The organism is Filimonas zeae (assembly GCF_014641615.1).
Classification (GTDB): domain Bacteria; phylum Bacteroidota; class Bacteroidia; order Chitinophagales; family Chitinophagaceae; genus Filimonas; species Filimonas zeae.
Genome location: NZ_BMIB01000004.1, coordinates 115,344 through 173,014, shown reverse-complemented (window position 1 = coordinate 173,014; position 57,671 = coordinate 115,344). Strand labels below are relative to the sequence as shown.

The window sequence follows — 57,671 nt, the reverse complement described above, 5'->3', positions numbered from 1 at the left end:
CTGCTGCCTGCTACAACAGGTACTGTTAACCTGTCTGCAGTAGTGCCCACCAAAGGTACAGGTACCTGGTCTTATGCGGTACAACCTAATGGTTCCAGTCCTGCCCTGTCCAATGATCATGCAGCTAATGCTACCCTCAGCAACCTGGCTAACGGTGTTTATCTGCTTAACTGGACGGTAGCTAACGGCGCCTGCGCTGATAATATTGATGTGGTACGTGTATCTGTTTATCTGGAGCCTTCCAATGCAGATGCCGGTACTACCCAAACAGACGTGTGTGCGGCCAATGTGGTGCTGAAAGGAAATACTCCGGCGGTAGGTATCGGTACCTGGACGCTGGTAAGTGGTCCTAACACGCCGGTGATTGATGCACCTAATTCGCCTGAAACCCGTGTACTGGGTACTATTCAGGGTACATATGAGTTTAAATGGACCATCTCTAACGGAAGCTGCACCGAAAAATCGGATAACGTAAGCGTAACTGTAAGTTCTATGCCTGCTTCCGATGCAGATGCCAATGTAGGTAACGCTACCATACAGGCACTGTGTAACACTTCTTCCGGTGCTTCTGCTCCGTTACATGGTAACGCACCTGTTGCGCTGGAAACAGGTTTGTGGACGGTGGTATCTTCTTCAACAGGTGCCGGTGTAGCCAACTTTACCAATGCAACAGTAGCTACTACTAATATTAATAACTTATCTAACGGAACTTATCTGCTCCGGTGGACGTTGACAAACGGAAGCTGTCATACCTCCGATACCGTAAGCCTGAACGTGTTTAACGATCCCAGCAATGCCAACGCCGGTGCGCCTAAAACAGTTTGTTTGTACAGCCCGGTAATATTACAGGCTGCCTCACCGGTAACCAATGGTACAGGTGCATGGAGTTTTGTATCAGGCACCAGCACTCCGGTAATTACACCTGTTGATAATATCAGCGCTACTGTAACCGGTTTGGGTGCAGGGGTTTACAACTTCCTGTTCACTACCTCTAATGGCGTATGTACGCCTAAAACAAGCCCGGTTGTTTTAACCGTGGAAGATTGTAGCGTACAGGTGGTTAAAACCGCTTCTACACCTGAGTTGCAGGCAGATGGCAGCTATAACGTAACCTTTAAGTTTGTGGTTACCAACCCCAACACTACGGCCAACGTTAAAAATGCACAGGTAAGCGATAACCTGCGCACCACATTCCCGCTGCCTAAAACATTCACTAAAGTATCTCTGTCCGCTACCGGCACACTGGCATCCTCAGTAAACGCTGCGTTTGACGGAGAAACAGATATTAACCTGCTGAATGCAGCTACTGCAGTGATAAACCACGGTAGTACTGAAACTATCACCCTTGTTGTAAACGTTAAACTGTAACCTATCACCCGAATACCTTTTCAAATGAAAATGCTGAAAATAACATACTCATTACTGGTTGCCTTTCTGTTCGCGGCACTGTTGCCGGCAGCAGCACAGGCGCAGTACGGCCCTTATAAAAACGGGGCATCGGTAAGTGGTAAGGCCAGTATTGACGATAAAGACCTGGATAACAATACAGATGTTACGTTTAACTTTCCCATGATAGGTTTGGCTAAATCGGTTGCAGCGCCTGTGGCACTGACGGATAGCACTTACCGGGTAACGTATACATTGAAAGTGAAAAACTATGGTCAGTTGAACCTGGTAAAAGTGCAGGTAAGAGATACGCTTACAAATACTTTTCCTTTGCCTGCCGTGTACAGCAATGTTGTGGTAACAGCATCCGGTACACTAACGGCTTCTGCCAGCTACACAGGTGCAGCAACTGCTGCTGCCTTGCTGGATGAAAGTGCCAGTACACTGGCTGTAGGCGACTCTGCCACTATTACCATAGCGGTAACGTTGAAGAATAAAGACGCCTATGTATTCAGCAACAGCGCTACAGCTTATGCAGAAACTGCTGATGCCACAAAGGTGTTTGACGTTTCTGTGAATGGTTTGGTTGGCGATGCCAATGGCAATGGCAACCCTTTCGATGACAATTCAAAAACCCCCCTTGAATTAAGCAAGCCGGATATTGCCGTTGTTAAATCTGTAAACACCACCAGCCCGTATTTTGGCGATACCGTAACATTTAAAATCATAGTTAGCAATAATGGCCCGGGTAATGCAGCCAACTTCATTGTAAGAGATGTGCTGCAGAGCGGATTCAGACTGGTTTCTGCAACGCCGTTTACGGGTACTTATACCGCTTCCAGCGGCGAATGGCTTATTCCTGCACTGAGTGCAGGTGGTACACCTGATACTTTAACCGTAATAGCAGTAGTAAACGCAACCGGTATCTATACCAATACTGCTAAAAGCCTGCTGCCTAACGATGAAGATCCTGCTAATGATGAAAGCACGGTAACCGTAACACCTATACCGGCTGCCAACGTATCAATAGTTAAAGCAGTTAGCAATGCTGCTCCTTATACCGGCCAGCAGGTACAGTTTACCCTTACTGCTGCCAACGCAGGGCCAGGCACTGCTACCAACGTAACGGTAACAGATACGCTTAAGCAGGGGTATACTATTGTTACGCCGTTACCTTCCGGTGTTAACTATAATGCCACTAACCATATTATTACCTGGGCAGTGGGTACATTAACCAATGGTCAGTCAGTTAATGTAAACATTGATGCAACTGTAAACAGCGGATTTGCAACTGAAGATTATATTAACAGAGCGGTTGTTACCAGAACAGAGCACGACCCTGTTACCAGCAACGATACCAGTGTAGTAGTAGTAACTCCACAGGAGTCTGTTGATCTGGTAATGGAAAAAAGCATTGCTACCGGTACGCCTTTGTATGCAGGTGGCGAGGTTACTTTTACGCTGAAGGTTACCAACAACGGCCCTTCTTCTGCCACACTGGTAGAAGTAAGAGATACCCTGCGTAATGGCTACGACTTTGTAAGTGCCACACCGGCAAACTATGATGCCACAACCGGCATATGGTCGGTGGGTACCCTGGCTAAAGATGCCTCAGCTACTTTAACCATTAAAGCAACTGTAAAAGCTACCGGAACTGCGTACGATTATGGTAACGTAGCAACCGCTTACTCTAAAGAGTTCGATAGCGATTATACCAATAACAAAGATTCTATTACTGCACCAACGGTAACGCCGCAGGCAGATCTGGCTGTTACTAAAACAGTAGATAATGATAAGCCTGATGTGGGTAGCAAAGTAACCTTTACAGTAACAGTTACCAACAAAGGTGCAAGCACTGCTACCGGTGTGGTGGTAACCGATGTACTGCCTGGTGGTTACGAAGATGGTGTGTTTACAGCGCCGCTTGGTCAGTCTTACGATAAAAATACCGGTAAATGGACTATCGGCACCCTTGCCGCTAACGCCACTGCCACACTTACAGTAGAAGCTACTGTAAAAGCATCCGGAGATTATAACAATAAGGCCTCTGTTACAGGAAATGAAAACGATCCTGATCTCAGCAATAACGAAGCAGAAAAAACTACTGTTCCTGAAGCAGTAGCAGATCTGGCTGTTGAGAAGAGAGCAGATAATAATACGCCGGATAAAGGCAGCGCAATAACCTTTACCATTGTAGTAACCAATAAAGGCCTCAGTACTGCTAACAATATAGCAGTAACGGATGTGCTGAAAAGTGGTTATACATTCTCTGCAGCAACTGTAGAGAGAGGAACGGGTACTTACGATGAAAATTCGGGCATATGGAATGCAGGTTCACTGGTGTCTGGCGATTCTGCCAAACTGAAAATAACTGCAACGGTAAATGCAACCGGCGATTACAGCAATACGGTTACCGTAAAAGGGGATGAAAAAGACCCTGACGGAAACAATAATACCAGCACCATTACCCCAACACCGGTAAATATTACCGATCTGAAGGTGAAGAAAGAGGTGAGTAATAAAACACCTGATGCGGGTACAGATGTGGTATTTACCATTACCGTTACCAACAAAGGCATTAACGATGCTACGGGTGTGGAAGTGCAGGAAAAACTGGCTACCGGTTATACTTATAAATCTAACACGGCTACAACAGGCACTTATGATGATGTTGCCGGTTTATGGACAGTGGGCAACCTGGCCAATGGCGCTACAGCCATTTTACAGATAACTGCTACCGTAAACGCTTCCGGTAACTATGTAAACACCGCTACTGTAACAGGCAATGAAAAAGACCCTGTTACCAATAATAACGACAGCACTATTACTGTTACACCAGTGCCGGTAACGGACCTGGCGGTAACCAAATCTGTAAGCAACAAAACACCCGATGTTGGCAGCAAAGTAACCTTTACGGTAACTGTTACCAACAAAGGAGTAAGCAATGCTAGCGGCGTTACGGTAACAGACAAACTGCCTGATGGTTATGATAACGCGACCAGTACTATAACAGTAGTACCGGCGGGCAGCAGCTACGATAAAAATACCGGTGTGTGGACCATAGGTGCACTGGCTGCCAATGCCACTGCTACCCTTACGGTAGAAGCAACGGTAAAAGCAAGTGGTACTTACCTTAATACTGCTACGGTAACCGGTAACGAAAAAGATCCTGACGATAAAAACAACACAGGTGAAGAAACTACCAACCCGGTACCGGTAGCTGATCTGGCTGTGGTGAAAAGAGTAAGCAATGAAACGCCTGATAAAGGCAGCCTGGTAACCTTTACCATAGTGGTAACCAATAAAGGCCTCAGCACTGCTAACAATATAGTAGTAACTGATATGCTGAAAAATGGTTATGCATTCTCCAACGCAACCGTGGAGAGAGGTACTGGTACCTATGATGCTAATTCAGGTGTATGGAATGCAGGTTCTCTGGTAGCAAACGACTCTGCTATACTCAAGGTAACTGCAACAGTAAATTCCACCGGCGATTACAGTAATAACGTTACTGTAAAGGGCGATGAAAAAGACCCTGAAGGAGGCAACAATACCAGCACCGTTATCCCAACACCGGTAGATATTGCAGATCTGGAACTGAAAAAAGAGGTGAATAATGCAAGCCCTGATGCAGGTACCAATGTAATATTTACTATCACTGTTACCAACAAAGGCATTAATGATGCTACCCTGGTAAAAGTGAACGAGAAGCTGAAAGATGGTTATAGCTATCTATCCAGCGATGCTTCGGTGGGTACTTATGATGCTGGCGCCGGCGTATGGGATATTGGCAATCTGGCCAATGGCGCTACTGCAACCCTGAAGATTACTGCAAGGGTAAATGCGTCAGGTGAGTATAGCAACACCGCTACCGTAACCGGTAACGAAAAAGACCCTGACGGAAACAACAATACCCAAACCATACAAACCACACCGGTAGCGGTTACCGATCTGGCTGTAACCAAAGAGGTTTCTACTATTAAACCTGATGCGGGCAGCGAGGTAACCTTTACTGTTAAGGTGGTAAACAATGGCCCTTCTACTGCCAATAATGTAGTAGTGAGCGAACCATTGCCCACCGGATACACCTATGTACGCCACACTGCTAACAGAGGTGTGTACCAGAACGGTATCTGGAGTGTAGGGGTACTGGATAGCAGCAGAACAGGCGAACTGTCTATTACTGCACGCGTAAACGCAGGTGGCGATTATAAGAACTTTGTGAAGGTGAGCGGCTCTCAGAAAGACAGCAATCCGTTAAACGATACTGCATCTGCAACAGTAGACCCTGTGCCGGTAGCTGATATGCAGATTACCAAAAGGGCTTCTTCCCTGGGCTTTAATAAAGATCAGCAGATAACCTTTACACTGGTAGCACGCAACAACGGTCCTTCTAAAGCAACCAATATTGAAGTAACCGATAAGCTGCAAAGCGGTTTCACCTTTGTAAGTGTACAAGCAGACAATGGTACGTTTGATGCTGTAGCAGGTTTGTGGAAAATAGCTTCGCTGGATAGTGGTAAAGAAGCAACAGCTACCATGGTAGTAATTGCCAAAGCCACCGGTAACCACGTCAATACAGCAAACGTTACCGCTACAGAAAAAGACAACAACACGGGTAATAACGAGTCTTCTGTAACGCTTACCCTTAATCCTGATCCGGTAGCTACAGATGATGCAGCTACAACCGAAGAGCCTACGCCGGTAACTATTAACATACTGGATAACGATAAGGCCCTGGCAGGTACACTGGCCCCGGCAACTGTGGTTATTAAAACACAACCCACTACCGGAACGGTAAAAGTAAATGCAGATGGTACGGTTACTTATACACCAACAGATGGCTTTGAAGGCACAGTAACATTTACGTATACGGTTAAAGACAGCAATGGCAACGAAACCAATGTGGCTACTGTTACCGTAACGGTAACCAAACGTAAAGTAGACCTGGCTATTACCAAGCGCATTGTTACTGCTCACGATCAGATTGAAGTAGGTAAAAATGTAAGCTTTGAAATAGTGGTAACCAATAAGAGCACCAAAAAGGCTTCCAACGTTGAAGTAGCAGATATACTGGCTGCCAACCTGGGTGGTAACGATGTGGTGCTGGAAACCAAAACTGGTACAGCGGTGTACGATGCAGCTACCAAACGTGTTACCTGGACAATAGGTGGTATGGAAGGCAATGCCAGCGCAACGCTGATGGTTACTGCCAAAGTAATAGCTGGTGGTGCGGTAGAAAATACAGCAGTGGTTAGTGGTTCGGATGAAGAATCGGATATGACCAACAACACCGCTACTGTTACTGCCAATTCCGGCGCAGATGATCTGTTCATCCCTAACGTAATTACGCCAAATGGTGATGGTAAGAACGATAAGTTCATGATCCTCGGTCTGGCAGCGTATCCTAATACCGCTATCATGATTTACAACCGCTGGGGTAACATGGTATATCAGTCTTCTGATTATAAGAACGACTGGGATGGTACAGGCCTCAACGATGGTACTTACTACTTTGTACTTACCGTTCCTAAACCTGCCGGTAAGAAGGTGTATAAGGGATGGATTCAAAAATTAAACTAATTATCAAAGGGTAATTGATAAAACTATAGTTATGGGAACTTGCAAAAAAATGGGGCTGCTGGTGATATTGGTAGTGGCTATGCTGAGCAGCCGCGCACAGCAGGACATACAATTTAGCCAGTATGTTTTCAACCCCTTGTTTATAAACCCGGCTTATTCCGGCTACCGGGGCGATACCTATATCAGCGGTATCTACCGCCAGCAATGGGTAGGCGTACCGGGCGCCCCGCGCACAGCTGCTGCTTCGGTAGACTGGCTGGTGCCCGGCCGCGAAGAGCGTATGGCTTTCAGCGCCAAAGTAATGAGCGATAAACTGGGCCCGCAGAATACGCTGTTTGCCAGCGGGGGGTATGCGTACCGCATTCCTATGGATGAACTGGGTGCTAAACGCCTGTGTCTGGGTTTTGGCGTGGGTATTACCCAATACACCATAGATGGGCAGGCCTTTAAATATGTAGACAATAACGATGCGGCAGTACCGGTAGGTAAAACCAATAAACTGGTACCCGATGCCAACATAGGTGTATATTATTATACACCTAAATGGTACATTGGTCTGGCAGCTAACGATCTGTTATCTACCAGCACAGCCGATGTTAAATATACCTGGAGTGCGCAAACCTTCCGTTCTATGGAGCGCTCCGCGCACCTGTATCTGAACGCGGGTTTTGTAGTGCCGCTTTCTGCCACTGTTAAGTTAAAGCCCTCTTTTCTGTGGAAGGAAGATTTTAAAGGCCCCAGTAACGTAGATCTGAATGCATTTTTCCTGTTACATGATATTGTTTGGCTGGGCGGATCGTACAGAACCGGTTTAAGAGTATGGAACCAGGCTAAACTGCAGAAAGGACTGGAAAGCACAGATGCTATTGCTGCTATTGTAGAAGTATATGCTACGCCTACATTGCGCATTGGTTACTCTTACGACTTTACTACCAGTAAATTAAACCCTTATCAGAATGGAACCCATGAAATATCCGTAGGTATGCGTGTGCTGAGCAAGAAAGCAGAAAGAACGTTAAGCCCCAGATATTTCTAAAAGCATATAACAGATGAAAAAACAGATACTATTTCTTTCCCTGCTTTTACCGGCCATGTTTAGTAAGGCACAGGAACAGCCTACGCTGGAAAACCTGGCAGATAAAAGGTACGAGCGTTTTGAATTTGTGTCGGCTGCGCCTATTTACGAGCGTATTATTAAAGAAGGTAAAGAAAAGGCACAGGTACATTATAAACTGGGGTATTGCTACGAAATGATGCAGCAATACGAAAACGCTATTAATACTTACCGGCAGTATATGTATATGAGCGACAGTGCTGATGTTCAGCTATGGACGCGCATAGGCGATCTGCAAAAAATAATGAAGCGCTACGAAGAGGCTAAATGGTCGTACAACCGCTATGCGGAAAAAACGAACAACTACGCCGCTGTAGCAAAACGGATAGCAGGCTGTGATTCTGCTACGATATGGCTGGCAGATACGGCTGAAAAGCTCTCTCTGGTAAATGAGCGGTTGCTGAATACCGATGTTTCTGACTGGGGGGTTAGTTTCAATGGCAATAAGCTGGTGTTCACCTCCGATCATCCCATTGAGCAGAATAAGCCTATGAGTGAGAAAGAGCGTGCCCGTAAAACTTTTGGAAGAAACGGTCACGCATTCTTAAAGATGTACGAAGCGGATACTATTCCGGCTGCACAGGCAGGTGATAGCGTTCGCATGAATATAAAAGAGTTTAAGCCAGGTGGCGATACCTATGTGTATCATGCAGGCCCTGCCACTTTTACTGCCAATGGTGATACAGTATACTTTACCATTACCAATGAAGACAATAACCTGCTGTATGCCAAAGCCATTACCCGCAGTGTAGGTACCCGCAAGCTGGAGCTGTATTACGCCGTAAAAAACAGCAGCGGTGGCTGGAATACTCCCGTAGCTTTTGCTTACAACAAAGTGAAGTATTACTCCATAGGGCATGCGGCGCTGGCTAAAAACGGCAGCCTGCTGTACTTTGCTTCAGATATGCCGGGTGGCTATGGTGGTACCGATATATGGTTTTGCCGCAAAACGGCAGAAGGTAAATGGGATAAGCCTGTAAACTGCGGTGCGGTTATTAACACACCCGGTCAGGAAGCATTTCCTACCATTGTAGGCGATACTGCCCTGTATTTCTCCAGTAACGAACATGCTGGTTTAGGTGGTCTGGATATTTTCTCTGCCGTTGGTTCAGATACTGCCTGGCAACTGCCGGTAAACCTGAAGCCGCCTTTCAACTCCAGCTACGACGATTTTTATTGTGCTATTGCAAACCGCACCGGTTACCTGGCTTCTGACAGGGAAGGTGGTTTGGGTAGTGATGATATTTACTCTTTTATATTACCTCCCGTTGAACACCTGCTGCTGGTTAACACAGTCTACAGCCGTAAAGATTCTTCTGTGCTTACAGGTGCACATGTAGCGTTTACCTGCGCGGCTGTAGCTGTGGATACCGTTTGTACTGCAGATACTAAGGGCAGCAACAGGTTTGAGGTTCATAAAAACAACACCTATGTTATCCGCGCCAGCTATCCGGGTTATGTGTCTAACGCTATAGAAGTATCTACTTCCGGTTACAAACCCGTAGATACGGTGTATGCACAACTGTACCTGGCACCTGTACCGCCGCCGGTAATCATCCCTACCAAACCTAAGGTAGTACCTATGCCCGACAGGCATTTTGAAGTGGGTGAAACTTTTGTACTGGATAAGCTGTACTACGATACGGATAAGTACAACATTCGCCCCGATGCTGCCAGGGAGCTGGATAAACTGGTAGCTATTCTGAACAAATACCCCACTATTGAAATTGAGCTGAGTTCGCATACCGATAGCCGTGGCAGTGATGAGCATAACATGATATTATCTCAGAACAGAGCCAAATCTGCTGTACAATATCTGATTAAGAAAGGGATTGCGGTTACCAGAGTGGTGGCAGCCGGTTATGGCGAAACCAGATTAACCAACGGATGTATGAACGGCATAAAATGTTCAGCAAAAGAACATCAGATGAACCGCCGTACAGAAGTGAAGATTTTGAAAAATTAGGTTTTATTACATATTGAAAACAGGCTGCCTTATTCTTAGGGCAGCCACGATTCACTACGGAGTAAGAGAACGGTATTTCTGAATCAGCTCCACAATGTTTTTGATACTCAGTTTCTCAAATATTCTTTTCCGGTAGGTACTTACCGTACTTATCTGCAGGTTAAGAATAGCAGAAATTTCAGAAACACTTTTTGCTTCAATCAGCAATTGCATTACTTCTGTTTCGCGGTTGCTGAGTGTTTGCAGGGGATTGGCTACTGCGTTTTTATCGGCCAGGCGTTGCAGTAAAGATTGTTTTACATATTCGCTGGCATAAATATCGTAGTTGAGTACCGTTTTAATGGCTTTATCAATTTCCGGCCCTCTGGCACCTTTCGACAAAAAGCCGTTAGCACCCGCTTCAATGTAACGCTGGGCATACAGGTCTTCGTCGTAGGCAGAAAAGATCAGGATTTTGGTATCCGGTTGTCTTACCCGTATAGTATCAATCATTTGAATGCTGTTACCATTGGGAATATTAATGTCCAGGATAATTAAATCAATGGAGTGTTGATTAATGACTTTAATAGCTTCATTAAAATCATCTACCTCCAGAACGTTGGTTCCCGGATATAGATTTTTCAAAAGAATGCTGATGCCCAGTCTCACGATGGCATGGTCTTCCGCAATTAAAATATTAGTCATTCAAGGGCGTTTATACTAAAATCTACACAAATAAACACTATTTCTCCTGCAATTCTACAATTTCGGGTGTATAATCCCATGCCCGGAACGGAAAAACAAAGTTGGCCCGTCCATTTGAAAATTTCCCCGGCTTGCCTTAAATTGTACTTACAACGCCTGCCATGCAGGCCCTGAATCCGATATTCTCTCCCGAAAATCCGGTAATGCCGGCTATTGAAGCCTGTTTCTGAACCGGAAAATCCGAAAAACCGATAATAAATACGCGGCTATTGCGCCGCGAATGCAACTGCTGAACGGTTGGGATGCCCTCACCGGGACATGGTGAGTCCTCATCGGGAGGTGGTGAGCCCTCACCGGGACATGGTGAGCCCTCATCGAGACGTGGTGAGTCCTCACCGAGACATGGTGAGCCCTCATCGAGACGTGGTGAGCCCTCATCGGGAAGTGGTGAGCCCTCATCGGGAAGTGGTGAGCCCTCATCGAGACTTGGTGAGCCCTCACCAAGACTTGGTGAGCCCTCATCAAGACGTGATGAGCCCTCACCAAGACGTGATGAGCCCTCACCGGGTCGTGATGAGTCCTCACCGGGACGTGGTGAGTCCTCACCGGGACGTGGTGAGCACGGCCGGAAGAGTGGATTGTTAGAGCGATTTGTTTGTAATTGATTGAAAAACAATATAGCGTATGAAAAAGTTTCCTGGATTTTTTCCCAGAAAAGAGGCTGATAAGGTTCTTTGGTTCAGAAATTATGCCCTTAAACTGGAGCAGTTGGGCACAGTTGGTAGTAAGGGGGCCGAAGAAATACAATATCAGATTAATCTTGCCCGAAAAGTGGCCAACGTAATAGAAGAAACCAATACGGTAAAAAATGAATACCGGTCTAAAGTGGAAGAGAAAGATGCGCTGATTGTAGCGGCGGAAAAAGAAATCGGCATCATGGCGTTGTATATAAAAAAGGTATGGGGGGAAAATGAAGGCCTGGCGCATTCACTGGGCATTGTAGGTGGAAGCCAGCAGATGGATAAAAATGAATTGCGCCCGGAAATTACGGTAGAACTGGCCAACAAGGCGGTAAGAATTATGTTTAAAAAACAGTACACACATGGCATAGCCGTTTACGGAAGGTTGCGTGGGGAGTATGACTGGACTTTTCTGGGCAATGAGGTTACTTCGCCTTTCTGGGATAAGCGGCCATTGCAAAAAGAGTTTGTGGCTGAAATGAGAGAGTACCAGGCCAGGTGTACTATTAACATGCAGGAAGTAGGACATTTTTCATCCATTGCTTCTGTGGTGGTAGGCTAAAGTTGCAACAGAAATTTTGCCTTCAGGTTGGTGAACAGTTTTCAACTGTAATGCGTTATTAAAAAACAGGCGGCCACTTTCCACCCGCCTGTATGCGCTGAGTTACTCACCTATCTGAATACTAATATACTATGACCAAAGCCGTATTTATCGACCGGGATGGAACCCTTATCAGGAACAAGCCCTGGAACATTAATCCAGACACCGTTGAGCTGGATGATTGCGCTACCGATGCCCTGCGGTTGCTGCAACAGAACGATTTTTTATTGCTGGTACTTGCTAACCAGGGAGGAATAGCCAAGGGACATTTTACCGCCAAAGAAGTAGATGTGGTAAACAAACGCATTGCCGATATGCTGGCTGCCGAAGGCGTATATATTGATGCCTTTTACTACAGCCCCTATCACCCCGATGGAATTGTAACCGAGTTTGCCCGCAATTCAGACGATCGCAAACCCGCATCGGGAATGTTGCTGAAAGCCGCTGATGCTTTTGGTATAGACCTCTCGCACAGCTGGGTAATAGGCGATATGCTGGATGATGTGGAAGCCGGACACCGGGCAGGGTGTACTACCATATTATATAATAATGGTAACGAAACAGACTGGCGTACCGACCGGTTTCGCGAGCCGGATTATATTGTAAACGACCTTTATAAAGCTGCCTGTGCAGTTTGTGAAATACATGAGCCGAGAATTGTGAGTTATGAGTTTTCGTTAGATCCGTTGTAGGGGGCTGTTGCGCTTCCGGCTTTCAAATTTACTCATCAAATAACGGTATAGATATAAGGATATAGGGATGAATGAATATTTTTAGTATGTTACATATTCATCCTTATATCCTTATTTTAATATGCCCGTTGCTCCCCGTCAACCCTGTGTAGGCAAATACTTTTTTATTAAAATCATAAGTGAAGAACCGGAGGGGGCGGTGGTGTTTTTAAAAGAGTATCCGGTTCCTGATTGTATACTGCGGAGAAAAATACCCCCGGAGGGATGGAATGAAATACCCGGTTGTGACAAATAATAAAAATTACTTACGCTGCTTAAATTGTATCTTTAAAGGGTAACATACTCATCCCTATATCCTTATTGTAATAATACTATGCTTATTCTCCATGACTTTTTTCTTAGAATATTAACCGTAGATAATAATAAATGGCTAACTGTAAAAAAAACCATACTGCTTTTCTGTTTTTGCGTGTTGAGTGTCGGAGCATTTTCCCAGAAGTGCAATTTGGTTTCTGCTGTTAGTAAGTATGATGCGCTAAGTGCTGAGGATACAGCTTCTGGTGTTGGCGATGATGGTATATATACAATTCGTGAGCCGGAGGTTTTTTTAAACGTAAAAGATAAGCAGCGGTACTCTTGTCGCAATCTTTCTGACTTTAATCTTCGGACAGCGTGGGTTATGGATACGTCTGAACAGAGTAAAGTGGTGGTGAGTTATAAGTTCGACTTGTCTGCAGCCTCCGGTAAAGAAAAAGCTTTTAGAATAACGAAGCTATTCATCGTTAACGGCTATAGAAAATCTGCATTGGTATGGGCATCTAATTCCAGAGTCAGGTATGTAAATATGTCAATTGGCAACCGCCTGGTTGGCCGCGTTGAATTAGCGGATACTTACAAAATGCAGTCAGTGGATGTGACGAAATTAAATATGGTAGCTTTTTGGGGGAAGGTGCTGGAGGTTTCGTTAACGTTTGATGGGTTTTATGCTGGAACAAAGTTCCCGAATGATATTGCCATTAGTGAAATTAAGTTTGAAGGAGAGAGGTTTCAGTAGTTGTAATCTTTGTGTTTATTTGGCTCACATAATTGTAATAGTGAGATTACAATTATGCTGGCAAAGGAATAAGTATAGCTTATGGGTTTGTGATAATGTTAAAATATTGTCTGTGTAGATATAGGCTTGTAAGGAATTGCAAAAAGCCATCACATAATGAAAGTTATTGGATGGCTTTTTTACTAATTTAGAAATTTTGTGGTTACAGAAGCGCTAATTGGTTTTCTTCTTCGGCCGTATAATCATCCTCAGCGACTGATCTTTTGTCAGATAAGCCCCCGCCCAGTTATAAAAAGTCCTTAACCGGTTACGGTAATTAATCAGCGACATCAGATGCACGAATATCCATATCCACCAGGCAATAAAACCATTGAGGTGTAATTTGGGGCGCGGAAAATCTGCCACCGCTTTGTTTCTACCTATAATGGCCAGCGTGCCTTTATCATGATACCGGAAAGGTTGTAAGGGCTTACCTGCTGCCAGTGCTTTAAAGTTTTTGCCTACGTTAATCCCTTGCTGTATGGCTACCTGTGCTACCTGCGGGTGGCCGTCAGGAAAGGCAGGATCGCCTGATGCTATAGAAGTATCGCCAATGGCGTATACGTTGGTAAGATCTTTTACCTGGTGAAACTCATTCGCTATCAAACGGCGGCCTGCGCCGTAACACGCTGTAGGTATGCCGGGTAATACAGATGCAGAAACGCCTGCGGCCCATACCAGTGTTTTGGTGGCAATGGATTTACCATTGGTAAAAGTAACCACATCATCAGCATAGTCTTTCACACGGTGGTTCAGCAGTACTTCCACACCCATGCGGGTAAGTTCGTTATAAGTATCCTTCTGCGATTTTTCACTCATGGGTTTCAGCAGGCTGGTACCACCATCTACCAGATAAATATGCGCTTCGTAGTTTTTGCCGCTTACTTCGGGGTAGTCTAAGGGCAGTATGGTGCGCCGCATTTCGGCCAGCATGCCCGATACTTCTACACCGGTAGGGCCGCCACCGGCTACCATAAAGGTGAGTAGTTTGGTGCGTTCCGCTACATCAGTAGTTACAGTGGCTGCTTCCATTACCTGTAAAAAATGGTTACGAAGCAGCAGTGCATCGTTTACCGTTTTCATGGGTAATGCGTTGTTTTTAAGATTTTCCATGCCGAAATAATTGGTTTCGGCACCGGTTGCAAAAATGATATAGTCGTATTGGAGTGTGCCGGTACTCAGCACCACTTTGTTTTCTGCGGTTATCAGTTCCTGAAACTCGCCCATGCGGTAGCTTACGTTTTTAAACGGGCGTATCAGCTTGCGGAAGGGGTAACTGATGTTGGAAGGTTCCAGAAAGCTGGTGGCTACCTGGTACAAAAGCGGTGGAAAGAAGTTGTAATTGTTCCTGTCTACTATTATGATACTGTAAGCCGGATTTCTGGCCAGTTGCTGCGCCACATTAATACCGGCAAACCCGCCCCCGATAATAACAATCTGTTTCATGATTCATTCAATTTTGCTAAAGGAGAAAGCCTGGACCTGAATACGGTGGCTAAGTTACTTCAGGAAAGCACAAAACTTTCTTAAACCAGTTTTATTACTTGTGTGGGCTTTTTCACTATATTTAGGTATATTGAGTCTGAAAAGGATAGAAAAAAGGCTGGTAAGTGGCTGGAAAAGCGGGTCTTTACGGTTTAGGATTTACTTATGATGGATTACCGTACCTTTACACTGCCTTAATTCCTATCTTTAGGCGACTAGATATTCCTTCTCCCGTTGCAAGAAGCTCATCCGGTCATAACGATCAGGGGCATAAAAACACGCTGACTCCTTCAAAGTGTCGAAATCTTAAAGTAGTCAGTATTTAATTGTATTAAAACGAACTATTTTGACATTTCAGGATTTGAAGTTGTCAGAGCCCATATTAAAGGCGCTGGCAGAAGAGGGGTACACCAAACCTACTCCCATACAAGAACAGGCGATTCCGATCGTACTTGATAAGAAAGACTTACTGGGCTGCGCCCAAACCGGAACCGGTAAAACTGCAGCTTTCGCCATTCCTATACTGGAACACTTACATACGCAGGAGGCTTCCAAAGGATACAGACATATTAAAGCATTAATTCTAACGCCTACCCGCGAACTGGCGGCGCAGATTGATGATAGTTTTACTGCCTATGGCAAGTATACCGGTTTAAAGCACGACGTTATATTTGGTGGCGTGTCGCAGCATACACAAACGCTGTCGTTACGCAACGGTACCGATATATTGATTGCCACGCCCGGACGCCTGCTGGATCTGATGAACCAGGGCTATGTGCATATTGCACACCTGGAGTTTTTTGTGCTGGATGAGGCAGACCGTATGCTGGATATGGGTTTTATCAACGACATTAAAAAGATTATCCGCGAATTACCTGAAGAACGGCAAACACTGTTTTTTTCGGCTACCATGCCGCCCACCATTGCCAAACTGGCCGATTCGTTGTTAACAGATCCGCTGAAAGTGGAAATTACTCCGGTATCTACCACTGCGGAAAAAATTAAGCAGGGGGTACTGATGGTATCCAGAAATGATAAACCGGCCTTGCTGGAATATCTGCTGAACCTGGGTAATATTACCCGTACACTGGTGTTTGCACGTACCAAGCATGGTGCAGATAAAATAGCTAAGCAACTTACCAAAGCAGGTATTAAGGCAGAAGCACTGCATGGCGATAAATCGCAGCAGTCGCGCCTGAGTGCCCTGCATAACTTTAAAACCGGGCGTCTGCGTGTGCTGGTGGCTACCGATATTGTAGCACGGGGTATTGACGTAGATAACCTGGCATATGTAATTAACTACGACCTGCCGGAGATGCCGGAAACATATGTACACCGCATTGGCCGTACAGGCCGGGCAGATAAAAGCGGTATTGCACTTTCGTTCTGCAGCCGGGAAGAACGTGAAAACCTGCGCCTGATTAATAAGGTTACCAACCAGAATATTCCGCTGGTAAAAGACCATCCTTTTCACCAGGAAGTAGCTGCTGGTAGTGCCAAAAGTGGTGGTGGCGGCAACCGTGGTCCGCGCCCGCATGGTAATGGTGGTAACAAGCCTGATTTTAAAAACAAACGCCGCCCGCAAAGCGGAGGCGGTAACAGACGCTCCGGCAACGGGCAGCATGCAGCACATGCACCGCGCCAGCAGGGAGCAGAATAAATATAAATCTTAGTGTAAAAAAGGCCCTTTGTTATTGACAAGGGGCTTTTTTATGTAGATAAATAATTGCCAGGTATGTGGATTATTCACGTATCTGATAAATGATTATGTGTTACCTTACAGCACCACAACCCATGGAAGCTATGCGACTTGTGAAACAAACAACGCTGTATTACAAAGAGGGCAACTCCGATAAAGTATACGAGATAAGCCTTTGTGATGTAGGAGGCAATACCTATGTAGTTAATTTCCGGTATGGAAAAAGAGGCGGGCAGTTGAAAGAAGGCACCAAAACACCCGCACCTGTAGCACTGGCTACTGCTGAGGGCGTATTTGATGCACTGGAAACGGAAAAGCTGAATAAAGGGTATACTACTACCGAAGGTGCGCCGGTAACGCCCAAAGCATCTTCAGCAACTACAGCTGTTAAACCGGATGAATCGCTTTTTCCCTTATCTGAAAGCTGGAAGCAACTGCCTGCTGGCAGAAACAAAGCCATTCTGCGCCGTTTACATGCAGCTGTTACCGGCGAGGCTACCGGTGTAGCGCGTAACTGGAAACTGAGCAGGGTAATATGGAAAGCAGGCGAGTATCATATTCAGGAAGCTACTCCCTACCTGATAAGGCTGTTTAATACGGGCAATGCCCTGCAGCAATACTGTTGTTTATGGGCTATGGTACGTAGCCGCAGTACTTCTGCTATACCTGTGCTGCAGCTGCTATACAAACAGGGCAGCGTTCAGCTTTCGCGGCTGGCGGGTGCGGGTTTATTACAGCTGTTGGAAGGGGTAGAAAAGCAGAATCATCTGAACACCTACGTAAAGGCGCTTCCGGAGGCTTTTCAGGAACTATATGCAGAAGGCCTGCCGGATGTTTTTTTGCAGGAGCGGCTGGAGCAGCCACAGACAGATTATAAATGGCTTACTACTTTATACCTGATAGCTACTCAAAACCTGCGGCTGAAGCAACAGTTGAAAACGCTGTTGCTGCCGCTGATATTGAAACCGCCGTATTTTAAGCAGTTCAGAGTCATATTTAAACTGGCTGAGTTGCTGGACGATTTTGATATGCTGGGTATGCTAAGCTGTAAAACAGAGCGCGACCAGGAAATGTATAAACACTATCTCAGCTATGCCGATGCGCAGGAAGAGGAAGTATATGTGGCAGAGATAGAGGACTGGATAACGCCCCGCAAGGAATCTAAAAAAGCAGGTAGCCGCATAGCCTTTTCTAACAGAACCAAATGGTATTTACACCGGCGCACCTTACGCCGGCTGAAAATGCTGGGTAATGCCCACAGCACAGATTATGTAAAACTGGCTACCGCCGTTTTAATAGCATATGAGCGTGACAGGGATGTAACGCCTTACTATAGTGAATATAATTATGAGTGGAAGGGCCGGGAATATGTACGGGTAGAAACCCGTTTTCCCAATAACTCACAGGCCATTTATCTGCATCAGATACTCAGCGCCGATCATCCTGATCTTACACTGGTTTCCGGAAGGTGGAAAATGCGCAACCCCGATGATAAAAAGCCTGTAACAACCACTCAACGGCAGCCAGGTGCTGCTAATGCAGAAGGCGGCGGACTATTAAAAAAGCTGGCAGGTTTGTTCGGGCGTAAGAAAACACCAGATGCAGCAGTACCCACAGAACAGCCGGAAGCAAAGCCCGAAATAATTGTTGCGGAGGTGCCTAATGAAAACGGCACGCCTTACCTGGGTTTATGGAATGCCATGCCGCAGGCCTATGTGCAGTTGCTTATGCAGGCGCAGGTGAACGAGATACACCGGTTTGCTATAGAAAACCTTACCGTGCATCCGCAATATGCAGCCATTAAGCAAAAGCTGGATAAGGAAGCCATTAAGTTGTTATTGCTTTCTCCTTATCCGCTGCCTGCCTCTTTTGGCCGTACAATGGCAGAAGAAAGATATACGGCAGATGTTACGCCGGATAGCGATGTAATTATTGCCATGCTGAATAGTATTGATGAGGCTGCCCGCGCTACAGGGCGGGGATGGGCAGGTTTGCATAAAGGCGTGGTAACGGCTGATCCGGATTTTATTACCTGTATTGCCTTTAACAGCGATGCGGGTATAAGGCAGTGGGGGCGGCAGTTGCTGGCTACTACATTGTTGGATGAGCGGGTAAAACAAGCTGCTGCCGGTAAAGTAATCGTGTTTTTGCTGGGGCTTACCCCCGGTAAAACTATAGATGAGGCACTGATAAAAGAAGCTACGGACTGGTGTTTTACCTTATTGGCGCAGGAGCTGAAACAGGTGTCTGCAGGGGTACTGAGCGATATGCTGCAACATCCGGTAACAGCTACTTTATTATTTGGCCTGCGGTTACTGCAGCATAGCCAGGTGCAGGCAGGAAGTTTATCTGAAGATTTTATATATGGATTGCTGTTACATAGTTACCAGCCGGTACGCGAAGCAGGTGTTGCTTTACTCAATAGCCTGCATACAGAAGAGCTGCTGCAGAAGCAGCACCTGGTAATGATGGCTTGTATAGGTAAGCATGAAGATGTGCGGAAAGGGATAGCACCCATTGCCGGCAGAATGGCGCATACAGATGCCGGCTTTGGTAACAAGCTGGTAGAAGCATTGCTGCCGTATTTATTAAGAAAAGAAACGATAGAAGGATTACAACTTTGGGTAAGTGAATTGTTGTGTAATGAGCTTACGCCTTTTCTGAAAGATGTAGATAAGCAGGCAGCCCTGCGATTACTGTATTCCACCTTTGCGCCCGCACAACAAACCGGTGCCTTTATACTGGAAAAATATACTGACCCGGCACAGCTTACCATGCCGCAGATAGTTGCATTGGGTAGTCATGAAAATGTAGCGGTACGTGAATGGTGCCAGCGTTTATACAACCAGCAGGTAGCACGCATACGGTATGAAAAGGACGAGAGTCTGCAACTGCTGAATAGTAAGTGGGATGATATGCGCGCGTTTGCCAGGGAGTATTTTCTGCAGCATTTTACTGCGGAGGACTGGACGGTGGAAACACTGGTTGCACTGGCTGATAATGTAAAGCCGGATATTGAAGCGTATGGTCGCGAACTGATTACGCGCTTTTTTAAAGAAGAAAACGGAGAAACCTATCTGCTGAAGCTGAGCCAGCACCCCAGCGAAAAAATGCAGCTGTTTGCTACCAACTATCTGGAGCGGTTTGCGGCAGACAATCTGGAACGGATACAGCAGCTGGAGTTTTATTTCCGCTCTGTGCTTACGCGGGTTAACAAAAGCCGCGTGGCAAAAAAGCGGATTTATCATTTTCTGTACACAGAGGGTGTAAAGCATGAAGCGGCAGCCCGGCTGGTAGGTAGTATACTCTCTGATATTTCTGCTACCATGGCTATTGGCGATAAAGCAAAATGTATAGAAATACTGCTGCAGCTACAGGCGCTGTACCAGGTGCAAACACCGCTTACAGTAAAAGAAACAGAGGTGCGATAAAAGAACTGATTGTATTCACGTAAACACAGCAAGGTTATGTTGTTTAATTACCGGTTTGCAGGATCATCTACCGTTAGCAGTACATCGTATATGACGGGTATGTCGTTTGCACCTGATACACTGCGCGAGAGTGCCTGGTTTATAGGAAAACTGAACCGGAAAATTGCTTTCCGCGAAGCTATTTCTGCATTGCATGATGTGGTGGTGAGCGACCTGCGTTTTAAACCCAAAGATAAAACGGCTTATAAAGAATGGGTGGCGCAGAACGAAGCAGTTTTTCTGGCAGAATATATGGCCGGATACGATGCGCAGGCGGCGGATAAAAGAATAGACGCCCTGCGGGAACAGCTGGTGGGGGTGCGGGCGGAACAGGCTAAACTGATGGGGCCCTACTGGAAAGCGAGAAGTAAATATTTTGATTACCTGTATAAGAACGACCGGGATGCGTGGATTGTACTGGACCCGGTAATTACCATTCACCCCGATGAATTGTTTTTTGAATGTTTTAGTCAGGATGAATCTACCTACGGCAAACTGGGTTGTAATTACAATGTGTTTACGCAGCTGGACGATTTTAAATGCGGTACCACCAATGTAGATTATTCAGCTGCTTTGTATGAAGAGTTTCAGAAGATACGTGACTACAAGGACACAGAACTGAAAATAGACCCTTCGGGCTTTACAGTACAAACCACCGATGAAGATGTTTTTAAAGAGGTAAAGATTGATGTGCCGGATAGCTGGGTGCGTGGTTTTTTACAGGTAAGCAGTGCTATGACTATGGCTGCCACGCAGTTTGAGCTGCACCCGATGGATATATACAGCATTTGTTTATTACTCCGCAGGCATAAGGAAAAGCGCGGCCCAAGATCGCTTCGTTATGTGCTGGAACCCGGCAAGCCGGTAACCGTGGTGCTGGACCCCTGGGGCACAGCAATTGAATGCCCCAGAAGTATTTACACCGGCAATACCCGCCAGGAAATAAGAACCTGGGGCAGAAGGCGGTTGCTGGTACTGGAACGGTTGATACCCGTTGCCAGGAAGTTTACCGTATACCTTACCGGAACGGGGTTGCCTGCTTTTTATGTGGCCGACCTGGGCGATATGAATTTTACCCTGGGGCTAAGCGGGTGGACAGCGAACAACTGGAGCCATGCAGGCAATTTTGATTTACTGGCGCCTCGTATGGAAGTGCCTGATGGCGTAAAGCAGCAGGTGTTTACACAACTGCATCACGACTGGCTGGGCACGGCAGCAGAACTGGCTGTTAAGCTGCAGTTGAGTACCGCAGAAGTATCCGGCGCGTTAAGTGCATATACACAGGCTGGCCGGGTAATATATGATATGAACAAACAACTGTACCGCCTGCGGGAACTGAGCAGGGAACCTTTGCCTTTTGAACAGTTGCGGTTTGATAACCCACGGGAAGAAATGGCGGCAGAGTTGTTGCTGAAAAGCCAGATAAACTATAAAACAGCAGACCGGCCGGAGGGAGGAATTGTGCTTACAGGCACTGTAAAAGCAGCGCGCAGAACGTATAATACAAAGCTGGAGATTGACCTGGACGAGAAAATACAATCGGCCGGTTGCGACTGCAGCTACTATGTAGAAAACAAACTGTACAAAGGCCCCTGCGAACATATGCTGGCTATACGGCAGGCTTATAATAAAACACGTATACAGGCAGATAAACTTGTATAAAAGTGATGTTGAAAAGGAATTAGTAATTATATTTGTTAACAATAGTTCATGTTCTTTGACAGAAAGATGGTAATGCACCTTGCTTCCGAAAGGAAAGAGCGATGTTTCGTCGTTCAGGTACAATGACTTTGTCATGCATCACCAAATATAATCTTTACTATGGCCCGGGGGTACTATCTCACCATTATCGGTGTAGGCCCCTTGTGCCAGAATAGTGAGATAGTACCCCCGGGCCTGGCGTTGATTAATCTGGTCCCCGGCGTGCACGAAGGCAGCTGCCATCTTTCTGTTATAACATGACCGCTCTTCTCTACCTGAATCATGGCAGATAACCGATTAACCCGCCAGCAGATTTACGACCGCATACGGTCATCCTCCAAAGAAGAATATGTTCGTTCAGAAATGTTACGTCTGGGTTTTTGGACTGCCAAATCCGGAAACACGCAGATAACAGAAGTGCTGTTGCAGCAGGAAGCGACCCTTACCAAAGAGCTGAACCAGCTGATGCAGGAGCGTACCCGCTATAGAAACAAAGAAGCGGTGCTGAAGGAGATGCGCATGAAGCGTATGGCCGAAGCGCGCCGTAAGCGGGAAGAGACTAAACAGAAGCGGGAGTTACAGCGCCTGGAAAAAGCAGAAGCCTGGCGTAAAAGAAAGCAGGATGAAATTGTTTACCTGGGCGAAACGGTTTCTGCAGGGTTGCAGCCAGGCCAGAGTAATGAGGCTTTATTGTTACAAAGAGGGTTACCGGTATTTCATACAGAAAAAGAGCTGGCGGCGGCGGCGGGTGTTGACTTACGGGAGTTGCGCTTTTTATGTTACCACCGCAAAGTATCGGCCGTTAACCATTACCGTAAGTTTTTACTGCCTAAAAAATCCGGTGGCCACAGGTTAATATCGGCTCCAATGCCCCGGATTAAGAAAGTGCAGTATTGGGTACTGCATCAGATACTGAATAAAGTGCCGTTACATGCAGCGGCCAATGGCTTTGCTACCGGCCGTTCTATTGTTACCAATGCGCAGCCGCATGTGGGCAGGCAGGTGGTAATTAATGCAGATGTAAAAGACTTTTTTCCCTCTATACATTTTAAACGCGTAAAAGGCGTATTTGAAAAGCTGGGCTATAATGAAAGGATAGCCACCATACTGGCGTTGTTGTGTACTGAAGCGGTTACGCAGGAAGTAGTAATAGATGGTAAAACTTATTTTGTGCAAAAAGGCTGTCGCGTGCTGCCACAGGGTGCACCCGGCAGCCCGGCCATTACCAATATTCTCTGTTACCAGCTGGATAAGCGTTTACAGGGTGTGGCTGGTAAGCATCAGTATCAGTATACGCGGTATGCAGATGATATCAGCTTTTCGGGCAGTGAAACCACACTGGCAGCCGAAGCCATGGTATGGCGTATAAGAAAGATATTGCAGGAGGAAGGTTTTACCGTGCATCCTGATAAAGTACGCATTATGCGCAAAGGAGCCCGGCAGGAGGTTACCGGCATTGTGGTAAATAAACAACCGGGCATTCCGCGTGAAAAGCTGCGCCGGTTTCGCGCTTTACTGCATCGTATTAAAACCAAAGGCTGGGAAGGTGTGCAATGGGGGGAGGGTAATATTGTAAGTGCTATGCTGGGGTATGTGAATTTTATAAAAATGGTTGATCCGGTAAAAGCGGCCAGGTTTGAGAAAGAGATTGCTTTGCTGGGGCAGTTGCCCGGTTTTACAGAAGCGCAAAAGCAGGTGCCGTTAACACCTGCACCGGAAGCATTGCAAAAGCCATCAGATACTAATCCGCCATCAGCACCCAATACCGGTGAAGGAGACTGGTGGAAAGTGGTATAATAATAACCGGTTATATAATAGCAGAATGCCCTTGTGTATGGTGCAGTAAAATAAATAGTTTTGCACTATGGGTAAAAAGCAATCGGGAATCAGCGTTACGGTAGATGCCATTGTATTTGGCTACGAAAAAAACGAAGGCGTATCGGTATTACTGATTAAACGTAAATACGATCCGTTTAAAGATAACTGGGCTTTGCCGGGGGGATTTGTGCTGGAGGATGAGTCGCTGGAAGAAGCGGTGAAAAGAGAATTGCAGGAAGAAACCGGTATAAAGGTAAACTACCTGGAACAGCTATATTCCTTTGGCGCCCCTAACCGGGATCCGCGCCAGCGGATTATTTCCATTGCTTACCTGGCGCTGGTAAAAACAGCTTTGTTTGTAGAGCTGAAGGCAGATACCGATGCCTCATCGGTACAGTGGTTTAATATTGACAATTTACCCCGCCTGGCTTTTGATCATAAACTAATACTGGAAAAAGCTGTACAACGTGTGCGTGCCAAAGTACGGTACGAGCCTATTGGCTTTGAACTGCTGGATAAAAAATTCTCCTTTGCCGATCTGGAAAAACTATACATGTCGCTACTGGGCAGGGATATAGACCGCCGCAATTTCCGTAAAAAAATGATGGGGCTGGAAATACTGGACGAACTGGATGAATGGGCAAAACCGGAAGGTGCCGGGCGCCCCAGTAAAATGTTCCGGTTTAACAAAACACGCTACGAGCAACTGCAGCAGGAAGGCATTTTATTTGAGATTTAGCAAGTTTGCGTAAAAAAGACGCAAAATATTTGGTGTGTAAATTTATTTGCTTTTATATTTGCGTATAAATAACGCAAAATGAAAAATACAGGCGTCATCATAGCAAGGTTCCAAACACCGTTTCTGCACGAAGGGCACCATTACCTGATTGAATCGGTAAGGGCCTTACATCACAGAGTGGTAATTGTGTTAGGTACTTCTCCTGTAAAAGGCAGTAAGCGCAACCCTTTCGATTTTTATACCCGCGAACGCATGATTAAAGCAGCTTACCCTGAAATACCGGTGCTGCCCCTGCGGGATTGCGCTTCTGATGAAGTATGGTCGCACAAGCTGGATGAATTGCTGGATACGGCGTTTACAGGTGAAGCTTTTATTTTGTACGGCAGCAGAAGCAGTTTTGCAGATGCATACTCCGGCAAATGGGCCACAGAAGTACTGCCGGAGAAAGGCGACTTCTGCGGAACAGATGTAAGAGAAAAGCACAGCGATCTGGTGCTGGATTCTCAGGATTTCAGAATGGGTATTAACTATGCCTGTTACAGCCGTTATAACACCGTATACCCAACCGTTGATATTGCATTGTTTAATAACAACCGTACCCGCCTGTTGCTGGGAAGAAAGAAAGAGGAAACCACCTGGCGTTTACCCGGCGGCTTTGCAGATACTACAGATAACAGCTATGAAGAAGCGGCCAGAAGAGAACTGACAGAAGAGTGTGGCGAATTAGTAACTTCAGTACTCAGCTACCTGGGCAGCTGCCGGGTAGATGACTGGAGGTACCGTAGTGAGAACGATAAAATTATGACGCTGCTGTTTACGGGTAACCTGCTGGAGGGCGAACCGGCTGCCAATGATGACCTTGCCGAACTAGCTTGGTTTGAGGTAACCGAATTACCTGCCATGGTGCAACAACAACAAATTAATCCGGTACATCATCCATTAATCCATATTATTCTTAACCACTTAAATAACTAATTATGAAAACCGAAAACATTATCATGCTGGCAGATGCCTATAAATATTCTCACCATAAATTATACTATCCGGGTACTACCAAAATATACTCTTACCTGGAAAGCCGGGGTGGTGCTATGGAAGACACGGTGTTCTTTGGCCTGCAATACATTATTAAAAACTATCTGGCCGGTGAGGTAATTACCAAAGAAGCAGTGGATGAGGCAGAGCAGGTGCTGAACGGCATTTTTGGCAGAAAGGATGTGTTTGACAGAAGTAAGTTTGACTACATTATTGAAAAATACAACGGTCGTTTACCGGTTACTATTAAAGCGGTAAAAGAGGGTACAGTGGTACCGGTGAAAAATGTGTTGATGACTATTGAAAACAATGATCCTGAATGTTACTGGCTTACTAACTTTCTGGAAACACTGCTGATGCAGGTTTGGTACCCTGCAACGGTAGCTACCGTAAGTAACCATGTGCGCCGGGTAGTGGAAATGTATTATGAAGAAACTGCTACAGAAAGTGCACGCCAGGGTATTGACTTTGTGTTAAACGATTTTGGTTTCCGTGGTGCCAGCTCTGTAGAAAGTGCAGGTATTGGTGGTATGGCGCACCTGCTGAACTTTAAAGGAAGTGATACAGTGCTGGCACCAGTATATGCACAACGTTATTACGGTGCTGCCGGCTTTCTGGCTGCTTCTGTGCCTGCTACAGAACACTCTATTATGACGCTGCTGGGCGCTGAGGGAGAACTGGAAGTATTCAGGCATATTCTGGAAGCATATCCTGAAGGTATTGTGTCTGTGGTGTCTGACTCTTTTGATATATTCAAAGCCTGCGCAGAGTATTGGGGTGGTACTTTAAAAGAAACGATATTAAACCGGAAAGGTACATTGGTAATAAGGCCCGATTCAGGTGATCCGGTATATACGCTGCTGCGGGTATTTGAAATACTGTTTGAAAAATTCGGATACACCATTAACGAAAAAGGATACCGGGTATTACCGCCTCAGGTGCGGGTAATACAGGGAGATGGTATTAACCTGGACAGCATCCGTACCATTTACAGTGCCTTAAAACTGAACGGTATTTCTGCTGAAAACCTGATACTGGGTATGGGTGGCGCTTTGTTGCAGAAGATAGACAGGGATACACAGAAATATGCAATTAAATGTGCTTATGCTGAGGTAAATGGTGTAAAAACCAACGTACAGAAAAATCCGCTGGAGATTAATGGTAAAGGGCAACTGGTACGTTCTTTCAAAACCTCTAAATCAGGCCGCTTGCAACTGGTAAAAGAAGATGATACTTATAAAACGGTGGCGGAAGATGAAGCGGGTGATAAAGGTGAACTGGTAACTGTATTTGAAAATGGAACACTGATGCTGGAACAACAATTTGCAGATATTCAGGCGCGCGTTATGGCTCATACAAGTGTCAGCACTACTATAACAGCTTAAACTAAAACGGGCTGGCGGGCAGCGGTATTTGTGGTATATTAGCTATATGCAAGCCAAAAAACGCGTTTCGATTGCAGACATTGCCCGTCAGCTGAATATTTCAGTTACCACGGTTTCTTTTATATTAAATGGCAAGGCCAGAGAAATGCGCATCAGCGATGCGCTGATTAAAAAAGTAGAAACGCTGATACAGCAAACGAATTACCAGCCCAACGCACTGGCTAAAAGTTTCCGTACCGGTAAAACCAATACCATAGGATTGTTGATAGAAGATATCTCCAATCCTTTTTTTGCACAGATAGCCCGGCAAATTGAAGACAATGCTTATAAACGAGGCTACCGTATTTTTTACGCCAGTACAGAAAACAGTATAGAGAAGGCGCGTGAAATGATTCAGCTGTTTGCTGACAGGCATGTGGATGGGTATATTATTACCGCACCTGCCGGAATAGAAGCGGAAATAAAAACGCTGATAGAGATGAAGCGGCCGGTGGTGTTGTTTGACCGCTACTTTAAAGGCCTGCAGACAAGTTATGTAGGGGTGGATAACTATACCGGTACTTACGATGCTGTTATACACTTACTGGAAAATGGCAGCCGCAATATAGCTTTTGTGACTACCGATTCGGCCCAGTCGCAGATGAAAGACCGGCTTGCCGGATATAAAAAAGCTTTGCAGGAATACGGGGCCACTGCTTATGTAAAAAAGATTCCATTTGATGGACAGGAGGGTAAAGAGGTAACCCGTCATATAACTGCTTATCTCCACTCCAAATCCAAAGTAGATGCTGTATTTTTTGCTACCAACTACCTGCTGCTGCGTGGCCTGGAAGCGCTGGCGGTTTTAGGTAAAAAGGTGGGGGAGGAGATGCGGGTGGTTTCTTTTGACGATCATGAGTTTTTTGCGCTCTTTAACCCGGCTATTACAGCGGTGGCGCAACCGGTGCCGGAAATTGCCAGTCAGCTTATAAACCTGTTGCTACAGGAACTGGAGCAACCTGATATACAGGAAAAACAGTTTATTCAACTGCCTGCCACCCTGCACGTAAGGGCTTCCTCGGTAAAAAAGACGCATAATGCGCACGTTAATAACTAAAGTGTTTTAGCTTTGACCATATTGCCATTGAAACACACTCCTTTGCATTAGTTGTTCTATACTTCTTCTTTTGTTTTGTCGTTTGGAAAAAATGTATACTACTCATGGTAATGCGGGATGTTTTACGGGTAGCTTTGCTACTTATTTCAGGAGGTGCATTGTCACCAGCTGCAGCGCAGCAACCGGTATTGTGGAAATACGTGCAGCCTATGGCGGGCACGGCAGGAAGTACTACGCCGGCTGCTATGAAGCATGGCGAGGGAACAGAAAAAAATGCCAATACCATACCGGCAGTGGGGTATCCGTTTGCCATGACGCAATGGACGCCGCAAACACAGCTGACGGAACTGAAATGTGTGCCTCCTTATTTTTATAAAGATTCTGTATTTACAGGCTTCCGGGGTACGCACTGGCTTAGCGGCTCCTGTACGCAGGACTATGGTAGTTTTACCGTAATGCCTGTTGCAGGCAAACTGGTAACGGCTGCTGCGGATTATGGTGTGTTGTTCAGGCATAACAGCGAACAGAGTTCGCCCGCTTCTTATAGCATTACCCTGCCACAAAAACAGTTGCAGGCGGCGGTTACAGGCACAGCCCGTTGCGGTATTATGCAGTTTACCTTACAGCGCGCAGACAGCCTGTATGTATTAATTACACCCAACAGCGATAAGGAAAAAGGTTTTGTACGCATAAATGCTGCCACAGGTGAAATATGGGGATACAACCCGGTACACCGTATATATCAGGGCTGGGGGCAATCAGCTGGGTTTAGCGGTTACTTCTATGCCAGGTTTAGCCGCAGCAAAGGAAAAGGCGGTGTATATTCCGGCAATCAGCTGCTTACCGGTGATAGTTTACAGGGCAGGGCAGCGATGGGGGCCTATCTGGGCTTTGCGCTGAAAAAAGGAGAAACACTTACTATACGCATTGGTACATCTTTTACCAGTGTAGCAGATGCCCGTAAAAATCTGGCGGCAGAAATACCGGCTTTTACTTTTGAGCAGGTAAAGAAAACTGCGGAGCAGGTGTGGCAGAAATCACTGTCGCAGATTACCGTAACCACAGGCATTGAAAAAGATAAACGTATTTTTTATACAGCCTTGTATCATGCTTTACAGCATCCCCGTTTGTTTAGTAATACGGATGGTACCTATCCCACTTTTGCGGGAAATTATTCTTTGCAGAAAATGAAAGACGGCCATTATTACGACGATTTTTCTATGTGGGATATTTACCGGGCGCAGCTGCCTTTGCTGGAGATATTACAACCGGCGCAGGTGAATGATTTTGTGCGTTCGCTGATTGCCAAAGGCAAACAGGGGGGCTGGTTGCCTATATTTCCCTGCTGGAACAGTTATACCGCTGCTATGATTGGCGACCATAGTACGGCTTTTATTGCTTCGGCATGGGCAAGAGGTATCCGTAATTACTCAGTGGAAGATGCTTATGCTTTAATGCGCAAAAATGCCTTTGAACAGGCAGATTCCGCAGGCTATATCAATGGCATGGGCAGAAGGGCAATAGCCTCGTATATGAAATATGGGTATATACCTGTAGAGGATAGCGTGCAGGAGGCGTTTCATAAAAAAGAACAGGTGAGCCGCACGCTGGAATATGCTTATGACGATTATGCTTTATCTGTGGTAGCCAAAGGGCTGGGTAAGGAGAACGATTATAAGGTGCTTGCCAACCGCGCACGTAACTACCGGCATGTGTTTGACAGTAGTGTGGGTATGGTACGGGCCAGATATGCAGATGGAAGCTGGTACAAGCCTTTTAATCCGGATGTGCGTGAGTTTTATATAACAGAAGGAACACCGCGTCAGTATACGTTTTACGTGCCGCAGAATGTGCCGGGGCTTGCCGCTGCTATGGGTGGAAAAAAGGCATTGGAAAAAGCACTGGACAGCTTGTTTATAAAAGGAGAGTACTGGCACGGCAATGAGCCGGGCCATCAGATTCCGTTTTTATACAATTACACCGCAGCGCCCTGGAAAACCCAGCAGCAGGTGCGTACTATATTGAACGAAGAATACAGCGATGGGCCAGGTGGTTTGAGTGGTAATGATGATGCCGGGCAGATGAGTGCCTGGTATATATTTGCCGCGTTAGGGTTTTATCCGGTAGATCCGGTAGCAACTGAATATGCTTTGTGTGCCCCGTTGTTTGAGAAGGCAGTAATACAATTGCCAGGTAATAAGCAGTTAACCATACGGGTGAAAAAAGAAAGTGAACATGCGGTATATATCAGCCATGTATTGTGGAATGGTAATCCTGTAACGGAAAAGTTTATTCCGCATACGGCTATGCAGCAGGGGGGCGTACTGGAAATTACGCTGGAAAATAACGCTCTCTAGTGTTTCTGTTTTCAGTTGCGGATAAAGTAAGTATAACGTTCGCCAACGGGAAAATACCATCAGATATCCTTCTGTTGCCCGGCCGGGTGTATGCTTTAGTTACCTTATTGTAACTGAAAATTAAGCGATTGTGGGGTAAGAATGAAATGTTCGGGAAAAGCTCTACTTTGTGTAACCACAACACAAAGTGTTATGAAAGCATTTCAGAGTTATAAAAACCCCTCGCTGGCAGTAGACCTGGTAGTGTTTGGGTATCATAATAATATACTGTCCGTATTGCTGCTGAACCGCAAAGAGGAACCGTTTAAAGATACCTGGGTATTGCCTGGTGCCTTTGTGCAAATGGAAGAAACCTTTTTGCATACCTGCTGCCGTGTATTACAAACCAAGCTGGGGATGGATAATGTGTATCTGGAGCAGTTGTATTCGTTCGATGCCATTGAGCGCGACCCGCGCGGGCGGGCAGTGTCTGTTGCTTACTTTGCCCTGGTGAACCCACAAAAGTTTACAGTAACCGCCGGGCAAATGGCGAATGATGTAAAATGGTTTCCTGTAAAAAAGCTTCCGGTATTGGGGTTTGACCATAAAGAGATTTTTAAGATGGCCAGGCAGCGGCTGCAGTCGAAAATTTTATATGCCCCTGTGAGTTTTGAGTTGCTGGATGATTTGTTTACGATGACGGAGCTACATGAGTTGTATGAATGTATACTGGAGGTGGAGCTGGACCGGCGTAATTTCCGGCGTAAAATACTGGATGCGGAGTACATTGTAAACACAGGCACCAAGCGGGAAGGGTTGCAGAACCGCCATCCCGATCTGTATCGTTTTAACAGAAAACTGAGTAAACATCATTTTCATCTCAACATAGCTACAAACTGACAGGTATGGCTGTATTTGTAATAGGAGATATACATGGTGCCTGCAGGGCATTACAGCAATTGATTGAACGGGTGCAACCACAACACGGAGATACCTTTATTTTTTTAGGAGATTACGTAGATGGCTGGTCGCAGTCGTCGGAGGTAATCCGTTATCTGATAAAGCTGGACGAGTCTTTTATCTGTTTTTTTATAAAGGGAAATCATGACGCCTGGTGTGAGCAGTGGATGAATACGGGTATTCCCGATCCACTCTGGCTGCGCCAGGGAGGCGCTTCTACCGTACAGAGTTATGAAACATCAAAGCCGGAAGAGTGGGCCATACACCGGGAGTTTTTAAACAGACTGATGGATTACTATGTAGATGATGAAAACCGCCTTTTTATACATGCGGGGTTTTCTTCCATGCACGGCCCGGAGAAAGAACATTACGAAACCAATTACTACTGGGACCGTACACTGTGGGAAATGGCTTTGACGATGGACAAGCGTATACAGAAAGACTCTAAGCTATATCCCAAACGATTATTGCTGTTTAAAGAGATATTTATAGGACATACACCCACACTGGGGTACGACGAAACCCTGCCTATGCATGCCTGCAATGTATGGAATATGGATACGGGAGCAGCGTACTACGGAAAGCTTTCTGCTATGAATATTGATACCAGAGAAGTATGGCAGAGCGATGAAGTGTACCAGCTGTATCCCGGAGAAACCGGACGTAACAAAAACTAAGTGCTTGAACATTCGTTTTTACGTAATATTACCAAAACGTTTTTCCCGTGCGTATACTAGTAATGGCAGCAGCTGTATGGTTGACAATACAACCTGTCAGGGCTCAGCAGACAATAAAGAAAACATCAGGTAATCCGGTGTTTCCGGGGTGGTATGCCGACCCCGAAGGGGCGGTGTTTAACGGCAAGTACTGGATTTATCCTACCACTTCTGATTTGTATGAAAAACAGGTATACTTTGATGCATTTTCTTCACCCGATCTGGTGCATTGGACTAAACATGCAGCTGTATTGGATACAGCCCGTGTGCTATGGGCAGATAAAGCGATGTGGGCACCGGCAGTGGTGGAAAAAGATAGCAGGTATTATTTCTTTTTCAGCGCTAACGATGTACACCCGGGAGAAGTGGGAGGCATTGGCGTGGCGGTAGGTAATACACCTGCGGGACCTTTTACCGATTATTTAAAAAAGCCGCTGATTGATACTATTATAAATGGTGCACAGCCGATTGATCAGTTTGTGTTCAGAGACAAAGATGGAACGTATTATATGTATTATGGTGGCTGGCAGCACTGTAATATAGTGCGGCTGAAGGCTGATTTTACCGGTATACTGCCGATGGCAGATGGTACCCTGTACAAAGAAGTTACTCCGGAAGGATATGTGGAAGGTCCCTTTTTATTTGTGCGGAATAACCGGTATTACTTTATGTGGTCGGAAGGAGGCTGGGGCAGGCCGGATTATAAAGTTGCTTATGCCATAGCCGACAACCCTTTCGGGCCTTTTAAACGTATAGGCGTGGTATTACAGCAGGATACTACAGTGGCTACCAGCGCGGGGCACCATTCTGTTATACAGGTACCTGGTAAAGACGAATGGTATATTGTATACCACCGCCGCCCGCTGGGCGATAAAGGGCGCGACCATCGTGAAACCTGTATTGAGAAAATGCAGTTTGATGCGCAGGGGCACATTTTGCCGGTAAAACTAACCAGAGAGGGAGTGGCGCCTGTGCAGGCTGGTAAGGTTACAGGAAGATAACGGAAGCAATTGTTTGCCTACTTTTATATACTGAAAGTGTATTTATGGAGCAGCTGAGGCAATTTGCAGTTAAAAAACTGGGCTATACAGATATTGACAGTAACGCGGTAGAAGAAGGAAAGCTGGCCTTGTACCGCGATTTTATTAAAATCATATTTCTCCGTTCGGGCAGCCATATACAGGTAGATTTTAAAGAATACCATTTACAGCAGGATGCACTGTTTTTTGTACAGGGTGGTCAGTACTGCCAGATAGATGAAGCGGTAAGTAATGGTGCTTTGCTGTTTTATAACCGCGATTTTTATTGCGTGGAAATTCATGATAAAGAGGTAGCCTGCGATGGTATTCTCTTTCATAATATATATGAAATACCCGTGGTTTATCTGGAAGAAGCGCAGTCTGCTATTATGCAGGGTATTCTGGCAGAGATAAAGAGTGAGATGCAGGAGGAAGAAAGTGGCATGGAGGAAATGCTGCGGATATTGCTGAAGCAGATAATTATACGGAGCACCCGCTTATGGAAGCAGGCGCACCAGGTACAGAATGAAGAAAGCAGGCAGGATGTAGAGTTTGCCCGGCGGTTTAGCCAGCTGGTAGAAGCGCATTATATTACCCGGCATAGTGTGGCAGACTATGCAGAACTATTGAATATTACACCCAAGGCATTACAGAAGCGGGTAGCCAAATACAGTAAACTAACCCCTAACGATATTATTAAAGACAGAATTATTCTGGAAGCCAAACGGCTGTTGGTGCATACGGAGTTGAGTGTAAAAGAGATTGGGTATAAGCTGGGGTACGAAGATCCTGCCTACTTTATCCGCTTGTTTACCAATCATACAGAAGAATCGCCGCAGCATTTCCGGAAGTCGTATCAATCAGCCGTGTAAAGGTGGTTGAGGGAAAAAATGCAATTTAAAACGGCATAAATACATTGAGCAGGTATAGCAGGCCCGGTAGCTTTGTGGTATTGAATTAATCGAATAAAACATACACACAATGAAAAAGTTAATCGCCTCTGCTGCGCTGGCAACTGCTGTTTTAGGCACCGAAGCACAAACCGTTACTCCGGTAAATCCTGCTACTGATCCGCATATTGAAAGCCATACCAAAGCCTTTTTAAATATATTGAATGCAGGTAATGGTAAGCCATTGGAGCAGCTGCAGCCTGTTGATGCACGTGCTGTACTGACGGGTGCACAGAATTCTGTAAAAGTAGATTTGTCTGGTATAGAAGTATCTGAAAAAACAATTACAGAAGATGGTTTAACTGTTCAGTTGAATATTGTACGCCCTGCCGGCCATAAAGAAACCTTGCCTGTGTTTATGTTCTTCCACGGAGGTGGCTGGGTGTTAGGTGATTTTCCTACCCACCAGCGTCTGGTGCGTGATCTGGTAGTAGAATCCGGTGCAGTAGCGGTTTTTGTAAATTATACTCCTTCTCCCGAAGCACATTATCCGGTAGCCATTAATCAGGCATACGCGGCTACCAAATGGGTGGCAGCACACGGTAAAGAAATAAATGTAGACAGTAAAAGACTGGCTGTAGCAGGTAACAGTGTAGGTGGTAATATGGCAGCAGTGGTTGCGTTGATGGCTAAAGAAAAGAAAGGCCCTGAACTGAAGCTGCAGGTATTGTTATGGCCTGTTACGAATGCTGATTTTGAAACTGCTTCTTACAACCAGTTTGCTACAGGACGTTTTTTAACAAAGAATATGATGATGTGGTTCTGGGATAACTATACCACAGATGCAGCTGCCCGTAAAGAAATTTATGCAAGTCCTCTACAGGCTAGTCTGGAACAACTGAAGGGGTTACCTCCCGCACTGGTGCAGGTAGCTGAGAATGATGTACTGCGTGATGAAGGTGAGGCTTATGCCCGTAAGATGGATGAGGCAGGGGTGCCGGTAACACTGGTACGTTACGATGGTATGATACATGACTGGGGCCTGTTAAACCCACTGGCTGCTGTGCCCGGTACGCGCTCTGCAATGACGCAGGCAGCAGCCGAATTAAAAAAGAGCCTGAAGTAATATAAAACAGTGATAACAAAGCCCCGGAATATTCCGGGGCTTTGTAGTTTTAAGCGTGCTTATATTTACGTATGAACTTTAAAGAACAGTTTCCGGTGCTGGCTAACTGCACCTATCTCAATACTTCCAATTCAGGCATTATCCCGCGATCTGCTGAACTGGCCTGCTCCTGTATTGTTTATCAGGGATACAGCAGATATTTCTTACGCATGGTTTTGTAAGCAGATAAAGCCGGCTCCCACGATTGATATATTTCTTCCGCTGACTTTCCGGCTATAATCTGTTGCTTAAATGCGGCTACCCCTGCCAGCCCATCAATACTGCCTATCTGATTGCTTTGTGTTCTATCGAAAAATTTCTCTTTTTCCGGGTAAGCCTTATAAAGCTCAATCATCCAATCCAGACAAATGCGTTTTGATTTTCGCAAACGTTGTATATCATAATTGCGCAGATCTAATCCGTAACATAGTTCGTTTTTATATAAAGGCGATTCGCTCATGCCGGGTATACTTACCGGAGTGTAAGAGAAGGAATATTTTCCTTTGAGTGCGGGGCTGCCCAGAATGGTAAAAGGATATTGGGTACCACGACCGTGATTGAGTGCTGTGCCTTCGAAAAGGCAGGTGGAAGGATACAGTAAAATGCTTTGTTGGGTGTTGAGGTTGGGTGAAGGTTTTACAGGAAGTGTGTATTCCATATCGTGCCGGTAGTTCTTCACCGGAATAATATGCAATTTGCATTGTTTGCCATCTGGCAACCATTGCTCTCCGTTAATCATTTGTGCAAATTCGGCAATGGTCATACCATGTGCAATGGGTATTGGAAACTGGCCTATGCCTGATTTGAATTGGGTATCCAGTATGGGGCCATCTACCAGATAGCCGTTGGGGTTAGGACGATCGGGTATTAATAGTTCTTTATTGTTTTCTGCGCAGCCTTCCATTACATCCCGCAATACGTTGATGTAGGTGTAAAAACGGCATCCCACATCCTGAATGTCAAAAATTACGATATCGACATTTGCCAGGTCTGCAGCAGTGGGTTTTCTCCTGGCGCCATATAGCGATATTACAGGCAGACCTGTTTGCGGGTCTTTTTCGTCGTTTACATGGGTTCCGTTGCTGGCATTGCCTCTGAAGCCATGTTCCGGGCCAAAAACCTTTACTATGTTTACGCCAAGGGTAAGCAGGCTGTCTACCAGGTGTTTGCTGCCCACTATAGTGGTGGGGTTGGCAAGTATGGCTACCCTTTTATGAGCAAGAATGGGCAGATATTGCCGGGTTTGTTCAGCCCCGGTAATAACAGCGCTGGTTTGGGTAGCTGTGCAGTTGGCATCAGCTACTCCGGAAGAATGTACGCCCCAAAGGCTAAACATGGCAAATAGAACGGCCAATAATTTCATATACGTGCGGTTATGCAGGTAAAATACGCATAAAACCGCAGATGTTTAATTGCCGAGCCAGCTTTGCAGGATGCTTTTTTGAAGTGGTGTGCTGTTTATGTTTATGGTAATGCGAAAAGAGGCGGTGGGTTTGCCTGCGTTGGCAGGTGCTGGCTGCTGATCAATGCTTAATCCGGCATAAGCCAGGTATCTGGCATAGTCGGGCTGTTTAACGGTGTATACGTAATCAAATATTTCGTTCAGCGGCACACCGGCAGTTTCTTCACATACCTGCCTGAATTCATTGTCAGTAAACCCTCTTCCGGCATCCTGGTAAAATCTGCGATAAAGCGTTCGCATTACATCATCCAGCGAGCGGCGGTTGCCGGTGGCGTTACGGATGGCAAAATCCAGTAGCAGACCTATAACCGGACCTTTTTGGTAGTAAGAGATGGTAGAGTCTGGAGAGCGGCCAAAAGGCCCGTCTGACTAGGTAAACTCACTGGCTTGTGCCAGTGTCTGGTGCAGGTGGCCGGTACGGTTTTCGTACGAGGCAGTCAGCTGCTGAAAATGTTCCAGTAGTTGTTCGTTACTCATAATGCCTGCGCGGCGTAGTATCATATACTCATAATATACGGTAAGGCCTTCGGATACCCACAACTGGCTGGTGCGGTTTTCACGGCTGTAATCAAACGGGCCTAAGGCAACAGGGCGGATACGTTTTACATTATAGTGGTGAAAGTATTCATGCGCAATAAAGCTGAGCATGCGTAACCTTCCGTTGGGAGATTGCAACTCTTCACCCGAAAAGCTGATGGTGGTGGAGTTGAGGTGTTCTATGCCGCCGCGTCCGGGGCCAATGGCCAGAAAGGTATATTGGTAGTAGGGTATATGCCCTATAATGCCGGAAGCAGTGGTTACAATTTTTTTCAGATCCTGCTGGAAGCTGGTACGATCAAATTGCCCCATTTGCCAGCCGATAAAGTGGTGCGGAATATGCTGAACCGTAAAATCGGGCAGTTGCTCCAGCTGACCAATAAGAAAGGGGCTATCGTAAAGAATATCAAAATTGGCTGCCTGCCACGTGAGTGGCTGGTCGTGTATAGCCGGAAGGCCGGTAGCCACAGTTTGGCTGGCGGTAAATGGGGAAATACTTACTGTTACCGGATGGTTGAGGTAGTTTTCTGCATACAGAAAAATTCCTGTTGGGGCAATGTATGCATGGCCGGTATCCAGCCAGGGTTGTGCTACAAATGCCTGGGAGGCTTTGATGTGGTAGGAAACCTGTAGTGCTGTGCCTGTTTTATGGGCAATGCGCCAGGTGGAGGACGAAGTCTGTTGCCATGATACAGGTTGATTATTGCTGTCCGTAACCTTAAAGCTATCCAGCGCAGCAGCATAGTTGATAAGCTGGTAATAGCCGGGCATCCATACCGGCATTTTCAGATCCACTACCGGCCCGGTAAGGCCTGTGGCGTTCAATGTAACCTGAAAGCGTTGCGACAGGGCTTGTTTCATAGATATCTGATAGTGAAACTGCACAGCATTCTGTGCATACAAAAAAGAGAAGCGGGTTACGAACAGGAGGGCTAATAAAAGATAGCCTGCTGCATGCATCTTCATATCCGTTAATTTAATAACCGTAAAATAGCAGAGGCATTGCAGGATGAATTTGCTGATATTAACCTTTCCTGTGCAGATTTCATCTGTTAATACAGGTGCAGATTGATATCATCACTTTCCTGGATAGTAACCTTTTTGCCCATTTTTTTCTGAATAACGCCGAAGTGGTGCTGATCTTCCGGGCAAATGAGAGAAATGGCTTTGCCGGATGCACCTGCTCTGCCTGTACGCCCTATGCGATGTATATAGTCTTTAGGTGAGCGTGGCAGCTCATAGTTAATAACAATAGGCAGTTGCTGAATGTCTATACCCCGCGAAGCCAGGTCAGACGCTACCAGTACCCTTAGTTCGCCAGCTTTAAAACGTTCCAGTGTTTTAATACGGGCACTCTGACTTAAATGTCCATGAAGAGAGGCTGCATGGATGCCGTTTTTAATAAGCTTTCCGGTAAGGTTGTCTGCTGTTCTTACCGCAGAAGTAAACACCAGCACCTGTTGCATGTTCTCTTCCTTAATCAGGTAGCGTAACAAAGGGCCTTTGCGCTCGGGTGTTACGTTGTAAGCCAGTTGTTCAATGGAATCTATATTTACTTCTTCTTCCGCTATGGTAATTTGTACCGGCTGGTGCAGCAGGTGTTTCTGCATATCCGCAATATCATCGCTGGTAGTAGCGGAGAACAGGGCGTTCTGCCGTTTGGCTGGTAAAAGGCCAAATACACGGTTCATTTCATCCTTAAAACCCAGATTCAGCATTTTATCTGCTTCATCCAGTACCAACATTTCCACCTGCGATAAATGCACGGCTTTGGAGTCCACTAAATCTAACAGGCGGCCGGGCGTGGCAATCAGCACATCTGTGCCGTGCAGCGACATCATTTGTGGGTTAATTGAAACACCGCCATATACTGCCATGTTTTTTACTTTAGTAAGCAGATGGGCGCTGAATTTTGCAAACTCTTCATTTACTTGTATCGCCAGCTCGCGTGTAGGTACCATTACCAATACCCTTACGTGCCTGTCTTTTTTCTCCATTTTGCGCTGGCAAAGCTCCAGTGCGGGAAGCACGTACGCAGCTGTTTTACCCGATCCTGTTTTAGAAATACCCAACAGGTCTTTGCCTGCCAGCAGTGCAGGTATTGCTTTTTCCTGAACAGGATAAGGTTTGTTGTACTGCTGTTCGGCAATGGCTTTCAGTAAGGAGGCGGATAATCCCAGCGTGGAAAACGACATTTTTTTGTGTAAAGGTATTGTTATTTAAGTAATTGCATGGTTGGGGGTTTCCGGAGGTATAAATGCTTACATTGTTATAAAGTTGAATGGATGTGCCGGGTAGGACAGTGATAACCCTGTAGGCAAACGAAATGCATGCATCTGTGTATTAGCGAAGAGTAATTGCAGTCTATGGATTTATTAACAGAAGAACAGCTGATCTGGTCGCCCATAGTGGCCAATAACAGTATGAACCGAAAGCGGAGTGCCAGTGGTGTTAACAGCTATGAGCATGAAATTGGGTTTAAACCCGAAAAGTATCTGGATAGTCGTCTGGAACGGCAGGAATGTGTGAAATGGCTGGACCTGTGTTGTGGGGAAGGGAACGCATTGTTGCAGTACGCCACCGGGGCGTTGAAAATGGGGAGACAGGCACGGGTTGTTTTGCTGGGCATTGATTTGGTAGATTATTTTCAGCCACTACCGCCAGCCATTAGTTGTTTAAAATTTCAGACAGGTTCGCTGGTAAATTGGACTAGTAAAGAGCAGTATGATCTTGTTATCTGTGTGCATGGGCTTCATTATATCGGAGATAAATTAAAAGTGCTGTAAGCAGCGTTAAAGGCTGTGAGTAGCAGTGGTATGCTGATTGCGAATTTTGATATCAGCAGTATAAAGATAGAAGGGGATAAAAAGCAGGAGTATCTGAAAAAGCTTTTTCAGAAGTGCAATGTTGAATATAATGCGCGTAAGAAACTGCTTTATTGTGAAGGTGGGCGGGAGGTTGCATTTGGACTGATGTATCAGGGGGCGGATGATAAAGCCGGGCCTAATTATACAGGGGCAGAATGCAGTGGCTTCTTATTATACAAATTGTAGCAATAGATAGTTATGAGCTACGCTGGTAAATGTGGATTGTTTGTTGAATTTGCTGCTGGGGGGAGAAAGGGAAAATTGCTTTGAGGTGATTAGCCAAATGAAATATTGCGCTTCTGCTTTTGTAATCTCAATCAAAGCGTAGTTCTCTGTGTTGCTGATAGCTATCATATCTAACATATCCTGTGAGATCTTCTGGTGCGTTTCTTCGCATGGTTTGAAGATTACTGAGAATTGCTTGTCTGAGCGTTTTTTTTTCAAGAGTTCCGCAAGTGCGTGGTAAGTATAAATCCTCCCGCTTTCAATATTGTATCCCCAATAAGCGTAGATGTGTTTGTAGGCGAAAAGTACTGTTAACTGCGACTCTTTAGTAAATCCGGATAGTACATTTGCAGTGTCAGACTGAGGGTGCATAGATAGTTTAAGTATTTGTGCTTTATTGGCTACGTTAATTCTTTTATCATAAGGTGGATATGTTTCATAGGTATAGGTCGTATCTACTTTTTTCAGGGTGCTGTAGGTGAAAAATCCTGATAAAAAGCCTGTTGTTTCACCACTTACAACCGGCGTACATTGGGAGTTGGCGTGAAAGTAATAACAGCTATCATGCTGGTAAATGATTAAGGTGTTGTTAGGGGCATCAAAACAACTCCGTTCAGGCCATTCCAATGTTTTCAGCTGAGAATATTTTAAAATGCTCTTAAGCCAGTTTAGATCTTCAAAGGAAACTTTTCCAAAGTAATTGTCGTTTTAGCCGTGTCTGTTACTCCATTTCCATTGTCTGTAACCTTTAAATTGCCAGAATAGTCCAGTTCCAGGTGCAGCTCATTACACAGGCCCAAACATCTGCTGCGATAAAAATATATTTTGGTGAAATAATTCGTTGGATCGGCGAATTTGTATTTTGTTTTAAAAGTGAGGATGATTCTATTGTCGAAATATTCTTTTGCTAACCTGGAGATAGGAGAAACCTTGAATTCATCATCCGTTTTGGAGAGCAGTTTGAAATGATATTTGTAAACATGCTTTCTGAATAGTATTCTGCCTAATGAAAGTGTTGCGTGACTAAATTTTAGTTTGGTTCTGGTTTGCTTCAGTTTCAGGCCCCGCATGGGGATATGTGTTTTTGATTCAAGCAGACCTTCATCATCGTTAAAACGAACGCAATCCTGCTTGTCTGAGTAAAAAGTGCCGTCAAGTTTGGTGAATTGTGAGCAAGCTGTTAAAAGCAATATCAGAGATAGGAGCACTAGTCGCATACGGTTGTAATGATCTGTGAGGTTGTAAGGTTGAATGGTCCTGCTAAGATAAACTTCTGCCCAGAGAAATTAAAAGGCCGGAAATCAATTGACTTCCGGCCTTTTAAGAGTAGCGAGGAGCAGACTTGAACTGCCGACCTTCGGGTTATGAATCCGATGCTCTAACCAGCTGAGCTACCTCGCCATTTTTGTTTTACGCTGTGGTTATCAGCGCTAATGGGCGGCAAAAATAAGGGGAAATATTTATTCCGTCAAAACTGTTTTAAGAAAAAAACAGTTTTGACGGAGAATTTTTTAATAGTGCCAGCGACGGAAGGCCTCCATGGCAGCATATTGAGTAAGACCCAGTTGCGCGTAAATATTGGCGGTATTGGCATTCCGCTCTTCAGCACGTTGCCAGAATTCGCGGGAGTCGCTGCCCTGGAACGGAACGGCGTCTTTCTGGCTCTGATGAATAAATATGCCAAAGCGCTTTTTCATTACCTGATCGGGACTCATGGGAATGGCCATTTCAATTTCTGAAATATCCCATTCCTGCCAGGCACCTTTGTACAGCCATACCCAGCATTCTTTTATCCATTCGTCACCAGCCTCTTTAAGGCGGCGCATAGATTCAAATATGATATCCAAACATACTTTGTGTGTTCCATGTGGGTCGGCAAGGTCGCCGGCGCAATAAATTTGCTGTGGCTTGATGCTGCGGAGTAAGGCCATGGTAAGAACAATGTCTTCTTCGCCCATGGGCTTCTTTTCAATGGCACCCGTTTCGTAAAACGGCAGGTTCATAAAATGCGCCTTATCATCGGTTAGGCCAACATACCGGCAGGTAGCCTTTGCCTCACAGCGGCGGATAAGGCCTTTAATGGCTCTTATCTCAGGTGTATCTATCTGGTTCGATTTTTTAGATTGCAGAAAGACACGGGCTTCCTGTAAAATTTTCTGAGACATTTCGCTGTTGATGCCGAACATATCTTCAAAGCCTACGGCAAAATCCAGAAAGCGGGTTACAAACTCGTCGGTTACCGCAATGTTGCCAGAGGTTTGGTAGGCAACATGCACTTCATGCCCCTGATCGTGCAGACGCTGGAAGGTGCCACCCATAGAAATAATATCATCATCCGGATGCGGTGAAAATATTATCGCCTTTTTAGGATAGGGGGTAGAACGTTCGGGGTGATGCGGAATTACTGCGTTGGGCTTGCCGCCAGGCCAGCCCGTAATGCTGTCGCGCAGCATATAATATACCTGTAGGTTTACACCATAAGCTTCTCCTTTTTCTACCAGCAGGTCGCTCAGGCCAAAGTCGTTATAATCACGGTCGGTAAGGCTTAAAACTGGTTTGTTTAGTTTTAGTGCCATCTGTGTTACTGCTTTTTTAATCATGTCGGTGCTCCACTCACAATCGCCTGTGAGCCATGGCGATTTGTTGCGCGTGAGTTCAGTAGCAGCAGCAGTGTCCATAAAAAAGGAAACATCATCGTGGTGTTGCAGTAACGAGGCAGGTACATGGTCTGTAACGGCTCCTTCCGCCGCCATTTGCACCACCGGAGCTTTTAACGGCCCCCATGCCATAAGTATAATTTTCCTGGCTTTTAAAATGGTACTGATGCCCATGGTAATAGCCAGGCGGGGAACCTGCGACACGCTGGTGAATTCAAAGGAATTGGCCAGGCGTGTAGAGTTATCCAGTGTAATTAAGCGGGTTTTGGAAAAAAGGTTAGAGCCTGGCTCGTTAAAACCAATATGTCCGTTATTGCCTATTCCCAGCACCTGCAAATCAATACCGCCTGCGGCTTCAATAGCTGCCTCATAAGCTACGCAGTGCGCTTTTACCTGGTCTTTGGGTATGCTGCCGTCCGGAATATGAATGTTTTGGGGCAGTATATCTATGTGGTTAAACAGATTGGTATGCATAAAGCGTTTATAGCTCTGCAGGGCATCTGCATCAATGGGGTAGTACTCATCCAGGTTAAAGGTTGTTACGTGTTTAAAGCTAAGCCCTTCTTCTCTGTGCATACGAACCAGTTCGGCATAAAGCTGTTTGGGGGAGGAGCCTGTGGCTAGCCCCAGCACGCACGGTTTGTTTTCCTGTTCTTTGGCTTTAATTAAAGCGGCTATAGTTTTTGCTATGGCAATGGAGCCTTGTTTGCTGTTGTCGTAAATAAAGCAGGGCACCTTTTCAAATGAATCTACCATTGAAATGCTGGTTTATGATAAAGTTTCTGTTTGCTGTTAGTCACTATTAAAATAGCATCTTTTTGCGATTTTGTTGTTCTGCGAGTTTTTGCAGATTGTAGATTGAAGTTACGGATTTGTTTGCAGTTTTTTGCAGGAAATTAGTGCGATATAATAAGGTAACAGAAAACTAAATACCGGGGCATTCATCAGGCGAAAGCTTACACAGGTCGTTTTTTTTATTATTATTGTACAAACCTTTTTACGCCCAATCCCTTTTTTGAAATAGCTTATGACTTGTAAAAAACTACTGGTTGCTGCTTGCGGCTTTTTGTGGCTGGGAACAGCTTTTGCCCAGAAAAACAGGCCTAAATTTAAGTTTGGCGATGTAAAGCCGGAGGATTTTGCACCCTCTGCCTATAGTGTTGATAGCACTGCCGATGCAGTTTATTTATTTGATGGTGGTAGTTCCTCATTTGTTGGCAATAACAGCGGTTACTTTAGTGTGGTATTTAAAGAGCATGTGCGTATTCGCCTGCTGAATAAAAATGCGTTTGACCTGGCTACCGTTGAACTTAACCTGTATGGTAAAAATGAGAGTGCACAGAAGCTGAACGAGCTGGAAGTATGTACTTACAATCTGGAAAACGGTAAAGTAGTAGCTACCAAACTGGATAGAAGCAGTTTATTTAAAGACAAAGCGGATGGGGTTAATACTTCTAAATTTACCTTCCCCGCCATTAAAGAGGGATCTATTATCGAATACTCCTACCAGGTAGTATCACCAGGTATGCATTATATCCGTCCGTGGTATTACCAGGGAAACTACCCCAGATTATGGAGTGAGTACGAAGTAACTATTCCGGTGCTTTTTGACTTTGTGTTTGTAAAACAAGGGTATCACCCTTATGCCATTGATACTGCAAAAGTATCTTATAGCTCTTTATATATTACAGACCCGGGAACCGCCGGGCAGGCCAGCCAAACCTACACCTGGAGTGGTAATACTGTAAACAGCATCTGGGCAATGAAAGATGTGCCGGCGTTGAAAAAAGAGCCTTATACCACTACTGTTGGTAATCACGTTGCTAAAATTGAGTTTCAGCTTTCGGCTATTCGCTTTCCGGATCAGCCTGTTAAACGTTACCTCTCCAGCTGGGAAGAGGCTGCCTCTGAACGGTTAAAGGATGAAGATTTTGGACTGGCACTGGGAGAAAGAAATGCCTGGATGACAGACGAACTGAAACAGGTTGCCGGGTCTGTTGCAGGCTTGGAAGCTGTAAAAAAAGTATACTATCACGTACGTGATCATTATTCCTGTGATGATGATGAGGCTATCTGGTTGTCACAAGCCTCTTTAAAAAAGATATATCAGAACAAAAAAGGGAATGTGGCAGATATTAATCTGCTGCTTACTGCCATGTACCGAAATCTGGGATATGAAGCAGACCCGGTTATGTTAAGTACCAGAGATAATGGTAAGGTGGTGGAGAGTTACCCTATTATGAACAAGTTTAACTATGTGTTATGCAGGGTAAGGGCAGGAGATAACTACTATCTGCTGGATGCAACACAGCCGGATATGGGTTTTGGTAAAATACCCGGCAAGTGTTACAATGGCTCGGGCCGCATTATCAGCGATCAACCTTTTCTGGTGCAGTTATCAGCCGATTCTCTCAAAGAATCAAGCCTTACTTCTGTTTTTCTGATAAACAGTGATAATGGTATTTTAGGAACCGTAACCAGTAACGAGGGATATTTTGCTTCTGCAGGCATTCGCTCAAAGCTTCGTAAGGTAAAAGAGGAAGAGTTTTTTAAAGATATAAAGAAGAGTTATTCCTGGGAGGTAGAAATAGCGAACAGCGGAGTGGACTCTCTGAAAATACTGGAAGAGCCTGTGTCTTATCACTACGATCTTAATTTTTCTTGGAACGATGGGGAACTGGTTTATTTTTCGCCTATTATTGGTGGAGCGCTTTATAAAGAAAACCCATTCAGGGCGGCTGAACGGCTATATCCTGTAGAAATGCCTTATTGTATAGATGAAACTTATGTGCTGAACATGGAAGTGCCTAAGGGGTACAAGGTGGAAGAACTCCCCAAATCTACACGCGTAAACCTGAACGAAACAGAGGGTAAGTATGAGTATATAGTTGCTGCCTCTGCCGATCGTATTCAGCTAAGAAGCCGGTTGGTATTAAACAGGGCCACATTTATGCCGGAAGATTATCAGACACTGCGCGACTTTTATACCTATGTGGTAAAAAAGCAAAGTGAGAAAATTGTATTTAAAAAGATTAACTGATAGGGTAATGCAGATGCGTATAGCTTTTTTTATTTTGTTGCAGGTGCCTCTGTTGCTTTGGGCACAGGATTACAATGTTGCATCTATTCCTGATTCTTTAAAACTGAATGCCAATGCGGTAAAACGTTTTGAGGAAAAAAGACTGGTTATTAAGGGACCGGGCAAGGCGGTGTTATATAAGAGATATGTTGTTACTGTTTTTAATGAAAGTGGTGATATACATGCCATTTACCGGAATAGTTATGACAAGCTGCACACGCTTAGTGATATCTCCGGTACACTGTATGATGCTTTGGGTAAGAAGCTGAAAACGGTAAGGAAAAAAGACATTGCAGATGCTTCACTGGATGATGACATAAGTCTGGTAACAGATAATCGTTATAAGATGCATAGCTTTTATTACAGGCAATATCCTTATACGGTGGAGTATCAGGATGAAGTAACTATGGATGGCGTTTTTTTTCTACCCGGCTGGCGGCCTGTTGATGATGATGAGTTGTCTGTTCAGCACAGCACGTTTGTGGTAGAAACAGTGCCTGGTTATGTACTCAGGCATAAGCAGTTTAACTACCCAGGCGGGCCTGTAGTTACTGACGATGGTAAGGTAAAAACTTATAAATGGGAGGTGAATAATATTCTTGCTCTTCAATCTGAACCTTTGCAGCCTGACTGGGAAGAACTTACCTGTTCCGTTCAGGTGGCTCCTGTTGATTTTGAAGTGGGTGGTTACACCGGTAATATGAGCAGCTGGCAAAACCTGGGTAAGTTTATCGCCACGCTGAATGAGGGAAGAGATGTGTTGCCCGATGCTGTTAAAAAAGAGGTACATGCACTAACAGATAACGTTACCGATCAGCGGGAGAAGGTAAGACTGTTATATGAGTATCTGCAAAAAAATACACGTTATATAAGTATTCAGGTGGGCATTGGCAGCTGGCAACCATTTGATGCTGCCTATGTGGCGCAGAAAAAATATGGTGATTGCAAGGCCTTATCTAATTATATGAAAAGCCTTTTAAAAGAAGCAGGGGTAGTTTCTAACTACGTGCTGATAAACTCAGGGTATGGGGAAAGAGGTTTATGGGAAGATTTTCCGGCTCCTTACTTTTCGCATGCTATTCTTTGCGTACCCAATAACAAAGACAGTATATGGTTGGAATGTACCAGTAATACGGTTAGTGCAGGCTATATGGGAAGTTTTACGGGAGACAGGCAGGCACTGCTGATTGATAATGATGGTGGGCATGTTGTATGGACGCCCAGATATACCGCGGCAGATAATAGCCAGCACAGGAAGATAGTTGCCCGTTTAGATGGAGAAGGTAATCTGGTGGCGGATGTGCATACTATATTTACAGGTATCCGTCAGGAAGAACCTCATGATCTTATACACCGGGTAAATAAGGAGCAAAGAGAAAGATATTTGAATAACGCGTTAGGCTTGCCAACATATAAGGTAGATAAGATTGATTATGCAGAAAATAAAGGTGCTGCGGGTTTACCATTAATTACTGAAAGCCTGCATGTAGAATCTGCTGCTTATGCTTCTGTTTCGGGAAAACGCTTATTCATTACTCCCAATCTTTTTAACAAAACACGGTCTAAGTTTTCTACAGATAAACCCCGGAAGTTTGAAATAAAATATTCCTATTCTGATATAGAGGTAGACTCTATTGATATTGCTATTCCCGAAGGATACACGGCAGAGGCGCTGCCAAAGAATGTGTCTATTGAAACCAGATTTGGCAAATATGCTATAGCGTTTGTTTATACAGGCAATCGTATACAGGTAGTGAGAAGCTGTGAAAGAACGGCAGGTCGCTACCCGGCAAGCGATTACAAGGCACTGGCAAAGTTTTATGCTGACATGTATAAGGCTGACAGAAGTGCTATGGTTTTTGTGAAAAACTAAAGCAGCCCTTCTTCCATAGCTTTCAGCATAAGACCTGCTGTATTTTTTACATTGAATTTTTGCAGCAGGTTATTGCGATGGTTTACAATGGTGTGTGTGCTTAAAAATAATTTATCTGCAATTTCCTGAGTGGTCATTTCCTGGGCAATCATCTGCAGAATTTCCTTTTCACGTCTGGTAACTTTTACAAAGTGTGCAGGGGTGAAAAGGTTGTTCACCAGGTGTTTTCTTAAATCTTCATGTATAAACTGCTCATTTGCATATACAGTGCGTATAGCAGTAATAAAAGTAGCTGCGTTAATATTTTTAAGCAGGTAGCCCATACAGCCTAATTGCAGCATTTTCTTTACCTGTGCCAATACTTCTACGCTGGACAGCACTATAATTTTAATGGCCGGAAATTTTTTGCGTATAATAGTTGCCAGCTCTATGCCGTTTTTACCAGGCATCTGAATGTCAAGTACCAGAATATCGGGCTTGTTAAAAATTAAATCATTAAGCAGTGTGTCACCATCTGTATACATGCCTGCGATAACTATATCCGGTTCCTCCGCCACAATTTTCTGAAGACCATTTAATACAATATTGTGATCGTCGGCCATGCTAATCTTAATCATACCGTTTCCAGATTTTCCTTATGCAGGTCTAAATTAATGTAAATAGCCGTTCCTTTTGTATTACTGCTTTCTATAAAAATTTTTCCGTTAATGGCTTTTACCCTGTCATAGATATTTTTAATGCCAATTCCTTTGCCGGATGCATTGATATCCATGCCTACGCCATTGTCTTCTACGGTAATAGTTAGTTCGCTTTCAAAAAAGCTTACCTGTATAAATGCTTCTGTGGCTCGGGCGTGTTTTATAATATTCTGTACCAATTCCTGTACAATGCGGTAAAGTGCCAGTTCCAGCGAGGCCTTCAGTTTAACCGGAGTGCCTATTATTTCAAAGTAAATACTGGTGGTATTGCTGGCAGCAATGCTGTTGCAGAATTGTTCCAATGCTTTCAGTAAACCGTCCTGCATCAGTATTTCCGGCATCATATTATGCGCGGTTTTCCGTAAGTCAGAGGCTGCCTGATCAATCAACTGTAGCCCCTCCATAAAGTTAGATTCGTTATTAAAGTGGTATTCTTTTTTTACCAGGTCCAGGTTAATTCTGGCGGCTACCAGCAGACCTACCACACCATCATGCAATTCTGCTGCAATGCGTTTACGTTCTTTTTCTTCGCCCTGAATGCTGTAACTAAGCCTGCTTATTTCCATTTGCTTTTCAAAACTGATAGCCTGCAGGCGTTGTTTGTGCCGGCTGTTACGAAGCCATAATAAAAACACCAGGAAAACAACCACAGTAACAAATGAAATGGCAACTACCCAGAAATTCTTTCTACGTGCGTCGTTTTCTGCGCGGGAAATAGTCAGGTTTTGCTCTGCCAGCTTCTTATCTTTTTCAGACAGGCGATACCGGCTTTCCATTTTATACATGGTATTCAGCTTGTCTTTCTTTACAAAGCTGTCGTACAGCGTGATATAAGTATTTTTATAGGCAATAGCCTGTTCTTTCATACCCAGCGCTTCATATGAATCGCCATATATTTTATAGGCATCAATAATGTCTTTATTCAAATAGTTGATTTTGAACTGTTTCCAGGTACTATCCAGTATGGCAAGGCAGGCGGCATAACGTTTTTGCTGATAATAAGCGTTTGCCAGCTGCAGGTTGGCGGTAATATAATAGCGCTCCTGCGAAGGCATGCCTTTATACATGCTTTTTACCTTGTGTATATAAGGAATAGCCTCTGCGGGCCTGTTTTCCATAATATAAGTGTTGCCAAGGTTCAGGTAAATAGAAGGAAGGTTGGAAGGCATAGGAACTGTTTTTTCACATAGCTCTATGTGCTTCCGGAAGAAAAAACGTGCAGAATCGTAGTTGGCTATGCTGCAATAATAAATGGCTTGCAGCTGATAAAAACCCGCATCGGTGGTAGCGTTGGCGGGCAGATGGGATAAAGTTACCTTTGCCTTGTCTATAAAATTTTTGAGCGGACGTGCATATTCTACATCAATATCATTGCTGTTGTTGAGCCAGAATAGTGCTAATGTGGTATATAACGACAGTTCAAAATAAGGGTCTTTAATTCTGCCTTTATCTACTTCCTCGTTGAGGTAGTAGTAATAATAGGCAGCTGAGTCCATTACAGCGGTGGTTTCATAGCCTTTAGCAAGAGACAGATATACCTGAGATTTAAGTGTATTATTGCTAAGGTGTTGCTTTTGATACTCCTTTAATGCTGCTGCTGCGTGTTGCAGGCTTAACTGTATGTTACTGCTATAATACCATCTGCTGATCTCAAACAAAGAACTTACCACACCTTCCCCGTAATTGGCACCGTAGCTGGCATGTAATGCTTTTTGATAATAATAAAGGGAACTGTCTGGATGAGCGTGTTTTAAATTTCTGCCTGCCTGAATAAGGCGTTGAATAACTGCCGTATCCTGTAAACCATCATGTTCTGTATCTGAAATAAGCTGGGCCTGTAGAAAAAAAGACGGGAATGCCAATAGCATAAGCAGCAAAGTACCGCAGTTCCGGTATCTCTTACGGGCAGTCAGTTGGTACTTTTGCATAAAGCTCATTTTATCAGCAATTAGTTCAATATTACTTTTCTACGGCATAGCAGGCATTTTTTCTAAGGAAAAGGTGATTATAGTGGTTTTCTTGTCCCCCAAATTAGCCATTTTATAGCTAGAAATAGCTATTTTTTAAATTGAATATTTTTACACACGAATTTACAAACTCTATATAAATACCTTTAGAACGGTAATAAAGCGACTATTTATCCCGGAACTGAACTGCTGTCGCTGATACAGAAAATCTCTAAACTAACTGCATTCTCATGAAGAGGAAGTACTTACGACTGTTCGTTTGTAGGCAATTTTTATTGGCAATACTGTTGTGTCTTTACGCAATAACCGGCCATGCGCAACCAGCTTGCGGCACTGTTGAGGTTGGGAAAATTAAAGTAAGCGACATTTCTAACTTATGTGCCGGCAGCCCCATTACGTTTTCGTTGGATCATAATACTACTGATCCTTCTATTATGTTTTTTATACAGCGGGCAGATAATTTAAACGGACCTTACACACCGGCCGGGCCCACCTCGCTTGATCCTGCCAATTCACCCATAAATACAAATGCTGTAGCTGGTATCAGTTATTACAGAATTGCAGCTATGTGTATTTACAATGGCACGTTTTCGCCTTTTTCTGATACAATAACTGTACAAACAAGGCCTGAAATGTCGGGGATATACACTATTAATTCCGGTGTAACTTCTGGTGGCCGCACCTTTGCATCGTTTACAGAGGCTGTAGAAAAGCTTACCACTTCCTGTATTACAGGGCCGGTTGTTTTTAATGTAACTACTACGGATGCAACTTATAAAGAGCAAATAACTATACCGCAGCTAAGAGGTACTTCTGACATAAATACCGTTACGTTTAATGGTAATGGTAATACCATTTCATACAACGGCACGGGGTACTATGATAACCGGCATATTATAAAACTGGATGGTGCAGATCATATTATCATCGACAGCCTGAAAATAGATGCCACTACAGGGCAGTCAGGCATAGGGGTTACATTAACCAACGATGCAGATAAAAATATTATACGCCACTGTACCATCAATGCTGGTGTAAACTCCAACTTTAGTGGTTACATGGGTATCCTTATCAGTGGTTCTGCAGATAATCATGACTGGAGAGGAAGTTATTGTGATGACAATATTCTGGAGGGTAACCTTATTACAGGAGGCAGTTTAGGTATTGGCATTACCGGCCAGGCGGACAGAACCCAGGTAATTAACAATGATATACGTGATGCGCAATTGAGAGGTATATCTGTAGGAGTTACATCTCAAGCCCTTATCAGCGGTAATAAAATATCCCGGCCTAAGCGTACGGTATTTGGCAACTTTTATGCTATGGAATTTACCTCTGATAACTATGGTTTAGTAATCAGAGATAACCGCATTTTTAATCTCAGTGGGGGAGATAAAACCAATGGCGCCATGCTATATGGTATTTATTTCAGTGGTTGCGATGCCGATGCTGCCAACCCTAACAGAGTGTTTAATAATCTGTTTTATAATTTCAACAGCACTGGTCAGGTGGTGGCATTATACAATGGCTCTTCAGACTATGTATCATACTATCATAATACCATTTCTTTTGACAATACCGTAACCCAGACTTCTACCCAGCCTTCAGCGGGTTTGTTTCTTAACGCTGAAGTAACAGGGGTGGAGTTTAAAAATAATATTGTAAGCATACAAAGAGGGGGGGCGGGTTTTAAATATGGTATTTACAAAAGAACAGAAGCTATTCTCTGTAACAGCGATTACAACGATCTGTTTTTATTGCCCGATGCCTCTTATTTTGTAGGTTTTGCAGGTAGCGGTCAGCAAAGCCTGGCTGCCTGGCAAACCAAAACAGGAAACGATCTTGCCACTGTACTGATGGATCCGATGTTCCTGAATGCAAAGGAGGATAATTATAAGCCCAATAATCAGCTGCTGGATAATAAAGGAACCGATGTAGGGGTAACAGAAGATTTTGATGTAATTGCACGTAGTAGCTCTACACCGGATATAGGTGCTTATGAGTTTGCACACCTGGTGTGTAGCAGTCCGCCGGCTGCCGGAACAATTACTGTGTTGCAAAACCCCGTTTGTTCCGCAGCGTCTGCTTCGCTTACAGTTTCGGGTGGTGAACTGGGAGATGGTATCAGCTATCAATGGCAGTCATCTGCAGATGGTACCAGTTGGAATAATATAGCTTCTGCAACTGCTAAAGAAGCAGTAGTAACGCAAACTGCAGATACCTGGTACCGTATGGTAGCTACCTGTGGTGCCGGCAGTACCCCTTCTGATAAGGTGTTTATTCAAACACAGTACCCTATATCAGGCCTATATACAATTAATAAAGCCGTTGCCACCGGGGGTAAAAACTTTCAATCGTTCAGTGAGGCCTGGAATGCGGTAAAATGTGGTATAACGGGTCCGGTGCAATTTAATGTGGTGCCAGGTTCGGGACCTTATGTGGAGCAGTTAATTACCAGCCCTGTGCCCGGCATGTCTGCCATTAATACCATTACCTTCCTGGGTAACGGTAATACGCTTGAGTTTGCATCTGACAATGCATTTGAAAGAGCTACCGTAAAACTGAATGGAACCGATCATTTAATTATAGATAGTCTTATTATCAAGGCCACTGCTTCGGGAACAGGCCGGTATGCTTACGGCGTACATTTAACTAATGATGCAGACTCCAATATCATCCGCCGTTGTGCTATATATTCAGATACCGCTATGGGCTTGTTCGATTGGGGATATTCAGCCATTGTTGTTAACGGACCTGGAAATATTAACCCGGGCTTTGGTGAGGCTAATGCGGACGGAAACATTTTTGAATACAACACTGTTGTAGGCGGGTATTATGGTATTGTGCTTGCCGGTTCTTCTTCCTCACCTAACAGGCGCAACGTTATACGCGGCAATCAGTTCATAAACTTTTTACACTCAGGTGTAAACAGTTCTTTTGCAGCGCAGCTGGTAATAGACAGCAACTATTTTAGCAGGCCTACGCGCGCCGGTGTAGGTGTGTTTAATGGAATATACCTGAATAACAACCACGTAGCCAGCACTATTACCCGTAACCGAATTTTTAACGGATTTGGAGGTGAGGCTTCTTCAACAGAAGATTTTTACGGTATCCAGTTAAATAATGCAGACGCCTCTTCAGGTACAGCTAATATAATTGCCAACAACGTTATTTATAATACGAACGGTGCAGGCGCTGTATATGGTTTATATAATTCAAGTTCAGATTATGCCTGGTATTATCACAATACGGTTCATATAGATGGAAGTGGCTCTTACGATGCTTGTGGGTTGTACCAAAGCGGTCAGGCGGTAGGTATCTTGTTCCGGAACAATATTGTTACGGTAAACCGTAGTGGTGATGGTAAAAAATACGGCATGTATCTGGCTACGCCCGGAACGGTGTTTATTTCAGATTACAACAACTTCTTTATACAATCAGAGACTACCAATGCTAACGTGGCTTATCTGGCTGGTGCAAACCGTAAAAGTGTAGCCAATATTCAGTTGAATGGCAATGATGCGCATTCTACCTCTGTAGACCCGGTGTATCAGAACCTGGCAGCAGGTAATCTGCAGCCTAAAAATGGCGCTATTGACAATACCGGTTTACCGGTGGCTGTGGCCATAGATGTTAACGGTGTGGAAAGAGATGCTACCAACCCTGACATAGGCGCCTTTGAATTTATTGCCGAGCCTTGTTCCGGTGCTGTAACAGCAGGAACGGCTGTACCCAGCAATACCGAAATTTGTGAAGGCACTAAAATGGAACTGAACCTGAGTGGCAATTCCACTGGTGGTGGACAAACCTATCAGTGGGAAGCATCCACCAGTGCCACAGGTGGTTTTGGTGCGGTGAGTGCAGCACAGAAAACGCCTACCTACTATTTTACACCAGACGTAAATACCATCTACTACCGTGCGGCCGTAACGTGTAACGGTGTTACCAGCTATACGCAGCCGGTTACCTTTAGCGTGGGGGCTATGCTACCTGCGGGTATTTACACTATTGATAAGAATGGTACCGGCGATTTCAAAAGCTTTAATGAAGCAAAGGCTGCAATGGCTTGTGGTATTAAAGGTCCGGTTGTGTTTAACGTGTTGCCGGGTGGCACCGCTTATAACGAGCAGTTACTGCTGGATACTATTGTAGGCGCTTCTGCTATTAACACCGTTACCTTCAAAGGCAATGGCGATACTCTTGTGTATTCTTCTGAAGATTATGATGCACCAGCAGTTATTGCCATGAATAAGACTGACTATGTAACGTTTGACAGTCTGGTAATTAGTGCCATGGGTACCGGTTATTACGGTGTTGGGGTATGGGTTGGCAATCAGGCTAATAACAATACCTTCCGTAAGTGTACTATTCTTATTCCGCAAACCTCTTCCTCTTCTTCTTATAACGGGGTAATAGTAGGTAGCAGCGCAAGCAGCCCAACAAGTACTTCTTACACCCAGGATTTTTATAATGGCAATAACCTGTTTGAGAACAATACCATCATTGGTGGCTATTGTGGTATGAGTATGCAGGGGTCTATCTATGGGGCTGTAGCCAATAACCGTTTTATAGGTAACACTATTTCCGATGTATATTCTTACGGTATTTACACAGCTGCTTCGGTATATCCGGTAATTGACAGTAATATCATCAGCAGGCCAACCAGAAAAACAATAGGTACCTTCTATGGTATCTATGCCAGTGGCTCTAGTTCTTATCCGGTTTCTATGAACCATGGATTGCGTATTAATGGCAACAGAATACATACATCTGCAGGCGGTAACACTGCATCTTCGTCAGCTGCGTATGGTATTTATTTCAGTACTACTACAGCAGCAACACTTACACCGGCTATCGTTTCTAATAACCTGATTTACAAGTTTAACGGCTCCGGTGCGGAATATGGTATTTACAACAGTAATGCAGGCAACGTGCGTTACTATCATAACACCATTTCACTGGATAATAAAACCTTTGCCGGTACAACAGCTGCTTATGGCATATACATGAGTTCAGCAGCTTCTAATGTAGACGTCAGAAATAACATTGTGTCTGTTTCCCGTAGTGGAACGGGTGTAAGATATGCTATGTATTTCCCGTCTTCTGCCTCTTTTATATCAGACTTTAACAATATTTGGGTTGAGCCTGGAACCAACAGATCGGTTGGTTATTTTGGTGGAGCAAAGAAAACGCTTGCCGATTGGCAGGGTATAGCTAACTCCAATACAGATAAAAATTCGGTAAGTATGTATCCTGCTTATGCAGATACTGCCAATGGTAAATACAATTCAACCTTAACGGAACTGGATAATACGGGTACACCTGTTGGCGTTACTGCTGATATTTATAAGGCGGTGCGAAGTGCAACAACGCCCGATCTGGGTGCCTACGAATCCAGCGCCGCTCCGTGTACAGCTCCGCCGGTAGCAGGTACTTCTGCTATTACGCCAGCTACGCTTTCCTGTATGGGTGGTACTGTAACCCTTACGCTTACCGGTAACAGCACCGGTGGAAGCCAGAAGTATGTGTGGCAACGTGCTGCGTTGGCGGCTGGCCCGTGGGTAAATATTACAGACTCCTTGTCTTTACCTGATTATGTGTATCAGGTAAATGAAAAACAGGCCTACTTCCGTGCGGCAGTGGTGTGTGGTACAGGTATTACTTATTCTGATGCGGTGGCATTAACGGTAACGGGCGGGCTGGATGCAGGTGATTATACCATTGATCCATCTTTACCTTCCGGTAACAGAAACTTCCTTTCTTTTAACGAAGCCGTTTCTGCCATGTTATGTGGTATTAATGGAAGTGTAAGGGTATTGGTAGCACCCGGTTTTTATGAAGAGCGGGTGCGCGTGCCGGCAATACCGGGCACAGGTGCCGGAACCACCGTTACCTTCCAGAGCAGGGATAATGCAGCTGCTTCTGTGGTGCTTACCGATAGCTGTACTATTGACAGTAACTATGTGGTAAAACTGGATACTACCAGCTTCATAATATTTAAAAATATTACTATTAAACCAATAGGTGCTGATTATGCAAGAGCAGTGGTAATTACCGGAGGCTCTGCAAACGATAGTATAACAGGCTGTACTATACCATTGCCGGCAGTACAAAATACATCTGATAATGTAGTGGGTATTTATGGTAAGGAGTTGCTGGGCAATAGGCTGGTGGTTACCAAAAACACTATCAGCAACGGTATGGCAGGTGTTTACCTGGAAGGTGCAGAACCTTTTGCACAAGACTTTGTAGTGGATAGCAACAACGTAAGTGGCGGCTATTGGTATAGTATTTATGCCAGAAATCTGATTCGTGTTTCTGTAAGTGGAAATACCATTACCAGAAGCGGTATTCAGAATGTGTATGGCTACGGCATTCATCTGCAGAAATGCGATAGTGCAACCCGTGTAGATAAGAATAAGATTACTATTACCGGTACGGCTACCTCCGGCGCTGCTATTCAGGTGTTTCTTAACACCGGAGGCATAGACGCAAGAGGAAGTATTTCCGGAAACATCATTCATGCAGATGCTTCCAATACCGGTGATATATATGGCGTAAGGGCATACACCAGTGCAGCCAATTTTACCGCCATGAACAACGTAGTGGTAATTGCCACCAGCGGTAATGGGTATGGTATTTATAGTGTTGGTGCATCCGGTGGCGTTAATTATTATAACAACTCTGTATTGATTGAATCGCAAAGCCCTGCCAGTACTGCTGCCTTTATTGGTGATGGTAATGACAGAAACGGTGGAACGGGACTTTACAATAACGTACTGGCTAATACCGGTGGGGGACTGGCTATGAGAATGTTTAATTCCAATGCCAACAGAAGTGATTATAATATGTACTATAGCAGCGGAGCCGATCTTATTTCTACTGCAAGTGGTAATGTGGCTACGTTGAAGGAGTGGCAGGACAGAAGTAACT

General features: G+C 44.9%; 36 protein-coding genes and 1 tRNA gene (2 of these 37 cut by a window edge). 25 read left to right on the top strand and 12 right to left on the bottom strand.

The genetic code is table 11. From position 1 onward, the window contains the following. The 4 genes in view from IEY13_RS19390 to IEY13_RS19375 are tightly spaced (at most 31 nt apart) and all read left to right on the top strand, a layout consistent with a single transcriptional unit that may run on beyond the window. Window positions 1-1,368, top strand: partial view of a PKD domain-containing protein gene (locus IEY13_RS19390; RefSeq protein WP_188955299.1) — the 3' end only. It extends 3,078 nt beyond the left edge of the window; only the last 1,368 of its 4,446 coding nucleotides appear in the window; its start codon lies beyond the left edge, outside the window; its stop codon occupies window positions 1,366-1,368. Window positions 1,369-1,392: 24 nt separating this feature from the next. Next, entirely contained in the window at window positions 1,393-6,969 is a 5,577-nt protein-coding gene (locus IEY13_RS19385) for a T9SS type B sorting domain-containing protein (RefSeq protein WP_188955297.1), read from the top strand. A 31-nt stretch (window positions 6,970-7,000) separates the two neighbouring features. Further along, on the top strand, window positions 7,001-8,005 hold the full coding sequence (locus tag IEY13_RS19380) for a PorP/SprF family type IX secretion system membrane protein (protein ID WP_188955296.1): 1,005 nt from the start codon (window positions 7,001-7,003) through the stop codon (window positions 8,003-8,005). Between the two features lie 13 nt (window positions 8,006-8,018). Further along, window positions 8,019-10,049, top strand: a complete 2,031-nt coding sequence (locus IEY13_RS19375; protein WP_188955294.1) for an OmpA family protein — start codon at window positions 8,019-8,021, stop codon at window positions 10,047-10,049. Between the two features lie 54 nt (window positions 10,050-10,103). Here the strand turns inward: IEY13_RS19375 and IEY13_RS19370 are convergent, their stop codons facing one another. Next, a complete protein-coding gene (locus tag IEY13_RS19370) occupies window positions 10,104-10,733 on the bottom strand; it encodes a response regulator (protein WP_188955292.1) in 630 nt (209 codons plus the stop codon). 684 nt (window positions 10,734-11,417) lie between these two features. Between IEY13_RS19370 and IEY13_RS19365 the strand changes: the two genes are divergently transcribed. The 3 genes from IEY13_RS19365 to IEY13_RS19355 all read left to right on the top strand — a co-directional run bounded on the left by IEY13_RS19365 (window position 11,418) and on the right by IEY13_RS19355 (window position 13,820). Then, complete coding sequence (locus IEY13_RS19365; protein WP_188955290.1) at window positions 11,418-12,035, top strand: hypothetical protein; 618 nt, start codon at window positions 11,418-11,420, stop codon at window positions 12,033-12,035. 131 nt (window positions 12,036-12,166) lie between these two features. After that, on the top strand, window positions 12,167-12,766 hold the full coding sequence (locus IEY13_RS19360) for a D-glycero-alpha-D-manno-heptose-1,7-bisphosphate 7-phosphatase (RefSeq protein WP_188955288.1): 600 nt from the start codon (window positions 12,167-12,169) through the stop codon (window positions 12,764-12,766). Between the two features lie 373 nt (window positions 12,767-13,139). Beyond that, a complete protein-coding gene (locus IEY13_RS19355; RefSeq protein WP_188955286.1) occupies window positions 13,140-13,820 on the top strand; it encodes an NADase-type glycan-binding domain-containing protein in 681 nt (226 codons plus the stop codon). Between the two features lie 213 nt (window positions 13,821-14,033). On the opposite strand, the gene IEY13_RS19350 is transcribed toward IEY13_RS19355, so the two are convergent. Continuing rightward, complete coding sequence (locus IEY13_RS19350; RefSeq protein ID WP_188955284.1) at window positions 14,034-15,305, bottom strand: NAD(P)/FAD-dependent oxidoreductase; 1,272 nt, start codon at window positions 15,303-15,305, stop codon at window positions 14,034-14,036. Between the two features lie 385 nt (window positions 15,306-15,690). On the opposite strand from IEY13_RS19350, the gene IEY13_RS19345 reads away from it, so the two are divergent. From IEY13_RS19345 to IEY13_RS19280, 14 genes are all read left to right on the top strand, one after another. Further along, window positions 15,691-17,004, top strand: a complete 1,314-nt coding sequence (locus IEY13_RS19345; RefSeq protein WP_188955282.1) for a DEAD/DEAH box helicase — start codon at window positions 15,691-15,693, stop codon at window positions 17,002-17,004. Between the two features lie 143 nt (window positions 17,005-17,147). Next, window positions 17,148-20,474, top strand: a complete 3,327-nt coding sequence (locus IEY13_RS19340; protein WP_188955280.1) for a hypothetical protein — start codon at window positions 17,148-17,150, stop codon at window positions 20,472-20,474. A gap of 36 nt (window positions 20,475-20,510) precedes the next feature. Then, the gene (locus IEY13_RS19335) at window positions 20,511-22,175 is read left to right on the top strand and encodes an SWIM zinc finger family protein (protein WP_188955278.1); all 1,665 of its coding nucleotides are present in this window, start codon (window positions 20,511-20,513) and stop codon (window positions 22,173-22,175) included. Window positions 22,176-22,496: 321 nt separating this feature from the next. Beyond that, window positions 22,497-24,011 carry a reverse transcriptase family protein gene (locus IEY13_RS19330; protein WP_188955276.1) on the top strand — a complete coding sequence of 505 codons (1,515 nt, stop codon included), beginning with the start codon at window positions 22,497-22,499 and terminating at the stop codon, window positions 24,009-24,011. 67 nt (window positions 24,012-24,078) lie between these two features. Continuing rightward, the gene (locus IEY13_RS19325) at window positions 24,079-24,771 is read left to right on the top strand and encodes an NUDIX hydrolase (protein WP_188955274.1); all 693 of its coding nucleotides are present in this window, start codon (window positions 24,079-24,081) and stop codon (window positions 24,769-24,771) included. 78 nt (window positions 24,772-24,849) lie between these two features. Continuing rightward, window positions 24,850-25,746: an NUDIX domain-containing protein gene (locus IEY13_RS19320; RefSeq protein WP_188955272.1), complete on the top strand. Its 897-nt coding sequence runs from the start codon at window positions 24,850-24,852 to the stop codon at window positions 25,744-25,746. A 2-nt stretch (window positions 25,747-25,748) separates the two neighbouring features. Continuing rightward, window positions 25,749-27,191, top strand: a complete 1,443-nt coding sequence (locus IEY13_RS19315; RefSeq protein ID WP_188955270.1) for a nicotinate phosphoribosyltransferase — start codon at window positions 25,749-25,751, stop codon at window positions 27,189-27,191. A gap of 46 nt (window positions 27,192-27,237) precedes the next feature. Further along, window positions 27,238-28,287, top strand: a complete 1,050-nt coding sequence (locus tag IEY13_RS19310) for a LacI family DNA-binding transcriptional regulator (RefSeq protein ID WP_188955268.1) — start codon at window positions 27,238-27,240, stop codon at window positions 28,285-28,287. Window positions 28,288-28,397: 110 nt separating this feature from the next. Beyond that, on the top strand, window positions 28,398-30,644 hold the full coding sequence (locus IEY13_RS19305) for a GH92 family glycosyl hydrolase (RefSeq protein ID WP_188955266.1): 2,247 nt from the start codon (window positions 28,398-28,400) through the stop codon (window positions 30,642-30,644). 192 nt (window positions 30,645-30,836) lie between these two features. Then, the gene (locus IEY13_RS19300; protein ID WP_188955264.1) at window positions 30,837-31,523 is read left to right on the top strand and encodes an NUDIX hydrolase; all 687 of its coding nucleotides are present in this window, start codon (window positions 30,837-30,839) and stop codon (window positions 31,521-31,523) included. A gap of 5 nt (window positions 31,524-31,528) precedes the next feature. Then, on the top strand, window positions 31,529-32,260 hold the full coding sequence (locus tag IEY13_RS19295) for a metallophosphoesterase family protein (protein WP_188955262.1): 732 nt from the start codon (window positions 31,529-31,531) through the stop codon (window positions 32,258-32,260). A gap of 47 nt (window positions 32,261-32,307) precedes the next feature. Beyond that, complete coding sequence (locus tag IEY13_RS19290) at window positions 32,308-33,300, top strand: glycoside hydrolase family 43 protein (protein WP_229687919.1); 993 nt, start codon at window positions 32,308-32,310, stop codon at window positions 33,298-33,300. A gap of 44 nt (window positions 33,301-33,344) precedes the next feature. Next, window positions 33,345-34,190, top strand: a complete 846-nt coding sequence (locus IEY13_RS19285) for a helix-turn-helix domain-containing protein (protein WP_188955260.1) — start codon at window positions 33,345-33,347, stop codon at window positions 34,188-34,190. A gap of 109 nt (window positions 34,191-34,299) precedes the next feature. Further along, window positions 34,300-35,334 carry an alpha/beta hydrolase gene (locus IEY13_RS19280; RefSeq protein ID WP_188955257.1) on the top strand — a complete coding sequence of 345 codons (1,035 nt, stop codon included), beginning with the start codon at window positions 34,300-34,302 and terminating at the stop codon, window positions 35,332-35,334. A 181-nt stretch (window positions 35,335-35,515) separates the two neighbouring features. On the opposite strand, the gene IEY13_RS19275 is transcribed toward IEY13_RS19280, so the two are convergent. From IEY13_RS19275 to IEY13_RS19260, 4 genes are all read right to left on the bottom strand, one after another. Continuing rightward, window positions 35,516-36,736, bottom strand: a complete 1,221-nt coding sequence (locus IEY13_RS19275) for an exo-beta-N-acetylmuramidase NamZ family protein (protein WP_188955255.1) — start codon at window positions 36,734-36,736, stop codon at window positions 35,516-35,518. Between the two features lie 45 nt (window positions 36,737-36,781). Next, window positions 36,782-37,075: a hypothetical protein gene (locus IEY13_RS19270; RefSeq protein WP_188955253.1), complete on the bottom strand. Its 294-nt coding sequence runs from the start codon at window positions 37,073-37,075 to the stop codon at window positions 36,782-36,784. Between the two features lie 129 nt (window positions 37,076-37,204). Then, complete coding sequence (locus IEY13_RS19265; protein ID WP_188955251.1) at window positions 37,205-38,338, bottom strand: M61 family metallopeptidase; 1,134 nt, start codon at window positions 38,336-38,338, stop codon at window positions 37,205-37,207. An 86-nt stretch (window positions 38,339-38,424) separates the two neighbouring features. Next, window positions 38,425-39,567 carry a DEAD/DEAH box helicase gene (locus tag IEY13_RS19260; protein ID WP_188955249.1) on the bottom strand — a complete coding sequence of 381 codons (1,143 nt, stop codon included), beginning with the start codon at window positions 39,565-39,567 and terminating at the stop codon, window positions 38,425-38,427. A gap of 171 nt (window positions 39,568-39,738) precedes the next feature. Here IEY13_RS19260 and IEY13_RS30200 point away from each other — a divergent pair, with 171 nt between their 5' ends. After that, complete coding sequence (locus IEY13_RS30200) at window positions 39,739-40,158, top strand: class I SAM-dependent methyltransferase (RefSeq protein ID WP_229687918.1); 420 nt, start codon at window positions 39,739-39,741, stop codon at window positions 40,156-40,158. 252 nt (window positions 40,159-40,410) lie between these two features. On the opposite strand, the gene IEY13_RS19250 is transcribed toward IEY13_RS30200, so the two are convergent. The 4 genes from IEY13_RS19250 to nagB all read right to left on the bottom strand — a co-directional run bounded on the left by IEY13_RS19250 (window position 40,411) and on the right by nagB (window position 43,877). Further along, on the bottom strand, window positions 40,411-41,091 hold the full coding sequence (locus tag IEY13_RS19250; RefSeq protein WP_188955248.1) for a hypothetical protein: 681 nt from the start codon (window positions 41,089-41,091) through the stop codon (window positions 40,411-40,413). A 41-nt stretch (window positions 41,092-41,132) separates the two neighbouring features. Next, window positions 41,133-41,681, bottom strand: a complete 549-nt coding sequence (locus IEY13_RS19245; protein ID WP_188955246.1) for a hypothetical protein — start codon at window positions 41,679-41,681, stop codon at window positions 41,133-41,135. A gap of 110 nt (window positions 41,682-41,791) precedes the next feature. Continuing rightward, window positions 41,792-41,865: transfer RNA gene (locus IEY13_RS19240), tRNA-Met, on the bottom strand. Between the two features lie 110 nt (window positions 41,866-41,975). Further along, window positions 41,976-43,877 (bottom strand): glucosamine-6-phosphate deaminase, encoded by a 1,902-nt coding sequence (gene nagB, locus IEY13_RS19235; RefSeq protein ID WP_188955244.1) that lies wholly within the window; start codon window positions 43,875-43,877, stop codon window positions 41,976-41,978. 271 nt (window positions 43,878-44,148) lie between these two features. Between nagB and IEY13_RS19230 the strand changes: the two genes are divergently transcribed. After that, on the top strand, window positions 44,149-46,161 hold the full coding sequence (locus tag IEY13_RS19230; RefSeq protein WP_188955242.1) for a DUF3858 domain-containing protein: 2,013 nt from the start codon (window positions 44,149-44,151) through the stop codon (window positions 46,159-46,161). A 7-nt stretch (window positions 46,162-46,168) separates the two neighbouring features. Then, window positions 46,169-48,073 carry a DUF3858 domain-containing protein gene (locus IEY13_RS19225; protein WP_188955240.1) on the top strand — a complete coding sequence of 635 codons (1,905 nt, stop codon included), beginning with the start codon at window positions 46,169-46,171 and terminating at the stop codon, window positions 48,071-48,073. Here IEY13_RS19225 and IEY13_RS19220 read toward each other — a convergent pair. Both IEY13_RS19220 and IEY13_RS19215 read right to left on the bottom strand, forming a co-directional pair. Further along, complete coding sequence (locus tag IEY13_RS19220) at window positions 48,070-48,690, bottom strand: response regulator transcription factor (RefSeq protein WP_188955237.1); 621 nt, start codon at window positions 48,688-48,690, stop codon at window positions 48,070-48,072. The two genes, IEY13_RS19225 and IEY13_RS19220, sit on opposite strands and share 4 nt — an antisense overlap. After that, window positions 48,687-50,699, bottom strand: a complete 2,013-nt coding sequence (locus tag IEY13_RS19215; protein ID WP_188955235.1) for an ATP-binding protein — start codon at window positions 50,697-50,699, stop codon at window positions 48,687-48,689. Before IEY13_RS19215 ends, IEY13_RS19220 begins: the two co-directional genes overlap by 4 nt. Before the next feature lie 671 nt (window positions 50,700-51,370). Here IEY13_RS19215 and IEY13_RS19210 point away from each other — a divergent pair. Beyond that, window positions 51,371-57,671, top strand: the 5' portion of a protein-coding gene (locus IEY13_RS19210) for a DUF8696 domain-containing protein (protein WP_188955233.1). The gene runs 3,143 nt beyond the window's last position; the window shows 6,301 of its 9,444 coding nt (coding positions 1-6,301); its start codon is at window positions 51,371-51,373; its stop codon lies beyond the right edge, outside the window.

Bases quoted from the DNA above. Each gene is read 5' to 3' on its own strand.
- IEY13_RS19385 (WP_188955297.1), top strand. From the start codon at position 1,393: ATGAAAATGCTGAAAATAACATACTCATTACTGGTTGCCTTTCTGTTC.
- IEY13_RS19380 (WP_188955296.1), top strand. From the start codon at position 7,001: ATGGGAACTTGCAAAAAAATGGGGCTGCTGGTGATATTGGTAGTGGCT.
- IEY13_RS19375 (WP_188955294.1), top strand. From the start codon at position 8,019: ATGAAAAAACAGATACTATTTCTTTCCCTGCTTTTACCGGCCATGTTT.
- IEY13_RS19370 (WP_188955292.1), bottom strand. From the start codon at position 10,733: ATGACTAATATTTTAATTGCGGAAGACCATGCCATCGTGAGACTGGGC.
- IEY13_RS19365 (WP_188955290.1), top strand. From the start codon at position 11,418: ATGAAAAAGTTTCCTGGATTTTTTCCCAGAAAAGAGGCTGATAAGGTT.
- IEY13_RS19360 (WP_188955288.1), top strand. From the start codon at position 12,167: ATGACCAAAGCCGTATTTATCGACCGGGATGGAACCCTTATCAGGAAC.
- IEY13_RS19355 (WP_188955286.1), top strand. From the start codon at position 13,140: ATGCTTATTCTCCATGACTTTTTTCTTAGAATATTAACCGTAGATAAT.
- IEY13_RS19350 (WP_188955284.1), bottom strand. From the start codon at position 15,305: ATGAAACAGATTGTTATTATCGGGGGCGGGTTTGCCGGTATTAATGTG.
- IEY13_RS19340 (WP_188955280.1), top strand. From the start codon at position 17,148: ATGCGACTTGTGAAACAAACAACGCTGTATTACAAAGAGGGCAACTCC.
- IEY13_RS19335 (WP_188955278.1), top strand. From the start codon at position 20,511: ATGTTGTTTAATTACCGGTTTGCAGGATCATCTACCGTTAGCAGTACA.
- IEY13_RS19330 (WP_188955276.1), top strand. From the start codon at position 22,497: ATGGCAGATAACCGATTAACCCGCCAGCAGATTTACGACCGCATACGG.
- IEY13_RS19325 (WP_188955274.1), top strand. From the start codon at position 24,079: ATGGGTAAAAAGCAATCGGGAATCAGCGTTACGGTAGATGCCATTGTA.
- IEY13_RS19320 (WP_188955272.1), top strand. From the start codon at position 24,850: ATGAAAAATACAGGCGTCATCATAGCAAGGTTCCAAACACCGTTTCTG.
- IEY13_RS19315 (WP_188955270.1), top strand. From the start codon at position 25,749: ATGAAAACCGAAAACATTATCATGCTGGCAGATGCCTATAAATATTCT.
- IEY13_RS19310 (WP_188955268.1), top strand. From the start codon at position 27,238: ATGCAAGCCAAAAAACGCGTTTCGATTGCAGACATTGCCCGTCAGCTG.
- IEY13_RS19305 (WP_188955266.1), top strand. From the start codon at position 28,398: ATGCGGGATGTTTTACGGGTAGCTTTGCTACTTATTTCAGGAGGTGCA.
- IEY13_RS19300 (WP_188955264.1), top strand. From the start codon at position 30,837: ATGAAAGCATTTCAGAGTTATAAAAACCCCTCGCTGGCAGTAGACCTG.
- IEY13_RS19295 (WP_188955262.1), top strand. From the start codon at position 31,529: ATGGCTGTATTTGTAATAGGAGATATACATGGTGCCTGCAGGGCATTA.
- IEY13_RS19285 (WP_188955260.1), top strand. From the start codon at position 33,345: ATGGAGCAGCTGAGGCAATTTGCAGTTAAAAAACTGGGCTATACAGAT.
- IEY13_RS19280 (WP_188955257.1), top strand. From the start codon at position 34,300: ATGAAAAAGTTAATCGCCTCTGCTGCGCTGGCAACTGCTGTTTTAGGC.
- IEY13_RS19275 (WP_188955255.1), bottom strand. From the start codon at position 36,736: ATGAAATTATTGGCCGTTCTATTTGCCATGTTTAGCCTTTGGGGCGTA.
- IEY13_RS19270 (WP_188955253.1), bottom strand. From the start codon at position 37,075: ATGCGAACGCTTTATCGCAGATTTTACCAGGATGCCGGAAGAGGGTTT.
- IEY13_RS19265 (WP_188955251.1), bottom strand. From the start codon at position 38,338: ATGAAGATGCATGCAGCAGGCTATCTTTTATTAGCCCTCCTGTTCGTA.
- IEY13_RS19260 (WP_188955249.1), bottom strand. From the start codon at position 39,567: ATGTCGTTTTCCACGCTGGGATTATCCGCCTCCTTACTGAAAGCCATT.
- IEY13_RS30200 (WP_229687918.1), top strand. From the start codon at position 39,739: ATGGATTTATTAACAGAAGAACAGCTGATCTGGTCGCCCATAGTGGCC.
- IEY13_RS19245 (WP_188955246.1), bottom strand. From the start codon at position 41,681: ATGCGACTAGTGCTCCTATCTCTGATATTGCTTTTAACAGCTTGCTCA.
- nagB (WP_188955244.1), bottom strand. From the start codon at position 43,877: ATGGTAGATTCATTTGAAAAGGTGCCCTGCTTTATTTACGACAACAGC.
- IEY13_RS19230 (WP_188955242.1), top strand. From the start codon at position 44,149: ATGACTTGTAAAAAACTACTGGTTGCTGCTTGCGGCTTTTTGTGGCTG.
- IEY13_RS19225 (WP_188955240.1), top strand. From the start codon at position 46,169: ATGCAGATGCGTATAGCTTTTTTTATTTTGTTGCAGGTGCCTCTGTTG.
- IEY13_RS19220 (WP_188955237.1), bottom strand. From the start codon at position 48,690: ATGATTAAGATTAGCATGGCCGACGATCACAATATTGTATTAAATGGT.
- IEY13_RS19215 (WP_188955235.1), bottom strand. From the start codon at position 50,699: ATGCAAAAGTACCAACTGACTGCCCGTAAGAGATACCGGAACTGCGGT.